Source organism: Streptomyces sp. NPDC058632 (assembly GCF_042717095.1).
Taxonomy (GTDB): domain Bacteria; phylum Actinomycetota; class Actinomycetes; order Streptomycetales; family Streptomycetaceae; genus Streptomyces.
Map to the genome: position 1 here is coordinate 1 of NZ_JBHXQZ010000050.1, position 54,936 is coordinate 54,936.

The 54,936-nt window shown below is 71.7% G+C and carries 56 protein-coding genes (1 of these 56 only partly in view); 19 read left to right on the forward strand and 37 right to left on the reverse strand.

Going from position 1 to position 54,936, the window contains the following annotated elements:
- Positions 1–98 precede the first annotated feature (98 nt).
- The gene (locus ACFWVE_RS19980) at positions 99–635 is read right to left on the reverse strand and encodes a YbjN domain-containing protein (protein ID WP_384015707.1); all 537 of its coding nucleotides are present in this window, start codon (positions 633–635) and stop codon (positions 99–101) included.
- The gene (gene mshA / locus ACFWVE_RS19985) at positions 628–1,965 is read right to left on the reverse strand and encodes a D-inositol-3-phosphate glycosyltransferase (protein ID WP_384015709.1); all 1,338 of its coding nucleotides are present in this window, start codon (positions 1,963–1,965) and stop codon (positions 628–630) included. Before mshA ends, ACFWVE_RS19980 begins: the two co-directional genes overlap by 8 nt.
- 335 nt (positions 1,966–2,300) lie before the next feature.
- Between mshA and ACFWVE_RS19990 the strand changes: the two genes are divergently transcribed.
- The 3 genes from ACFWVE_RS19990 (at position 2,301) to ACFWVE_RS20000 (ending at position 6,261) form a co-directional block, all read left to right on the forward strand.
- Positions 2,301–3,092, forward strand: a complete 792-nt coding sequence (locus ACFWVE_RS19990) for a class I SAM-dependent methyltransferase (protein WP_384015812.1) — start codon at positions 2,301–2,303, stop codon at positions 3,090–3,092.
- A 198-nt stretch (positions 3,093–3,290) separates the two neighbouring features.
- Positions 3,291–4,487 carry an NlpC/P60 family protein gene (locus tag ACFWVE_RS19995; RefSeq protein WP_384015711.1) on the forward strand — a complete coding sequence of 399 codons (1,197 nt, stop codon included), beginning with the start codon at positions 3,291–3,293 and terminating at the stop codon, positions 4,485–4,487.
- Positions 4,488–4,815: 328 nt separating this feature from the next.
- The gene (locus ACFWVE_RS20000) at positions 4,816–6,261 is read left to right on the forward strand and encodes a PP2C family protein-serine/threonine phosphatase (protein ID WP_384015713.1); all 1,446 of its coding nucleotides are present in this window, start codon (positions 4,816–4,818) and stop codon (positions 6,259–6,261) included.
- A 52-nt stretch (positions 6,262–6,313) separates the two neighbouring features.
- Here the strand turns inward: ACFWVE_RS20000 and ACFWVE_RS20005 are convergent, their stop codons facing one another.
- The 4 genes from ACFWVE_RS20005 to rox form a co-directional block, all read right to left on the reverse strand.
- A complete protein-coding gene (locus ACFWVE_RS20005) occupies positions 6,314–6,646 on the reverse strand; it encodes a DUF2516 family protein (RefSeq protein ID WP_176726109.1) in 333 nt (110 codons plus the stop codon).
- Positions 6,647–6,816: 170 nt separating this feature from the next.
- A complete protein-coding gene (locus ACFWVE_RS20010) occupies positions 6,817–7,401 on the reverse strand; it encodes a hypothetical protein (RefSeq protein WP_384015715.1) in 585 nt (194 codons plus the stop codon).
- A gap of 76 nt (positions 7,402–7,477) precedes the next feature.
- Positions 7,478–8,116, reverse strand: a complete 639-nt coding sequence (locus ACFWVE_RS20015) for a helix-turn-helix domain-containing protein (RefSeq protein ID WP_384015717.1) — start codon at positions 8,114–8,116, stop codon at positions 7,478–7,480.
- A 78-nt stretch (positions 8,117–8,194) separates the two neighbouring features.
- Complete coding sequence (rox, locus tag ACFWVE_RS20020) at positions 8,195–9,685, reverse strand: rifampin monooxygenase (RefSeq protein ID WP_384015719.1); 1,491 nt, start codon at positions 9,683–9,685, stop codon at positions 8,195–8,197.
- A 346-nt stretch (positions 9,686–10,031) separates the two neighbouring features.
- On the opposite strand from rox, the gene ACFWVE_RS20025 reads away from it, so the two are divergent.
- Positions 10,032–10,328: a hypothetical protein gene (locus tag ACFWVE_RS20025; protein WP_384015721.1), complete on the forward strand. Its 297-nt coding sequence runs from the start codon at positions 10,032–10,034 to the stop codon at positions 10,326–10,328.
- Between the two features lie 244 nt (positions 10,329–10,572).
- Here ACFWVE_RS20025 and ACFWVE_RS20030 read toward each other — a convergent pair whose 3' ends face one another.
- The 4 genes from ACFWVE_RS20030 to ACFWVE_RS20045 form a co-directional block, all read right to left on the reverse strand.
- A complete protein-coding gene (locus ACFWVE_RS20030; protein WP_384015723.1) occupies positions 10,573–11,409 on the reverse strand; it encodes a carbohydrate ABC transporter permease in 837 nt (278 codons plus the stop codon).
- The gene (locus tag ACFWVE_RS20035) at positions 11,406–12,470 is read right to left on the reverse strand and encodes a carbohydrate ABC transporter permease (RefSeq protein ID WP_384015725.1); all 1,065 of its coding nucleotides are present in this window, start codon (positions 12,468–12,470) and stop codon (positions 11,406–11,408) included. The genes ACFWVE_RS20030 and ACFWVE_RS20035 overlap by 4 nt, the downstream gene beginning before the upstream one ends.
- Positions 12,471–12,475: 5 nt before the next feature.
- Positions 12,476–13,768 (reverse strand): ABC transporter substrate-binding protein, encoded by a 1,293-nt coding sequence (locus tag ACFWVE_RS20040; RefSeq protein ID WP_384015727.1) that lies wholly within the window; start codon positions 13,766–13,768, stop codon positions 12,476–12,478.
- A 78-nt stretch (positions 13,769–13,846) separates the two neighbouring features.
- Complete coding sequence (locus tag ACFWVE_RS20045) at positions 13,847–15,094, reverse strand: aminotransferase class V-fold PLP-dependent enzyme (RefSeq protein WP_384015729.1); 1,248 nt, start codon at positions 15,092–15,094, stop codon at positions 13,847–13,849.
- A 284-nt stretch (positions 15,095–15,378) separates the two neighbouring features.
- Between ACFWVE_RS20045 and ACFWVE_RS20050 the strand changes: the two genes are divergently transcribed.
- A complete protein-coding gene (locus ACFWVE_RS20050) occupies positions 15,379–16,116 on the forward strand; it encodes a FadR/GntR family transcriptional regulator (RefSeq protein ID WP_384015731.1) in 738 nt (245 codons plus the stop codon).
- Between the two features lie 976 nt (positions 16,117–17,092).
- Here ACFWVE_RS20050 and ACFWVE_RS20055 read toward each other — a convergent pair.
- Positions 17,093–19,192: a phosphotransferase family protein gene (locus tag ACFWVE_RS20055; RefSeq protein ID WP_384015733.1), complete on the reverse strand. Its 2,100-nt coding sequence runs from the start codon at positions 19,190–19,192 to the stop codon at positions 17,093–17,095.
- 638 nt (positions 19,193–19,830) lie between these two features.
- Here ACFWVE_RS20055 and ACFWVE_RS20060 point away from each other — a divergent pair.
- A complete protein-coding gene (locus ACFWVE_RS20060) occupies positions 19,831–19,959 on the forward strand; it encodes a hypothetical protein (protein WP_384015735.1) in 129 nt (42 codons plus the stop codon).
- On the opposite strand, the gene ACFWVE_RS20065 is transcribed toward ACFWVE_RS20060, so the two are convergent.
- Both ACFWVE_RS20065 and ACFWVE_RS20070 read right to left on the reverse strand, forming a co-directional pair.
- Positions 19,950–20,792: an HAD family hydrolase gene (locus tag ACFWVE_RS20065; RefSeq protein WP_384015736.1), complete on the reverse strand. Its 843-nt coding sequence runs from the start codon at positions 20,790–20,792 to the stop codon at positions 19,950–19,952. The two genes, ACFWVE_RS20060 and ACFWVE_RS20065, sit on opposite strands and share 10 nt — an antisense overlap.
- A complete protein-coding gene (locus tag ACFWVE_RS20070; RefSeq protein ID WP_384015738.1) occupies positions 20,741–21,622 on the reverse strand; it encodes a GntR family transcriptional regulator in 882 nt (293 codons plus the stop codon). Before ACFWVE_RS20070 ends, ACFWVE_RS20065 begins: the two co-directional genes overlap by 52 nt.
- Before the next feature lie 163 nt (positions 21,623–21,785).
- Between ACFWVE_RS20070 and ACFWVE_RS20075 the strand changes: the two genes are divergently transcribed.
- On the forward strand, positions 21,786–21,974 hold the full coding sequence (locus ACFWVE_RS20075; RefSeq protein WP_384015740.1) for a hypothetical protein: 189 nt from the start codon (positions 21,786–21,788) through the stop codon (positions 21,972–21,974).
- A 44-nt stretch (positions 21,975–22,018) separates the two neighbouring features.
- Here the strand turns inward: ACFWVE_RS20075 and ACFWVE_RS20080 are convergent, their stop codons facing one another.
- From ACFWVE_RS20080 to ACFWVE_RS20090, 3 genes are all read right to left on the reverse strand, one after another.
- Positions 22,019–22,933: a FadR/GntR family transcriptional regulator gene (locus ACFWVE_RS20080; protein WP_384015742.1), complete on the reverse strand. Its 915-nt coding sequence runs from the start codon at positions 22,931–22,933 to the stop codon at positions 22,019–22,021.
- Between the two features lie 366 nt (positions 22,934–23,299).
- A complete protein-coding gene (locus ACFWVE_RS20085) occupies positions 23,300–24,574 on the reverse strand; it encodes a GNAT family N-acetyltransferase (RefSeq protein WP_384015744.1) in 1,275 nt (424 codons plus the stop codon).
- A 104-nt stretch (positions 24,575–24,678) separates the two neighbouring features.
- Positions 24,679–25,317 (reverse strand): aerial mycelium formation protein, encoded by a 639-nt coding sequence (locus ACFWVE_RS20090; RefSeq protein WP_384015746.1) that lies wholly within the window; start codon positions 25,315–25,317, stop codon positions 24,679–24,681.
- 177 nt (positions 25,318–25,494) lie between these two features.
- On the opposite strand from ACFWVE_RS20090, the gene dtd reads away from it, so the two are divergent.
- Positions 25,495–25,920, forward strand: a complete 426-nt coding sequence (gene dtd / locus ACFWVE_RS20095) for a D-aminoacyl-tRNA deacylase (RefSeq protein ID WP_384015748.1) — start codon at positions 25,495–25,497, stop codon at positions 25,918–25,920.
- A gap of 35 nt (positions 25,921–25,955) precedes the next feature.
- Here the strand turns inward: dtd and ACFWVE_RS20100 are convergent, their stop codons facing one another.
- The 6 genes from ACFWVE_RS20100 to ACFWVE_RS20125 form a co-directional block, all read right to left on the reverse strand.
- Positions 25,956–26,921 carry a YgfZ/GcvT domain-containing protein gene (locus ACFWVE_RS20100; RefSeq protein WP_384015750.1) on the reverse strand — a complete coding sequence of 322 codons (966 nt, stop codon included), beginning with the start codon at positions 26,919–26,921 and terminating at the stop codon, positions 25,956–25,958.
- A gap of 9 nt (positions 26,922–26,930) precedes the next feature.
- Entirely contained in the window at positions 26,931–27,368 is a 438-nt protein-coding gene (locus ACFWVE_RS20105) for a Fur family transcriptional regulator (RefSeq protein ID WP_384015752.1), read from the reverse strand.
- A 52-nt stretch (positions 27,369–27,420) separates the two neighbouring features.
- On the reverse strand, positions 27,421–27,996 hold the full coding sequence (locus ACFWVE_RS20110; RefSeq protein ID WP_384015753.1) for an FABP family protein: 576 nt from the start codon (positions 27,994–27,996) through the stop codon (positions 27,421–27,423).
- Positions 27,997–28,272: 276 nt separating this feature from the next.
- Positions 28,273–29,199 (reverse strand): hypothetical protein, encoded by a 927-nt coding sequence (locus ACFWVE_RS20115; RefSeq protein ID WP_384015755.1) that lies wholly within the window; start codon positions 29,197–29,199, stop codon positions 28,273–28,275.
- A complete protein-coding gene (locus tag ACFWVE_RS20120) occupies positions 29,196–30,068 on the reverse strand; it encodes a hypothetical protein (protein ID WP_384015757.1) in 873 nt (290 codons plus the stop codon). The genes ACFWVE_RS20115 and ACFWVE_RS20120 overlap by 4 nt, the downstream gene beginning before the upstream one ends.
- On the reverse strand, positions 30,065–30,793 hold the full coding sequence (locus tag ACFWVE_RS20125; RefSeq protein ID WP_384015759.1) for a hypothetical protein: 729 nt from the start codon (positions 30,791–30,793) through the stop codon (positions 30,065–30,067). The genes ACFWVE_RS20120 and ACFWVE_RS20125 overlap by 4 nt, the downstream gene beginning before the upstream one ends.
- A gap of 225 nt (positions 30,794–31,018) precedes the next feature.
- On the opposite strand from ACFWVE_RS20125, the gene ACFWVE_RS20130 reads away from it, so the two are divergent.
- Positions 31,019–31,381 carry a DsrE family protein gene (locus ACFWVE_RS20130; RefSeq protein ID WP_384015761.1) on the forward strand — a complete coding sequence of 121 codons (363 nt, stop codon included), beginning with the start codon at positions 31,019–31,021 and terminating at the stop codon, positions 31,379–31,381.
- On the opposite strand, the gene ACFWVE_RS20135 is transcribed toward ACFWVE_RS20130, so the two are convergent.
- The 9 genes from ACFWVE_RS20135 to ACFWVE_RS20175 all read right to left on the reverse strand — a co-directional run bounded on the left by ACFWVE_RS20135 (position 31,375) and on the right by ACFWVE_RS20175 (position 37,241).
- The gene (locus tag ACFWVE_RS20135) at positions 31,375–31,761 is read right to left on the reverse strand and encodes a VOC family protein (RefSeq protein WP_384015763.1); all 387 of its coding nucleotides are present in this window, start codon (positions 31,759–31,761) and stop codon (positions 31,375–31,377) included. The genes ACFWVE_RS20130 and ACFWVE_RS20135 overlap by 7 nt on opposite strands.
- 10 nt (positions 31,762–31,771) lie before the next feature.
- Positions 31,772–32,032, reverse strand: coding sequence for a DUF3099 domain-containing protein (locus tag ACFWVE_RS20140; protein ID WP_042174835.1), 261 nt, complete (start codon positions 32,030–32,032; stop codon positions 31,772–31,774).
- 109 nt (positions 32,033–32,141) lie between these two features.
- A complete protein-coding gene (locus tag ACFWVE_RS20145) occupies positions 32,142–32,429 on the reverse strand; it encodes a DUF1416 domain-containing protein (RefSeq protein ID WP_042174833.1) in 288 nt (95 codons plus the stop codon).
- A 55-nt stretch (positions 32,430–32,484) separates the two neighbouring features.
- Positions 32,485–33,330 carry a sulfurtransferase gene (locus tag ACFWVE_RS20150; protein ID WP_384015766.1) on the reverse strand — a complete coding sequence of 282 codons (846 nt, stop codon included), beginning with the start codon at positions 33,328–33,330 and terminating at the stop codon, positions 32,485–32,487.
- Positions 33,331–33,459: 129 nt separating this feature from the next.
- Complete coding sequence (locus tag ACFWVE_RS20155; RefSeq protein ID WP_350849312.1) at positions 33,460–33,567, reverse strand: Ms5788A family Cys-rich leader peptide; 108 nt, start codon at positions 33,565–33,567, stop codon at positions 33,460–33,462.
- Positions 33,568–33,788: 221 nt separating this feature from the next.
- Positions 33,789–34,529 carry a DUF2993 domain-containing protein gene (locus tag ACFWVE_RS20160; protein ID WP_384015768.1) on the reverse strand — a complete coding sequence of 247 codons (741 nt, stop codon included), beginning with the start codon at positions 34,527–34,529 and terminating at the stop codon, positions 33,789–33,791.
- Between the two features lie 162 nt (positions 34,530–34,691).
- Positions 34,692–36,008, reverse strand: a complete 1,317-nt coding sequence (locus tag ACFWVE_RS20165) for a hypothetical protein (RefSeq protein ID WP_384015770.1) — start codon at positions 36,006–36,008, stop codon at positions 34,692–34,694.
- A 3-nt stretch (positions 36,009–36,011) separates the two neighbouring features.
- Positions 36,012–36,266 (reverse strand): MoaD/ThiS family protein, encoded by a 255-nt coding sequence (locus ACFWVE_RS20170; protein ID WP_384015772.1) that lies wholly within the window; start codon positions 36,264–36,266, stop codon positions 36,012–36,014.
- 39 nt (positions 36,267–36,305) lie between these two features.
- Entirely contained in the window at positions 36,306–37,241 is a 936-nt protein-coding gene (locus ACFWVE_RS20175) for an alpha/beta hydrolase (protein ID WP_384015774.1), read from the reverse strand.
- 286 nt (positions 37,242–37,527) lie between these two features.
- On the opposite strand from ACFWVE_RS20175, the gene ACFWVE_RS20180 reads away from it, so the two are divergent.
- The 9 genes from ACFWVE_RS20180 to ACFWVE_RS20220 all read left to right on the forward strand — a co-directional run bounded on the left by ACFWVE_RS20180 (position 37,528) and on the right by ACFWVE_RS20220 (position 47,307).
- Positions 37,528–38,328, forward strand: a complete 801-nt coding sequence (locus ACFWVE_RS20180) for a winged-helix domain-containing protein (protein ID WP_384015776.1) — start codon at positions 37,528–37,530, stop codon at positions 38,326–38,328.
- Positions 38,329–38,435: 107 nt separating this feature from the next.
- A complete protein-coding gene (locus ACFWVE_RS20185; protein WP_384015778.1) occupies positions 38,436–39,458 on the forward strand; it encodes a LacI family DNA-binding transcriptional regulator in 1,023 nt (340 codons plus the stop codon).
- A gap of 151 nt (positions 39,459–39,609) precedes the next feature.
- Positions 39,610–40,731, forward strand: coding sequence for a trypsin-like peptidase domain-containing protein (locus ACFWVE_RS20190; RefSeq protein WP_384015780.1), 1,122 nt, complete (start codon positions 39,610–39,612; stop codon positions 40,729–40,731).
- Positions 40,732–40,891: 160 nt separating this feature from the next.
- Positions 40,892–41,626, forward strand: coding sequence for a response regulator transcription factor (locus ACFWVE_RS20195; RefSeq protein ID WP_384015782.1), 735 nt, complete (start codon positions 40,892–40,894; stop codon positions 41,624–41,626).
- Positions 41,623–43,083, forward strand: coding sequence for a sensor histidine kinase (locus ACFWVE_RS20200; protein WP_384015784.1), 1,461 nt, complete (start codon positions 41,623–41,625; stop codon positions 43,081–43,083). Before ACFWVE_RS20195 ends, ACFWVE_RS20200 begins: the two co-directional genes overlap by 4 nt.
- An 81-nt stretch (positions 43,084–43,164) precedes the next feature.
- Positions 43,165–45,249 carry a pectinesterase family protein gene (locus ACFWVE_RS20205; protein ID WP_384015786.1) on the forward strand — a complete coding sequence of 695 codons (2,085 nt, stop codon included), beginning with the start codon at positions 43,165–43,167 and terminating at the stop codon, positions 45,247–45,249.
- Between the two features lie 334 nt (positions 45,250–45,583).
- Positions 45,584–46,471: a GNAT family N-acetyltransferase gene (locus tag ACFWVE_RS20210; RefSeq protein ID WP_384015788.1), complete on the forward strand. Its 888-nt coding sequence runs from the start codon at positions 45,584–45,586 to the stop codon at positions 46,469–46,471.
- A 273-nt stretch (positions 46,472–46,744) separates the two neighbouring features.
- Positions 46,745–47,071 carry a hypothetical protein gene (locus ACFWVE_RS20215; RefSeq protein ID WP_384015790.1) on the forward strand — a complete coding sequence of 109 codons (327 nt, stop codon included), beginning with the start codon at positions 46,745–46,747 and terminating at the stop codon, positions 47,069–47,071.
- Positions 47,068–47,307, forward strand: coding sequence for a hypothetical protein (locus ACFWVE_RS20220; RefSeq protein ID WP_384015792.1), 240 nt, complete (start codon positions 47,068–47,070; stop codon positions 47,305–47,307). The genes ACFWVE_RS20215 and ACFWVE_RS20220 overlap by 4 nt, the downstream gene beginning before the upstream one ends.
- 122 nt (positions 47,308–47,429) lie before the next feature.
- On the opposite strand, the gene ACFWVE_RS20225 is transcribed toward ACFWVE_RS20220, so the two are convergent.
- The gene (locus ACFWVE_RS20225; protein WP_384015794.1) at positions 47,430–49,283 is read right to left on the reverse strand and encodes a bifunctional metallophosphatase/5'-nucleotidase; all 1,854 of its coding nucleotides are present in this window, start codon (positions 49,281–49,283) and stop codon (positions 47,430–47,432) included.
- Positions 49,284–49,564: 281 nt separating this feature from the next.
- Here ACFWVE_RS20225 and mshD point away from each other — a divergent pair, with 281 nt between their 5' ends.
- Positions 49,565–50,515 carry a mycothiol synthase gene (mshD, locus tag ACFWVE_RS20230; RefSeq protein WP_384015796.1) on the forward strand — a complete coding sequence of 317 codons (951 nt, stop codon included), beginning with the start codon at positions 49,565–49,567 and terminating at the stop codon, positions 50,513–50,515.
- 54 nt (positions 50,516–50,569) lie between these two features.
- Here mshD and ACFWVE_RS20235 read toward each other — a convergent pair whose 3' ends face one another.
- From ACFWVE_RS20235 to ACFWVE_RS20255, 5 genes are all read right to left on the reverse strand, one after another.
- Positions 50,570–51,241 (reverse strand): ABC transporter, encoded by a 672-nt coding sequence (locus ACFWVE_RS20235; protein ID WP_384015798.1) that lies wholly within the window; start codon positions 51,239–51,241, stop codon positions 50,570–50,572.
- Positions 51,238–52,812 (reverse strand): ABC transporter permease, encoded by a 1,575-nt coding sequence (locus ACFWVE_RS20240; protein ID WP_384015800.1) that lies wholly within the window; start codon positions 52,810–52,812, stop codon positions 51,238–51,240. The genes ACFWVE_RS20235 and ACFWVE_RS20240 overlap by 4 nt, the downstream gene beginning before the upstream one ends.
- Positions 52,809–53,687: an ABC transporter ATP-binding protein gene (locus ACFWVE_RS20245; protein ID WP_384015802.1), complete on the reverse strand. Its 879-nt coding sequence runs from the start codon at positions 53,685–53,687 to the stop codon at positions 52,809–52,811. The genes ACFWVE_RS20240 and ACFWVE_RS20245 overlap by 4 nt, the downstream gene beginning before the upstream one ends.
- A 142-nt stretch (positions 53,688–53,829) precedes the next feature.
- Complete coding sequence (locus ACFWVE_RS20250; protein WP_384015804.1) at positions 53,830–54,783, reverse strand: zf-HC2 domain-containing protein; 954 nt, start codon at positions 54,781–54,783, stop codon at positions 53,830–53,832.
- Positions 54,780–54,936, reverse strand: the 3' portion of a protein-coding gene (locus tag ACFWVE_RS20255) for an RNA polymerase sigma factor (protein WP_384015806.1). 413 nt of this gene lie beyond the right edge of the window; 157 of the gene's 570 nt are visible here — the last part of the coding sequence; its start codon lies beyond the right edge, outside the window — the gene reads right to left on this strand; the stop codon is at positions 54,780–54,782. Before ACFWVE_RS20255 ends, ACFWVE_RS20250 begins: the two co-directional genes overlap by 4 nt.

Consider the following 54,936-nt stretch of genomic DNA (forward strand, 5'->3'; position numbering starts at 1 on the left):
TCGGCGCCCTCCTCCGCCCTGCGGCCGAACGCACCGGACCCCACTCGCCCCGGCCGGACGGACACCGCCGACCGCCTCCGACCCGATCCGCCGGAGCCCTAGGCGTCCGAGGGGCGCTCGATCAGCCGGGCGAACGCGTCGAGGTTCCGGGTCGACTCGCCGCGCGACACCCGCCAGGCGTGCTCCTTGCGGATCGCAGTGGCGAACCCGAGCTCCAGGAGGGTGTTGAAGCTGCCGTCGGCCGCCTCCAGGACCTGGCCCAGCAGCCGGTCGACCTCGTCGGGGGTGACGGCGGCCAGCGGGAAGCGGCCGGTGACGTAGATGTCGCCGAGCGGATCCACGGCGTAACTCACGCCGTACAGCTTGAGGTTGCGCTCGAGGAGCCAGCGGTGGACGCCGGCCTCGTTCTCGTCGGGGTGACGGACCACGAAGGCGTTGAGGGAGAGCGAGTGGCGGCCGACGATGAGGGAGACCGTCGTGGAGAGCTTGCGGGTGCCGGGGAGCTTCACGACGTACGTGCCGGACGCGGGGCTCTCCCACTCGAGTTCGGCGTCCTTCAGCACCCCCTCGACGACCTGCGCCGCCCGCTGCTGCGCTTCCGCCGCTGCTACCGCTGCCACCGCCCTGTCAGCCATGGTGGGAGCGTACGTCACGGCGGTGCGCGTGCGTCGCGGCCGTGTAGACGTCGGCCGTGGCGGCGGCCGACCTGTCCCAGCCGAAGGACAGGGCGTGCCGGGCGGCGGCCTCGCCCATCCGGTCGGCGAGGTGGGGCTGGTCGGCGAATTCGAGCAGCACGCGCGCGTAGGCGTCGGGATCGTGTCCCTGGACGAGGAAGCCGGTGTGTCCGTCCCGTACCGCCACCGGCAGTCCGCCGACCGAGGCCGCGAGCACCGGGGTGCCGGCCGCCTGCGCCTCTATGGCGACCAGGCCGAAGGACTCGCTGTAGGACGGCATGACGAGGACGGACGCGGCCCGGAACCAGTCGGCGAGCTGCTCCTGCCCGACCGGCGGACAGAACCGTACGACGTCGGCGATGCCCAGGCGGGCGGCGAGTTTCTGCAGCCCTTCGGGCTTGGCGAGGCCGCTGCCACTGGGGCCGCCGACGACGGGGACGCAGATCCTCGAGCGCAGCCCGGGACGCTCACCGAGCAGAACGGCCACCGCGCGGAGCAGCACGTCCGGAGCCTTGAGGGGCTGGATGCGGCCCGCGAAGAGCGGGATCAGGGCGTCCTGGGGCAGGCCGAGGCGGGCGCGGGCCGCGGCCCTTCCGTCGGCGGGACGGAAGCGGGAGAGGTTGACGCCGGGGTGGACGACGGCGACCTTGTCCCGCCCGGCCGCGTAGTGCCGGACGAGTTCGTCCGCCTCCTCGGCGGTGTTGGCGATCAGCCGGTCCGCGGCGGCGACGATCTGGGTCTCGCCGATGACGCGGGCGGCCGGTTCGGGGGTGTCGCCGGTGGCGAGGTTGGCGTTCTTGACCTTGGCCATGGTGTGCATGGCGTGCACCAGGGGAACGCCCCAGCGCTGGGCGGCGAGCCAGCCGACGTGGCCGGAGAGCCAGTAGTGGGAGTGGACCAGGTCGTAGTGGCCGGGACGGTGACCGGCCCATGCCTGCATCACTCCGTGGGTGAAGGCGCACAGCTGGGCCGGCAGCTCCTCCTTGGCGAGGCCCTCGTAGGGGCCGGCGTCGACGTGCCGGACGAGGACACCGGGCGCCAGGTCGACGGTGGGCGGGAGGGCGGCGGCGGTCGCGCGCGTGAAGATCTCGACCTCGATGTTGATCGCGGCGAGGCGCTGGGCGAGCTCCACGATGTAGACGTTCATGCCGCCGGCGTCGCCGGTGCCCGGCTGGTGGAGCGGGGAGGTGTGCACGGAGAGCATCGCCACACGGCGGGGCCTGCGGTGCAGTCGCAGCCGCGGGGGTGTGGCGGGGGAACGTCGCCCGAGCCTGGCGATGTACTGGCTCACGTGCCGGTCCTCCTCGCTGCGGGCATGGCGTGCGGGGGCATGCGGAGCCCTCCAGCCCTCCAACACCGGAAGGGGCGGTCCCATTTCCGGACGCCCTCCCCGGATCGGGTCTTTGCCGAATCATTACCGTATATCGCTCAACCGTTCGAGCGCGGGGCGCGTTACGGGAAGGGGGTCCCGCATCGGTGCGGACGGCGGCTCCGCCGGTGCCGAACGGGGCTCCTTCGGTACTGGTTCGGGCCCGTTCCGGGTACCTGCCTACCCTCGTAGGCATGACCGCCCGCGCCGCCCCCCTCCCCCACTCCCGACTCCGCTCGAGCGGGGGGACCCCCATCGTGGGCGCGGTGACCCGTGGAACGACCAACCCGAACCGCCTGCGCCGCATGGACCGCTGGATCGCGGCCACGCACGGCGCCGAACTGCGCCGCGCCGGGACCCCCGTCGCCGTCGACCTCGGCTACGGCGCCGCCCCCTGGACAGCGGTCGAGCTGCTGCACCGCCTCCGCACCGTGGCCCCCCGCGCGCACGTGGTGGGCATCGAGATCGAACCGGCCCGGGTCGCGGCGGCCCGCCCCTACGAGCGGGAAGGGCTGTCCTTCGGGCACGGCGGCTTCGAGATCCCGCTCCCCGGCCGGCCGACGCTGGTCCGCGCGGCGAACGTCCTGCGCCAGTACGACGAGGCCGAGGTCGCCGCCGTCTGGCAGCGGCTGTGCGCGCGGCTCGCACCGGCCGCCCCGGAACGGGGCTCGGGCGGTGGGCTGCTGGTCGAGGGGACCTGCGACGAGATCGGGCGGCGGCACGTATGGGTCGCCCTCGGCCCCGAGGGGCCGCGCACGGTCACGTTCGCGACCCGCCTCGGCTCCCTGGAGCGCCCCTCCGACCTGGCGGAACGCCTGCCGAAGGCGCTCATCCACCGCAATGTCCCCGGCGAGCCGGTACACGCCTTCCTGCGTGACTTCGACCGCGCCTGGGCGGCGGCGGCACCCTACGCCTCGTACGGCGCCCGCCAGCGCTGGATCCGTACGGTGCGGGATCTCGCGGCCGACTGGCCGGTGACGGACGGCCCTGCGCGGTGGCGGCAGGGCGAAGTCACGGTGCGGTGGGAGGCCTTGGCACCGCGGCGGTGAGACAGCACCCCGATGCCTCCTGCGCCCGGACCGGCGCCGGGAACGGTTTCCGTGAGCCGTTCGTCACACCGGCGGGGCGATCGTCATGACGAGGGGAGGGGGAAGGGAAGTGCCACCTCTGGTCACTTCACAGGCCGGCATGGCAACATCCCCCAGGCGACAGGATGTTACTGACGGTTAATCAGGTTGGGGGCGGTCGTGAAGGCGGGCAGGCGCACTCTGACGGCGACGGCGGTGACCGTGGTCTGCGCGATCACCGTACTGGCGGCACCGGGCACGGCGTTCGCGGCCCCCGCTCCCCCGCCGTCCCCCGGCCCGGGCACGAGCGCCGGAGCGAACCCGGGCGCCGATCCGGGCGCGGCCCCCGGGGCGGCCCCCTCCAAGGATCTCGAAGCCGTACGCAAGAAGCTCGACAAGCTCTACCGCGCGGCGGCCGTCGCCACCGAGGAGTACAACGCCGCCGAGGAGAAGGCGAAGCAGCAGTCCGCCGAGATCGTCGAGCTGGCCGAGAAGATCGTCAAGGGCCGGGAGAAGCTGGACGACCTGAAGGCCCGCGCGGGCGCGTCGGCCGCTTCCCAGTACCGCGGCGGCGGGCTCCCGCCCGAGGCCCATCTGATGCTGAGCGACACCCCGCAGGACTTCCTCGTCGGCGCGGGCCGGATACGTCAGGGCCAGCACGCGACCAAGGGCCTGCTCGGTGAGATGAGGCGTACGCAGGAGGACCTGGAGCAGTACGCGCAGGACGCCGAGGCCCAGTGGCGGAAGCTGGAGACGGGCCGCAAGGCGAAGGCCACGGCGCGGAAGAAGATCGAGAAGCGGATCGCGGCGGCCGAGAAGGTCGAGTCCGAGCTGGAGCAGGAGGAGAAGGAGCGCCTGGCCGAACTGGAACGGCAGGCCGCCCGGAAGGCCCAGGCCGCCTGGCTGAAGTCCGGCGCCCTCGACGGTGCCGCGGCCGAGGCCACCGGGCAGGGCGAGAAGGCCGTCGCGTACGCCACCGCGCAGATCGGCAAGCCGTACGTGTGGGGTGCCGAGGGCCCGACGGCGTACGACTGCTCGGGGCTGACCTCACAGGCGTGGACATCCGCCGGGCAGGGCATTCCGCGCACCTCGCAGGAGCAGTGGCGGCAGCTGCCGCGCGTGGCCGTCGAGGACATGCGGCCGGGCGACCTCATCATCTACTGGGACGACGCCAGCCATGTCGGCATGTACATCGGCGACGGCTCCATGGTGCACGCCCCGCGCCCGGGACGGACGGTGACGACCGCCGGCGCCGGTTCGATGCCGATCCTCGGGGTGGTACGCCCGGGCGGGACCGGCAGCGGGAGCGGAAACGCGAACTCGGCATCACTCACGGACGAGGACGCGATGGCGGGCACGGGCACGGGCACGGACTGAGTGACACGGGGCCCGACCGCCCAACACCCCCGTGGCCTGCGCCCTGTGACCCAATCCACGCGACGGGCACCGCCGAACCCCCGTGGACGTGACGTTCGTCATTCGGGCTGCATCCGCGAGCCCGTCCAAATGCCGCCCATAACGCGGCATATGACACCGGCGGCCGGCCGAACGACGTGCGCCACGCCATTCCGCTGCGGCGCCGGCACCCGCTATCGTCCCCGCTGGAAAGGGGCACCCCTGCTCGCGGACAGTTCGTGAGCACGGGGAACGGGCCGAGATCCCGCCCCCCACCACGCCCTCGGGGGGAGGGAAGGAACCAGGAACCATGCCCGTACCCATACCGCGGCAGAGAACGCTCCCGGCCGCGGAAAGCGGTCAGGCGCACGCCGCATCCATGGACAGCGGTCCCACCGACGGCGCCCCGGAGGCCGGGACCACGGCCCCGCGCACCGCCGAACGCACCGCGAACAGCGCCACCGTCCGCACCGACACCGAGAACCACACGGAGAAGGCCAGGACCAGGATCACGCCGGACAGCGCCGAGGCCACCTCGGCCGCCCCCGCCAACCTCACCCTGCTGCTGATCGAGGACGACCCGGCAGGCTCGCCGATCGTGCCCGCCCTGCTCGACCGGAGCGGCAGGCCGATCCGCGTCCGCACCGCCCGCAACCTCACCGAGGCCGAGCGGCTGCTGACCGACGACGTCCACTGCATCCTGCTGGACCTCGCCCTGCCCGCACCCGGCGGCCGGGAGGCGAACGGTGGTGCCGGCGACGACGAGCTCGCCGTGCTCAAGCACGTGCTGGAGCTCGCGCCCCGGCACGCCGTTCTCGCGCTGACCGCGTCCGGTGACGCCGAGCGGGGTGCCGAGGCGGTACGCGTGGGCGCCCAGGACTACCTCTTCCGCGACGAGCTGGACAGCCGGCTGCTGAGCAGGGCGATCCGGTACGCGGTGGAGCGGAAGCGCTCCGACTCGGCCGAGCGCCGGCTCGCCGAGGGCAGGCTGCACGCCCGGGAGAACCGCCGGCTGGAACGCGGGCTGCTGCCGACGCCGCTCCTGGCCGGCTCCCCGCTCCACTTCGCCGCCCGCTACCGTCCGGGCCGCTCACGCGCCCTGCTCGGCGGCGACTTCTACGACGTCGTCCGCACCCCGGACGGCACCGTGCACGCCATGATCGGCGACGTCTGCGGCCACGGCCCGGACGAGGCGGCCCTCGGCGTGGAGCTGCGGATCGCCTGGCGCGCGCTGACGCTCGCGGGCCTGTGCGGGGACGAGCTGCTGGGCACGCTGCAGCAGGTTCTGGAACACGAGCGCGCGGACGACGAGATCTTCGCGACCCTCTGTGCGGTGGACATCTCCCCCGACGGCCGGGAGGCGGGCCTGTGGCTGGCCGGCCATCCGTCACCGCTGCTCGACCGCCCGGGACACCCCGCGCGACTGCTGCCGTACGACGACAACGGCCCCGCGCTCGGACTGCTGCCCGGCGCCCACTGGCCGCGTACGCCGGTGGAACTGGGCGTCGAGTGGAGCCTGATGCTCTACACCGACGGCCTCATCGAGGGCCGCGTCGGCGACACCGGGGAACGGCTCGGCCAGGACGGCATGGTCGACATGGTCCGCCGCCGGCTCACCGACGGCCTGCGCGGCGAGGACCTGCTCCAGGCGGCGGTCGACGAGGCCCGCGACCTCAACGGCGGCGAGCTGACCGACGACGTGGCCGTACTCCTCCTGGACCGGGTGCCCCAGCCGCAGCCCCAGCCGCAGCCGTAACCGCAGCTGAAGCCACTGCTCCCGCCCGCGTCCGTCCTACCGTCCTACCGTCCTACCGTCCGCCGTTGTACGGACCGTACGGGCCGTCGCTGCTGGATCCCTTGCGGCTGCGCCCGCCGCCGGAGAGGCCGCGCAGGGCGGGACGGACGTCGACCATGTAGACGATGGTCGCGATCAGCCCGATGATCGGCAGGAACGACAGGATGTTGAAGATCAGGTTCACCACGAAGGCGAGCCCGAGGATGATCAGCCAGAACGGCTTGGTCTTCTTGTCCGCCGCGCGATAGGCGTCCTCACGGCGCGTGGCCGCGTCGATCAACGCGAAACCGCTGAAAACGATCAGGGCCACGCTCAGCAGCCACATGAACCCAGCGAAGCCCTGCATCAGCACAACGTCCACCACCCGATTCGGCTCGTCCTTACGCGGTCACCGTACCCACAACCGCCGACCGGCTATCCGTAGAACGGGCCGGACACCGCAAGAGTGCCCGGCCCGTTCAGGTTCACCCACGGCTCACCGCTGCGGCTCCCTCACCGCTGCGGCTCCGCTCGCGCCTACTCGGCGGGCGGCGTCGTCTTCTTGACCGTGGCCTTGCGCACCGGGGCCTTCTTGGCGGCGGGCTTCCCGCCCTTGGCGTCCTTGTCGTCCGTGACCTCGACGGCCTCGAGCTTCGGCTTGGGCTCGGTCTTCGGCTCGACGGCGACGGCGATGTCCTCGATGCCCTCGGCGGCCTCGCCGCGCCAGGTCCGCACGGTCTGCTCGCCGTGCTCGGCGACCTTCTCGTAGGTCTCCCGGGCCTTGACGGCGTACTCGGCGGCGACGCCGACGCTACGCAGGGCGAGGTCCTGAGCACTCTCGCCGAACTTCTTCAGGTCGGTGTCGAGCGAGCCGAAGAACTCGCCGACCTTGGCCTGGACGGTCTCCTGCGTCTCCTTGACCCTGACGGTCGCCCTCTCCTGGACGGCCTTCGGGTCGGTCTGGCGCACGGCCTCGATGCGCGAAGGAGCCTCGGCGCGGATCTGCTCGACCAGTCCCGGCACCTTCTTGGCCTGCTGCAGAGCGAGGTCGGCGGTGCCGGCGGCGAAGTAGAGGGGGGTCGGGTGGCTGAAGGTCTTGCGCAGGTCGTCGGTGATGGCCATGGTGGGGGTCCTCCCGGATTCGTTTTCGGCTGAGGGTCTGTGTGATCCGCGGCGGCGGCCGGTGCCCTGGTCCGGCTCAGCCGGCCGTCTGCTGCGGATCGGTGTCACTGCCGCCGGCCTTACGGGGGCGGCGCTCGGCGGACGTACCGCCCTTGCGGGTGGAGGGAGCCCGGCGCCTGGCGGACGCGCCGCCACCGCCCTGACGCCCTCGCCGTATCCCGGCACCACCCGCGGAACCGCCCGACCCTTCCGAACCGTGCGAAGCCTCCGCGACTCCCCGGCCCTCCGGAACATCCAGGTCCTCGGCTCCCCGAGCAGTACCGGCACCACCGGCGCTCCCCGTCGTCTCACCGTCCTCCGGACCTGCAAACCCGTTCTCCTTGCGGAAGGACTCGTAGATCTGGAGCAGCACCTGCTTCTGACGCTCGGTCAGGGCGAGGTCGGCGAGGATGACGGCCCGTGTCTCCACGTCGTCACGGTCCCGCTCGGCGTCGAGGATGCCGGCGCGCACGTACAGCGTCTCGGCGGAGATCCGCAGCGCCTTGGCGACCTGCTGCAGCACCTCCGCGCTCGGCTTGCGCAGCCCGCGTTCGATCTGGCTCAGATAGGGATTGGACACCCCGGCGGCATCGGCGAGCTGCCGCAGCGACAACTGCGCGTTGCGCCGCTGCTCCCGCAGATAGTCACCGAGATTGCCGACGTTGAGTGATGCCATGCCCCCACCCTGCCCCACTCCGCTAACTATTGCAAGCATCCGCTTGCAATAGTGCGCCACACCCTCCGCAGCCCGGCGTCAGCCGTCCGCCCGGGCCGCGGCGGCGCCGAACCACCGGGGCAGATGGCCCCGCAGGTCCTCCTGGTCGTCACCGACCCACGCCACGTGTCCGTCCGGCCGCAGCAGGACCGCGGGTACGTCGGCCAGTTCCTCGCTGACGTCGACGACGTGGTCGACCCGGTCCGCCCAGCCCTCCACCGAGAGCAGGCCGCCGGTCTGGTCGAGCAGCAGTCCGCGGCCGCCGTGCATCAGCCCGTACAGGCGTCCTCGCTTCAGCCCCACGTCCCGCAGCCGCCGGCCGAGCAGGTCGTGCCCCTCGCCGATGTCGTAGCGGACCCCGATCGCGGTGATCTTCTCGATGAGGTACCGGTTCACGTTCTCGAAGTCCATCAGGTCCGACAGCAGCCTGCGCACCGACCGGGGGCCCGGCTCGGGGGACAGCAGGAGCATCTGCGCGCGGGTGTTGTCCAGCACGTCGGCGGCCACCGGGCGCCGCTCGGCCTCGTAACTGTCCAGCAGCCCTTCCGGCGCCCGGCCGCCCACCTCGGCGGCGAGTTTCCAGCCGAGGTTGAAGGCGTCCTGGATGCCGAGGTTGAGGCCCTGTCCGCCGGTCGGCGGGTGGATGTGCGCCGCGTCACCGGCCAGCAGCACCCGGCCCTTCCGGTAGCGCTCGGCGAGGCGGGTGGCGTCGCCGAAGCGGGAGATCCGGCGTGGCGAGTGCACGCCGAGGTCGGTGCCGGCGTACGCCCGCAGCTGCTGCTTGAGCTCGTCGAGGGTGGGCGGGACCGTACGGTCCTCGGCCACGCCCTCGGCGGGCACGATGACGCGGTACACCCCGTCCCCCTGCGGGATGGCACCGAACCGGAACTGGGTCCTGCGGACCTCGGCCACCACGGCGGCCAGCGTCTCCGGCGCCACGTCCAGCTCCACCTCGCCCAGCAGCGTCTCGACCCTGCTCGGCTCGCCGGGGAAGCCGACGCCGAGCAGCTTGCGCACGGCGCTGCGGCCGCCGTCGCAGCCGACGAGATAGCGCGAGCGCAGCCGTGTGCCTCCCCCTCCCCCGGCGGTCACGCCCTCCTTGCCGGGGGTGCCCCCACCGGCCAGCTCGACACTCACCCCGTCCTCGTCCTGGCTCAGCCCGACCAGTTCGCAGCCGCGCCGGATCTCGGCACCGAGCCCGACGGCGTGTTCGGTCAGCAGGCGCTCGGTGACCGGCTGCGGAATGCCGAGGACGTACGCGTGCGCGGTGTCCAGCCGGTCGGGCCACCCCTTGTCGATGGCGGCGAAGAAACCGCCGACCGCGTACTTCCTGCCCTCCGCGAGGAAGAGCTCCAGCAGACCGCGCTGGTCCATCACCTCGACACTGCGCGCGTGCAGCCCGAGCGCACGGGCGTACGCGGTCGGCTCGGCCTCCTTCTCCAGCACGACCACCCGCGCACCCCGCAGCCGCAGCTCGGCGGCCAGCATCAGCCCGGTCGGCCCGCCGCCGGCCACGATCACGTCAATCATGAAAACCCCCACCCCCGGATGAACGATGAGGCCCATAACCGCACAACGGCACACGCATCACGCGAATCGCCGATTCGCGCAGGTTCCGGCCCAGGCCGACGATTCTGCGCCACGACCCGGGCCTTGCCGCAAGCCCCCCGCTGCGCTATACGTTGAGAGAGGCAGGGAGCGGACACTCTCCTTGCCTTTTGTCGTCCCGCCCCTCGGGCCGGACGCTGCGACCCCCCGTACAGCCGCTCCAGGTCCACGAGCAGGACCTCGTCCCGCGCTGCGGCCCCGCGTGGTTCCGGGGAGAGGCCGGCGCCGCTGCAGCAGGCGGGGGTGGCGTGGCCGGTGTCCACGCCCCGTGCGGCGAGCAGGTGGAGGATGCGGCGGAGGCATCGAAGTCGGCGGCGCCCTCGGGTACGTCGCCGTCGACGAACTCCCTCCGGTACGCGGGGGTTCCGCCGACGGTGGCACGGACGAGAACCGCCGGCCGGGGATCCTCGACGCCCCGGAACTCGGCCGCTTCCCGGTGGCCCAGCGGGTGGACGGTCGGGTCGAGGCCGGCACGGCCGTACAGGGGGGCCCTCCGGAGAGCGGTCCGCCCATGAACGACATGGCGCTGCCGCGGAGCAGGATGCGCGGGTGCCGGGTCGGATGACGGCCGGACCGCACGCCGATCGCCGCCTGCAGCTGCGACGGCAGGGCGGGAGCGTTTCGCACCAGGTACGGGAACTCGTCGATCACCACCGGCACCGGCCGTTCGGCCGCCAGGCCGAAGAGCAGTTCCAGTGCCTCGTCCCAGGTGGCGGGCCGAGGAGGAAGGGCGGCGCCGGTGTGGCGGGCGACCGCCCCACCCGGCAGGCGCTCCGTGGCCGCGCCCTCCCGTCGTCCGGCCCGGCCGCTCAGCCCTTGACCGCGCCCGAGGTGAGGCCCTGGACGATGTGGCGGCTGGCGAAGGCGAAGAGGATCATGGTGGGGAGGATGGTGAGGACGGCCGCCGCGGACATCGAGCCCCAGTCGATGTTGAAGCTGGAGATGAAGCCGTTGAGCGCCGTCGGGACCGTCTTGTTGGCGTCGCTGTTCATCAGCGTCACCGAAAGGAACAGCTCGTTCCAGCAGTTGACGAAGTTGAAGATGAACGCGGCCACGATCCCGGGGCGCATCACCGGCAGCAGGACCCTGACCAGCGCCCCGAACCGCGACAGGCCGTCGATCATCGCGGCCTCCTCCAGCGCGTCCGGGATGTTCTCGAAGAACCCGCGGAGCATCACCGTGGAGAACGGCACGCACACCGCGATGTAGACGAGGACGAGCCCGAAGCGGTTGTCGACCAGCCGCAGATCGGTCATGAGCAGGTAGAGCGGGCCCAGCGCGATGAAGGACGGGATCATCTGGGTGACCAGGGCCGCCATCAGCAGCGCCGACCTGCTGCGGAACTCGAAGCGCGCCAGGACGTACGCCGACAGCGTCGAGATCGCCGTGGCCACCACCCCCGCGACGGTCGCGACGACGAGGCTGTTGACGAGGTACGTCCCGAAGTCGGCCTTGCCGAACAGCCCCTGGTAGTTCTCCAGCGAGAACTGCTCGGGCCAGTAGGCGATCGGGAAGGAGAAGATCGTGCCGGGGTCCTTGAGGGACGTGACGGCGATCCAGTAGAGCGGGAAGAGGGAGAAGACCAGCCACAGTCCCAGAAAGGTGAACTTGGTGGCCCGGCCGGCCGTGGTTTCCTTGCCGATCACGCCTTCACCCCTCGCTTTCCGAAGCCGCGGCCACCGCGACCGCCGCCCCTGGCGCCCCGCCTGCCGTTCGCGGGCTGCTTCTCCCGCGTGGCGAGCAGGAAGAACACCGCGAAGACCAGGAGTACGGCGACCACCAGGAGGCCGACCGCGGACGCCTTGCCGTAGTCGCCCTGCTGGGTGATCTTGATCATCCAGGTGGTCACGATGTGCGTCTCGTTGTTCGGCCCGCCACCGGTCATGCCGAAGATCAGGTCGGGGAAGTTGAAGATCCAGATGACCCGCAGCAGCACGGTGAGCGCCAGCGTCGTGCGGATGTACGGAATGGTGATCTGGAAGAGTGTGCGCGCCTTGCCGGCGCCGTCCAGGGCCGCCGCCTCGTACAGCTCGTCGGGGATCGACTGCAGCGCGGCCAGGATCATGATCGCGAAGAAGGTCACCCCGTACCAGATGTTGGCGATCAGTACGGCGGTCATCGCGGTCTGCGGATCGGCCAGCCAGGCGATCGGCTCGTCGATCAGTCCGGCCTTCTGCAGCAGGTCGTTGACGACGCCGAACTCGCTGTTGAACATCCAGCGGAACAGGATGCCGATGAGGAACCCGGAGATGGCCCAGGGGAAGAAGATCAACGCCTGGTAGAGGCCGCGGAAGGGGAACCGGCGGCGCAGCCACAGCGCGATCGCGAAGCCGATCACCAGCTGCGGGACGATCGAACCGACCACCCACACCAGCGTGTTGTCCAGCACCGTGGTCCACGCGGGGTCGGCGAAGACGTCCTGGAAGTTCTTCAGGCCGACCCACGAGGTGTCGGTCAGGTCCGTCAGGTTCCAGTTCCGGAAGGCCATCTGGCTGCCCGCGACCATCGGGTAGTAGATGAAGACCGCCACGAACACGGCCGCCGGCGCCATGAACCCGGCGATGAGCAGACCGCGGCGGGTGGTGAACTCCCGCCGGCGGCGGCCGGGGCCGTGTCCCCGGCCGCCCCGCGCCTTCGCCGTGGCCTCCGTCTGCGGCGTGACCTCCGACGCGGCCTTCGAGGCGGCCGAGGAGTCGGTGCCCGGCATGTCCTCTACTTCCACTTCTCGGTCCAGTAGGCGTCCCAGCCCGCCAGCAGGTCCTTCGGTGTCAGCTTGCCGAGGATCATCTTCTGGACGTCCGTGTCGGCCTGCTGCTGCCACTCGGTCCACCAGGCGACACCGCGCGGCTGGGCGACGGCGAGGTACGTGTCCGGCTGCTCCGTCATGGTGACGTAGCTGGCCCACGGGCCGGTCCGGTAGAACTCGTCCTCGGCCGCCGACTTGAGGATCGGCACCAGGCTGTTCTTCTTGCTGAACGCCGTCGACGCCTCGCCCTCGGAGAGGAACTCGATCAGTTTCACCGCCTCGGCCTTGTGCTTGCTGCCGTCCGCGACACCCCACCCGGCGGTGGCGAGCGGCTGGACGGTCTTGCCACTGGGGCCGGCCATCAGCGGTGCGGTGCTCCACTGGTCCGGCTCGACCGACTGCGACTCCGATACGGTGGCGATCACTTCGGGGTCCTGCAGCAGGAAGGCCGTGGACCCGTTGGAGAAGCCCTCGACCATCTCCGGATAGCCCCACGCCACGGACGACTTGGGCGATGCCTTCTTGAAGATCTCGAGGTACGTCTCCATCGCGTCGAGCGCCTCGGGGGCGGAGAAGATCGTGCTGCCGTCCTGCAGCTTGTAGCCGTTGGCCGGGTCGATCCGGTCGGCGACGTACGCCTCGATGGCGGCGGTGGCGTTGCTGTGCGCGTTGGCCCCGCCGCGGAAGGCGTAGCCGTACTGGCGCTTCGCCGGGTCGTGGATGGCGGAGGCCTGCTCGAGCAGTTCGTCCCAGGTGGCCGGCGGCTTGTCGAAGCCCGCCTTCTCGATCAGGTCGGTGCGGTGGAAGAGGCTCAGCCCGTAAAAGCCGTACGGGACGAAGTACGTCCTGCCCTCGGCGTCCTCGGAGGCCTGGACCGCGTTCTCCGTCAGGGCGTCCTTGCCCTTCCAGTCCGCGAGGTCCTTCTTCATGTCGTACAGCCAGCCGTTGTTGGACCAGGGGCCGACCGTGATGTCGCGGACCTCGAGGACGTCCACGCCGCTGCCGGACTGGAGCATCTGCTGGATCTTCTGGTCGGCCTGCTCGGTGGGCGGGGAGATCAGGTTGACCTCGACCTTGGGGTTCTTCTTCTCGAAGTCGGCGATCAGCTCCTTGATCAGGTCGCTGCGGGCCGGGTTGGTCAGGCTCTCCACCATGTTGAGGGTGACGGTTCCGTCCGCACCGGGGCTCATGGTGGAACAGCCGGTCAGGACCATCGCGGCGGTGGTGCCGAGTGCGAGGGCTGCCGTCCTTCTTCTCATCGTGCTGACCTCTTCCTTGACGGGACGCGGGCGGGACGGGGCGGGGCGGGGGTGGCTGGAGGCAGACGTCGAACGCCGCTAGGAAGCGCGGTGTCGCTGCTGTGCGCGGGCCGTACGGGCCCACTCGCCGAGGACCGGAACGCAGTGCTCGGCGAAGTACTCGTAGTCCTCGGCGGTGTTGTAGACGTGGGCGGAGAGCCGCAGATAGCCGACGCCGCCGAAGCTGGTGAAGGCGGCCTCCACCCCCAGCTCGCCGACCGCCCGGTCGCGCAGCGCGTCGGCCGAGACACGGCTGTCGGCCAGCCCCTCGGGCAGCCGCACCAGCCGCATCCCGGGCACGGGCATGCCGACGTCCACCGGGCCGTCGAAACCCGTCAGTTCGGCGAGCGCGGCGCCGATGGTCCGTTCGGCGTAACCGGCCAGGTCGTCCATGTACCGGCGGGCGGTGGACCAGCCCCAGGTGCTCTCGACGAGGCCGATCGCGGTGGCGGCGGCGAGATGGCCGGTGGCGTCGACCGTGCCCTGCTGGTCGAAGCGGTCGGGGTACGGATCCCCGGCACCCCAGGAGTCGATCAGCGGATACAGGTCCTCCCGTTGCGGGCCACGGGCGACCAGGGCGGCGGTGCCGCGCGGCGCGCAGGCCCACTTGTGCAGGTTGCCGACCCAGAAGTCGCAGGCCGGGCCGGCGAGCGGGTCGGCGATCAGTCCCGGCGCGTGGGCGCCGTCGACGAGCAGCGGGACACCGCGCCGCCGCGCCTCGGCACCGATCCGCTCCACCGGCATGCGGCGGGCGGTCGGTGAGGTGATCTGGTCGACGACGACGAGGTCGGTGGCGTCGCTCAGTTCGGCGGCCACGGCCTCGTACGCCTGGTCCTCGTCCGCGTCCAGCGGCACCACGGCGGTACGGACCCGGCCGCCCCAGCGGCGTGCCAGGCGCTCGGCGCCCATGGTGACGGCGCCGTAGCCGTGGTCGGTGACGAGGATCTCCCCGCCGTGACGGCGCTGAAGGTTGGCGAAGACGACGCTGGCGCCGGCGCTCGCGTTCGGCACCAGGGCGAGGTCACCGGGGTCCGCGCCGAGGAACGCGGCGAGGCCTGCCCTGGCCTCGGCGAGCCGCTGCGGCAGCGCGGGGAACCAGACCACCGGCGCGCTCTCCATCTCCTCGCGCACCCGCTGCTGGTGCTCCTGCGCCACCAGCGGGACCGCCCCGAACGAACCGTGGTTGAGGTGCCGCAGGGCCGGGTCCAGCGACCACGCGTTCAGGGCCGGCCGGCCGTCTGCCAGCAGCAGGGGTCGCGGTGCGGTGGTGACCTCGGTCTCGCTCACATGACTCCCATCCGGGTCCCGGGCGGAACCCCGGGTACAGCCCTCCCGCACAGGGGGTCATCAGACCTCCGACACGGGAAGACGCAAGACGTATGATGAATGGGGATGTTGGCATGCGATTTTCGGCCATGACAAGCCCTCTGCAGCAAGAGAAGTCAGATGACTCGCGACAGATACGTCACAGACATCTGATGACTCGCCCAGCGGTCGGCGGTCGCTACAGTGCACCGAGGATCGGGGAGGGCGCGTGCCGCGGGCCCTTCAGGGGGAGGGGAAGGAATCGGATGTCCGCAGTCGACAAGGCGTTCCACGGCCTACGGCACATGATCGCGACGGGGCGCCTGGGCGCCGGTGAGCGCATTCCCCCCGAGGCGGACCTGTGCGAGGAGCTGGGCGTCTCGCGCGGGTCGCTGCGCGAGGCCGTACGCATGCTCGCGGCGCTGGGGGTGATCGAGCCGCGGCACGGCTCCGGCACCTACGTCTCCCAGCTCAGACCGGAGGACCTGATCGGCAGCCTCTCGCTGACCCTCCAGCTGCTGCCGCTGCCCGGCCTGCTGGAGGTGTACGAGATCCGGCGGGTCCTTGAGGCCCATGTCGCCGCCAAGGCGGCCGCCCGCGCGACGCCCGGGACGCTGGCGACCCTCTTCTCGCTCATCGAGGCGATGGAGGCCACCGAGGACCCCACCGAGGCATCGGAGCTCGACCACCGTTTCCACGCCGAGATCGCGGCGGCGAGCGGCAACCCGACGCTCGCCTCGCTCCTCGCGGTCTTCCGCGCCCGTTCCCGCAAGTACCAGGTCTTCACCCTCCCGGAGGGCCCGGAGCTGCGGCGCAGGAGCGACGCGGACCACCGCGTACTGGCCACGGCGATCGCCGACCGCGACCCGGGCGCCGCCGCGGGCGCGGCCGAGGCCCACGTCGCCCAGACGGAACGGTGGCTGCGCGCCCTGATGCCGCCGGTGGAGGAGGACCCCCTCGGGGACGGCGCGGAAGCCGACGGGAAGGACGCCACCGCCGTCTGACAGCCGCCGCGCCCGGTCTGCGCGGCCGTGGAACGGCGCCACCGCGGGACCGTCGCCAGTGCCCACAGGTCGTCGAAGTGCTTGATCCAGGTGGCCACGGCGACGGGGGTTCCTTCGCGTGACCGGACGTTGAGTCCGGTCTTGTAGCCCTTGGGACCGAAGTGCTCCGGACCGGAGGATTCCAGGCGCATGCGTGCGGAGACGTCGTAGAGGCCGTGCAGTACCCGGGTCCGGTTGAAGATGCAGACCTTGTCGCGGGGGATGCCCGGGTAGTACCGGTACTCGCACCGGACGACGACCCGTCCGGCGCCGGTGAGCTGCTCCGCGATGTCCGAGAGGGTGCCGTCGTAGTCCCGGCAGCGCTGAAGCATCCGGTTGCGGAACGCGGGGTCGTCCACAGGCCGGTTGCCGGGGCCCGCCCGGGCCGGCACGGTCATCGGCTGCTCGAAGTCGGGCACCGGCATCCGCACGGAGACATGTCTCGTCGGGCCCGGGTCGTCGAGCAGATCGCGGAGGCGGTGGTAGAGCTCGGTGTACAGGGTCTCCCCCGTGTGGCCGAGGAAGCAGATCTCCACTCCGCGCGTCCGGAAGGCATCGCCGACGAAGCCTTCCGGTTCGCTGGAGCCGACCAGGGCACGCGTCGGAGGCCTCATCGACGAGGACAGTGACGTCACGGCGTCGTGGAGGACGTAGGCGACCGGACTGAGCAGGGCACCGCCGAGGAAGGCCTTGCCCTCCAGGGCGTCCCCACGGGCTGGACGAACTGTGCGGTAGCCCGGTCACGAAGACGGCCGGCAGGACGACGCGGGTCACCGCGGGCTCGGAGCGCTCCTGGAAGCGCCGCAGTCGCTGCCCCACCCCTCCCTCCGCCGCCCCGTTCACGCGCTCCGGCATGACGGACCCCCTCCGGTCACAGCGGCCGACGGGGCGTCACGTCCCGTTGGCCGCACCGGCTTTCGGAGGATTCATGGTCCACCTACACCAGGTCACGGGCAAGACGGGGATTGGCGGTGGAACGGGTCGGCAGGCCGAGCGAACCGGTGGCCACCGCCAGAGTCATCGCGTACGAGTCCACCGCCCGCTGAACGTTGGGAGCGTCCAGGCTCGCCCCGGTCACGATGCGGTCGAGGTCGACGTAGGCGGAGCGCACGATTTCCAGCAGGCGGTACACCTGCCAGTCCTTCCGCCAGTCACGGGTGTGTTCGGACGGCAGCCGGCGTTCCCAGCGGCGGAACATCCGGTCCCGGATCTCGGGGCGGGTGGGCGTCAGGTGCATATGGCGCACCAGGTCGTGGAGAGGATCACCGACCAGGGCCATCTCCCAGTCGATGATGGTCAGCGCGAAGGCGTCGTCCCTGCGCACCAGGTTCCACGGGTTGAGATCGCCGTGCAGCAGGGAGGGGCTTCGGTCGCCGACCGTGTGGCGGGACAGGATCTGGTCGAGGCGGTCGGCGTCCGGCAGTCCGAGATGCCGCGCCAGCCGTTGTGACCTCTCGGGAAGTTCGGCCACCAGCAGGACCAAGTGGTCTTTGAGCCGGCGGTAGAAACCCCTCGCACCCGCCAGCGGATCAAGTTGTCCGTAGTCCACCCGTGTCAGGGCGCGGAGCTGGTCCACGAGACCGTCCGCCTCGTGCGGCAGCAGGCCGTCGACCGGGTGGTTCGGGGGGTGGCCGATGTCGTCCGGCCCCACGTAGGTATGGATGGCGAAAGGGTCCTCCGGATAACTGACGCCCAGCGCCAGGGCCCGGGGCGCGGCCACGGGGACGAACGCCTCCTCGATGGCCCGCAGCACGGCATGCTCGCTGAGGACGCTGCGTTCCCTCCGGCACTCCTCGGGCAGCTTCCGCCGGATGACCACCGGACGGTCGAAACCCGGTACGCGCACCACCGAGTTGAGGTGCGCGGTCCCCTTGAACACCCGACTCGCCGGAGCCGCTCCCTCGAGCGCCAACGCGTCGCGCACCGCGGATTCCGGAAAGTCCACCGGCTGCTCCAGGCGCCGGTCCGGTCGCCAGGCGAAGGCTCTCGCCACCAGGCTGCGGTCGGCACCGCTCTCACCGGCGCGGGCCGCCAGCCAGCGGAACAGCGCCCGTTCGATCTCCCCCTCCCCCGGTACACTCCGGAGCCGCAGCGGCTCGGCCGCCGCCTCCAGAGCCCTGCGCACCTCCGCCGTCGCCTCGTCCAGTCTGTTCTGGGTGAACGACTCTTCGAGGGACCGCGCCGCCCTCATCACGTCGGGGTACACGGACTGGGCGCGCTCGAAGGCCAGGTAGTGGCGCAGGTCCTTGCCCAGGCCGTTGACGGCGACCGGACGGACCTCCCGCATGGCGTCCGCCCAGGCGTCCACCACTTCGGAGAACTGGTGTGCCGGATACCGCATCCGCACCAGATGGGTCGCCAGGTCGTGCAGCGGGTCGCCGTAGGTCGCCAGCTCCCAGTCGACGCAGATGGGCGGCCGGTCGCCGGCATACGAGACGATCAGGTTGTCACGGTGCAGGTCGGCGTGGAGCAGGCTGTAAGGACGCCGCGCCATGGTTGTGACCCGCTCGGCCAGTTTCGTCAGGGCATCCCCGGGAATACCCAGTGCCACGAACAGCCCACCGAACGAGGGCCAGTTGGGCTGTCGGATCTGTTGGTCCGCGAGATGTGCCAACGTGCGCAGGAAAGCCTGGCTGTCCGTGTCGTTGCGGGGCCAGGCGGGTGGCAGCGGGGGGAGCCCGCTACGGCGTACCTGGGCCATTCGGGACAGCAGCCGGGCCAGCTCCTGGACGAGCAGGGAGTCGACGCGCTTGCCGTTCCCGCAGACGCTGGAGAGCGGGACCCCTTCCGCATAGCTGTGGATCGCGAAGCCGTCTCCCCTGGCCAGAACCTCCGGCACGTACGGCAGGGTCCCCTTGACGGCGCTGAGGATCTCCTGCTCGTTCGGCCAGGTCCTGATCACCACCGGCAGCACCGCCCGGCGGCGGATCCGTACGGTCACGGGGGTGCCGGTCTCGCGGCCCAGCGGTCTCGCCATGGCCTGGGTGACCGGTACGACGTAGTTCTGGTTGTGGTGGCCGCTGATCGCCTGCCCCATCCGCTCAGCGAGGTCGACGAAGGAGCGGTACCCCGGAAAGGGCGCGGGACGTTCCCCGAGGGCGGGACGGGGAAGGGGAGGTGCGCCCACTGACCACTCCGGTAGTGCGAGGGGAGTCACGACATGGCAATCGGTGAGACATGAGGCTGGTGTCACGCACGATAAACGGCGCGCGGCAAAGGAGCGCGCCGGGCGCACCCGGTGGTTCGCCAGCGCTCTGCGTGAAGGCCGCGCGAGCTCGTTCGGGATGGGCTTGTCGGCCTCGTGGGACGAACGCCGAAGAGTGTTTGCCCAGCCGGTGCGGGCATGGTGCCGGAAGCCGGCCCGGGTCCGGCTCAGACATCGTGGAGAGCAGGTTCCACACCGAGTCGAACCACTGCCGCATGCTGTCGACGAAGACCGGTCCCGAAGACGTCGGGTCTGCGTCCTTCACGTGGTGGGTGAGGGTGGCACCGAGGCCCAGGACGTCGAGGGCCGTGATCACCTCGCCGGCCTCCAGTTCCGTCGGCCGTTCGATCACCTCGTACATCCCGTGCAGGGCTTCGACGTCGTTGAGCAGGTAGACCTTGAACGTGAGGGTCAACGGTGTGTGACGGATCCGCAGGTCGACACTCGGCGAACTGTCACTGGGACTGGCCGTGGAGACGGAACTCGGCGTGGCCGGTCTGGTTCTCCTGTTCCTCATCGGCATGTGGGCGCGGGCCCGGCGGGACGGGCTTGCCGTGGGGGCCGCCGTGTTCCTGGCCCTGCTGATGGTTCAGGCCTGAGAGACGGTACGGACCAGTGCGAGGACGGGCTGCAGGGAGGACAGGATCGCGGTGGCGCCCGCGGCCCGCAGGACCTTTTCCTTGCTCTCGTTGCGGGCGTAGCCGAGGAAGGGCACGCCGGCCGCTCCGGCGGCGTGGAAGTCGGAGGGGGTGTCGCCGATCATCAGGGCGGAGTCCGGGGCCGTGCCCATGGCGTTCAGGGCACGGTTGATGCAGTGGGGGTCCGGCTTGAGCCGGCCGAGTTGCTGGGTGCGGCCGTAGATGTGGGGCGCGAAGCAGCCGAGGAGCCCTCGGCCTGCGAGATACTCGCGGGCCACCCGGGGGGAGTTGTTCGTCGCGATGGCCGGCCGGGAGCCCACCGCGGTCCACGTGCGGATCAGCGGGTCGGCGTAGGGGGTGGGCCAGGCCGAGGAGGCGGCCAGCATTTCCTCCTGGGTGAGCCGCGCCTCCAGCTCGTCCACCAGGTCGCTGCCCGGGTGCCTGCGGTCGACGGCGCGGAGCACCACATGCGGGTCCAGGGAAGCGCGTTCGGGCTCCGTCAGCAGCCCGTGCAGGCCGCGGCCCTCCAGCCACTCGACGAGTTCCCTCGCCACCCGCTCCGCCGAGTGCCCCGCGAACAGGCGGCAGATGGGCCCGTCGAAGTCCCACAGCACGACACGGGCGCCCCTGATCAGTTCGTTCAGTTCGTTCAGTTCGTCCGGATCTTTGGGGTCCTTCTGGCCGTTCCGGTCGTTCTCGGTCTCGTATGCCACCGGTTCAGTCTGCGTCGCATCAGAAGTCACTAGGAGAGTGTCAGGTCCGTTGTGATGGTTTCCCAGAGGGCGTCGAACCACTTCTGGGACTCCTCCACGAACGCCTGGTCCCGCCGGCCTGCCTGCCTGGCGAAGGAGAAGAGCAGGGACTGGGAGCCGAGCGCGTCGTACATGTCCAGGGTCTGGGTGCCCCACTCCTCCTCGCGCCTGGCGAGCATGTAGTAACCGAGCAGTGCCTCCTGACCGTTGAGCAGGTACAGCTTCATCGGCGGGGTGAAGGGCAGGGCGCGGAACCTGACGTGGACGTCGATGCCGTGGGTGTGGCGGACGGACTGCAGGTTGTGCTGGAGCACCTGGGCCTGGGCGTTGCGCATCTGCAGCCACCGTTCGTGCACCGGGTCGCCGCCGTCGGCGTCCTCTGCGACCAGGACGGGGAAGGCCAGGTTGATGGTCCGGGACGGCAGAAGGACGCGGAACTCGATCGACTCGGGGCGGAGTCTGCCCTCGTGGATGAGCCGGACGGGTTCACCGACGGCGACCATCAGCGTTTCGGAGGTGTGGGAGACGACGTCGACACGGACGTGGGGCACGGAGAAGGCCTCGGTGAGGCGGGGGGCCAGGCCGACCATGGCCGGCTGGGGCTCGTCCGACGCCGGGGCCGGTTCGGCGATCCGGGGCGGGCTGCCCTTGCTGACGTTGCTCAGCAGGCCGTCGTCGGCGAGGACGCGCAGCGCCTGGCGGACGACGCCGCGTTCCACTCCGAACTCCTCGGCGAGCTCGGCCTGGGTGGGCAGGCGTTCGCCGGCCCTGAGTTCCCCGGCGCGGATGCGTTCGCGCAGGATGTCGGCGATCTGCTGGGGTGAGTTCCTGCTGTCGCCGTTCACTGCGACGTTCTCCTGGGTCACGACCAAACGCTACAACTTTGATCCATCTATGGGGAGTTGTTGGAGAGTTGTTTATAAGTACCCACCAAGTGGGGACAACCTAAGTAGAGTTGGTTGCCAACTTGACCAAGTTGGCGGAAGTTCCGCTTCCGTCGACAGGGAAGCACGAAGTAGCACGAAGGGGGAAATCGTGCCAGTCCTCGCTCTCATCTCCGCGGTCCTCGTCCTCACCCTCGAGCAGTACGTCGAGTGGAAGTACGGCATGGCCGGCATCATCGGCCTGCTGCTGCTCACCGTCGGCATCAAGGCCAACAGTCCGGGCGTCAGCTCCGCCGGGGCCGTCCTGCTCGCGCTGCTGGTGGCGCGGCCCGCACTCTGAGCCACCCTTGCCCGCCGAGCCCCTGCCCACGGGGCGGGGAGACGTCAGCTCGTGAGCAGCAGCTCCGAACTGATCGTCTCCCACAACGCGTTGAACCACAGCTGGGACTGCGTCACGAAGGCGCTGTCCCGCATCCCGGCGCCCTGCTCGAACGTGAACAGCGCGGAGCGGGTGCCCTGCGCGTCGTACGTCTGAACGTTCTCCTGGTCGATCCGCGCCTCGCTGCGGGACAGCGTGTAGTAGGCGAACAGCGCCTCCACGCCATTGAGCAGGTACAACTTCACCGGCGGGGTGAAGGGGAGCGCCCGGAAGGAGACCCGCACGTCGATGCCGTGGGTGGCGCGCAGGGCGAGCAGACTGTGCCGGAGCACCTGCCCCTGGGCGTTGCGCATCGACAGCCACCGCTCGTGCACGGGGTCGTCGGCGCGGTCGACGCCGCGGTCCTCGACGGTCACCGGGAAGGCGAGGTCGATGTTCCTGCCGGGCAGCAGGACGCGGACATCGACCTTGGCCGGTTTCATCCGTCCGGCATGGATCTGGCGCAGCGGTTCGCCGATGGCGAGGGTGAGGGATATCGCGGTCAGGCAGACGGCGTCGATCTCGACGTGCTCCGCCTCGAAGGCGGTGGTGATACGGGGCGCGAGGGCCGCCGTGGTGGGCCGGGGCGGCGCTCCCGGGCCGGTCGGCGCACTGCCGGGGGGGCCGGCGACGGTCGCCGGGGCGCCCTTGGCGACGTTGGTGAGCAACTGCTCGGACTGCAGGATGCGCAGCGCCTGGCGTACGGCACCGCGCTCGACGCCGAACTCGTCCGCGAGCTTCGCCTGAGTGGGCATGCGCTGGCCGGGGCGCAGCTCTCCGGACCTGATCCGGGCGCGCAACTCGTCGGCCACCTCGCGATGTGTCCTCTGTGGCCGCTGTGGCCTCTTCCGTCCATTGACGGGGGCGTATTCCGGATCCACACCGAAACCCTACAACTTCTCGCCATCTTTTGGCAGTTCGGCGAAAGGTGGTTATGAGCCGCATCCAGGCGGAGATAACTCAAGAGAAGTTGGTCGCCAACTTGAGCAACATGGTCGAGCCCTCCAAGGGGTTGGCCATCACGGTGACAGTGGGGGCCGCTCCTCAAGCCGCCGACCGGGCTTCCCTTCCGGAGGGGAGCCGGGAACCCGGTCGGTCAGCACCACCACAACCACAACTGAACAGCAAGAACAGCAAGAACAGCTACGGATGACACGAAGACGGCTACGGCTACGGGTGCACCGGCACTCGCCGGACGAAGGGGAGGGAGAGGGAGCACCGCCGAGGGAACGCGGCAGCGGCAGCGCTCAGAACATGTCCGGGCACCACGGTCGCCTGGACGTACGCAGCAGGGCGTCGGCCTCACGGACGGCGCCCGCTCGTTCTTCCCGGACCCGGCCCAGCGCCGCCAGCCGCACCGCCGACTCGTCGCCCAGCCACAGCGACGCCAACTCGGCGACGTCCAGCGTCAGGTCGGCGTCATCGGTGGTCGCCGCGCAGGTCCCGGTGCCGTCCTTCGACGCCTGAAGCCGGTAGCGGCCGCCGGCCAGCCCCGCACCGTCGGCCACCTCCAGCACCAGCGACCCGGCCGCCTCGTACGTCCGGGCCTCCAGCGCCCGTACGACGTCCAGGACGCGCACCCACAGCCAGTCCGCCTGCGTCGTCACGGCGGCCGCGCGCGGGTCCGGCAGGAGGAACGGGAGCAGGTCGTCCGGGGCCCGCCAGCCGCTCCTCACCTTCACGACCCAGTCGATCGAACACAGGTAGCGCCACAGCGCCCGCTCCGCGGCCGGGCTCACCGCGAGCAGCCAGTTCACCCGCACCGTGTTCAACGGCTGCTTGGAGTCGCCCCACGTGTCGTCCGCGGCGTAGGAGACCATGCCCTCGACCTCGCCGTCCGCCGAGCGGTACACGGCGAAGAAGGGCTCGTTCCACGTCGGGGTGAAGCGCACGGCGCCGGTGGCGGTCTTCCACCACAGGCCGGTCCGACCGACCGCGCCCGGCTGGGTCCCGCGCAGCCGCTCGTGCAGCTCCGGGCCGAGCTTGCGCACGTCCTCGGCGTCCACGAGGTCGACCCGCCCGCCGTCCTCCGGGTGAGGTCGGCGCGGGTCGAGGCCGGTGCGCGGGACGTCGACGGTCCACTCGGTGGCCCAGGTGGCGGGGCCGAAGCCGTAGCGGCCGTAGATCGGGTACTCGGCGGAGATGAGGGTCGCGACGACGTCCCCGCGTTCCTTCGCGGCGGCGAGGTCCTGCGCCATCATGCGGGTGAGCAGACCGCGCCGGCGGTGCGTGGGCGTCACGCTGACGTTCGTGATCGCGTCGGCGGGCACGGCGGCCCCGCCGACCGCGGTGAGCTCCTGCGCGAACGAACGGAACGTCGCGACGCAGCGGCCGCCGTCGAAGGCCCCCAGCAACCGGCCCGGCGTGAAATGAAAGCGGCGCCGCGTGTCGAGGTTCTCCCCGGAAGAGGTGGGCTCCCGCAGGAAACCGGTGTTCAGGGCCCGGTTCCAGTCGGCGAACTCGGTCTCCGTGATCGGGCGTACGTCGATGTCGGTGCGGGGCGTTCCGGCGCTGGAGGTCATGCCCTCACGGTAGGTCGGCCCCGGAGAGGGTGTCGCGCGCTTTTCCGACCGTCCACGGCCCCTGCCACCGGACTCGGGCCACCTGCCCGGCACCCCGCCCCGCCTCACACCAGCAGGTCGTCGACCTGGGCCTCCCCCTCGCGGTACCGGCGCGCGATCTCCGCGCCGCAGTCGTCGGCGGCGCGCTGCAGGCGCTGCCGGCTCCGGGACACCTGCTGCTCGCAGCGCACCAGCCGCCCCATCGCGACGGTCAGCTCCCCGTCCGTACGCGCGCCCAGGTCCGAGAGCTCGACCTCGGCGAGCATCTCCGCCGCCAGCCGCCGGTACCGCTCGCTCTGCGGCGTCCCCAGGGTCACATGGCGGGCGGACGAACGCCGGCGGGCCGGGGTGTCCCGCAGGATCTCCGCGAGCCGCTCCACCACGGACGTCTCCGCCGGTGCGGCGACCGAGGCCGCGGCCGCCGGTGTGCGCCGGGCCAGTTCCGCCCGCAGGATGTCGATCCGCCCCTGGAGCAGCCGCCGCACATAGCTGAGGTCGGCCTCGTCGCGCTGGGCGTCGCGGCGCAGGGTGCGCAGGTCGGGCAGACTGCGGACGGCCAGGGCGGGCTCGGGATCCGGGTGCTCCCCGGGCAGCGCCGGGCTGTCGGTGCGCTGTGCGGGCGGGCGGTGGAACTCGCGTTCCCCGACCCCCGCCCGGGCCGACGGGACGGGCCCGGACTGCTGCCCGGTTCCTGGTGTGCTCATGTGCCTCGACCGTCCCCTCGACCGGTGTGTGCCAGCATCGTGCCACCTCTGGCGGCCGCTGTGTGACCGAGTGCCCACGATCCGCCCCAGATGGGGGCCAAGGAGTAAAAATAGCCCGCCCGGGGCCCCGCGCGGACCACCCTCCGTCATCTGTTCGCCCACCGGCATGATGGACGTATGCGTGCAGTGGTGCAGAGGGTGGACGGCGCGAGCGTCGTCGTGGACGGCGAGACGGTGGGGGCGATCGAGGGCGAAGGGCTGTGCGTCCTGGTCGGCGTCACCCACGAGGACACCGAGGAGAAGGCGGCGCAGCTCGCCCGCAAGCTCTGGTCGGTGCGGATGCTCCAGGACGAGAAGTCGTGCAGCGACCTCGACGCCCCGCTCCTGGTGATCAGCCAGTTCACCCTTTACGGCGACGCCCGCAAGGGGCGCCGCCCCACCTGGAACGCCGCCGCTCCCGGAAACGTCGCCGAACCGCTGGTGGACGAGGTGGTCGCCCAGCTGCGTTCGCTGGGCGCGACGGTGGCGACGGGCCGCTTCGGTGCGCGGATGCGGGTGTCGCTGACCAACGACGGCCCGTTCACCGTCCTCCTCGAGATCTGACCCGCACCCGACGTGGATCGGGCACCTGGCGTGGGTCAGGGCTCGACCACGGTCTCCTGGGCCGCCGCCGTGTCCCCGGCCATCAGGTGGGCGTCGACCGGAACGTTCCGCTTGACCAGCGCGAGGGCGACCGGGCCCAGCTCGTGGTGGCGTACGGACGTGGTGACGAAGCCGATCCGGCGGCCGTCCGGGCCGTCGTCGGCCAGGCGGAGGTCCGTGCCGGCCGGCGGCAGGTGGACCTCGCTGCCGTCCAGGTGCAGGAAGACCATCCTGCGCGGCGGCTTCCCCAGGTTCTGGACCCGGGCGACCGTCTCCTGGCCCCGGTAGCAGCCCTTCTGCAGATGCACCGCGTCGCCGATCCAGCCCAGCTCGTGCGGGATGGTGCGATGGTCGGTCTCGAAGCCGAGCCGGGGGCGGTGCTGCTCGACCCGCAGCGCCTCGTGGGCGAGGATGCCGGCGGGCGGCCCGGCCATTTGGGCGTACGACTCCAGGTCGGCGCGGGGCAGGAACAGGTCACGGCCGTACGGCGTCTCGCGTACGGCGACGCCCTCGGGCACCTCCGCGATGGAACCGGCGGGCAGGTGGACCACCGCGAAGTCGGCGGTGCGGTCGGCGACCTCGACCCGGTAGAAGAACTTCATCGACTCCAGGTAGGCGATCAGTGCCTCCCGGGTGCCGGGTTCGACGTGGGCCCAGACCGTCTCGCCGTCGTCGACGAGGTAGAGCGCGTGCTCGATGTGGCCGTTCGCGGAGAGGATCAGCGCCTCGGTGGCCCGGTGCGGCGGGAGGTCGCTGACGTGCTGGGTGAGCAGCAGATGCAGCCAGCTCAGCCGTTCCGGCCCGGAGACGGTGACGACCCCGCGGTGGGACAGGTCGACGAAGCCGGTGCCTTCGGCGAGGGCACGCTGCTCGCGGAACAGGTCGCCGTAGTGGGCGGCGACGCCTTCGTCCACGCCCTCGGCGGGGACGGCGCCGGGCAGGGACAGCAGAGGGCTCTTCATACCCCTAGCCTACGACTCGGTAGTTGAACCCTTCAGGGAACAGTCCTTGCAGCGGCCGAAGAGCGCGAAGTGCTTCATGTCGGTGTCGAAACCGAAGGTGTCGCGCAGCTTCGCCGTGAAGTCGGCGGCCACCTCCACGTCCGCCTCGATGACCTCGGTGCAGTCCCGGCAGACGAGGTGGAGGTGGTGGTGCCGGTCGGCGAGGTGGTAGGTCGGGGCGCCGTGCCCGAGGTGGGCGTGGCTGACCAGACCCAGCTCCTCCAGGAGCTCCAGGGTGCGGTAGACGGTCGAGATGTTGACCCCCGACGCCGTTCTCCGCACTTCCACGAGAATGTCGTCGGGGGTCGCGTGCTCCAGCGTGTCGACGGCTTCGAGCACGAGTTGGCGCTGCGGCGTCAGCCGGTAGCCGCGCTGCCTGAGATCGCTCTTCCAGTCGGTGCTCACCACACCACGAGTCTAGGACCTGAATCCCGGAATCCGGGTTCCGGAGCCTGGAGGCTCATTTGAAGAAGGCGATCCCGTCGTCCGGCATGTCGTCGGGCAGGGCCTTGGCCCAGCGCTCGACGTCCTCGGGGGTGACGACCTTCTTCAGCTGCGCCGACATGTAGGGGCGCAGCTCGACCTCGGGGGTCTGCTTCTCGCCGACCCACATCAGGTCGCCCTTGACGTAGCCGTACAGCCGCTTGCCGCCGCTGTAGGGCCGGGAGGCGGCGGTGCGCGCCACGGCGTCCGTCACCAGGTCGATCTGCGGCTTCTGGTGGGCCAGCTCGCCGTACCAGATCTCGATGACGCCGTCGTCGCGGGTCATCGTGACCTCGACCTTGCGGTGGGCGTCGATCCGCCAGAAGCCGTGCTCGGACTCGAGCGGCCGGGCCTTGCCGCCCTCCTCGTCGAGCACCCAGGTGCGGGAGCTGTACTCCAGGAAGTCCCGGCCGTCATGGGTGAAGGAGACCTCCTGCCCGAAGTTGCACTTCTCGGCGCCGGGGAAGTCGTGCACGCCTGCGCCCGCCCAGTCGCCGAGGAGAAAGGCGAGCGGTACGAGGTCCTTGTGGAGGTCGGACGGGATCTCGATCATCAGTGACAGTTCCTGGAGTGGGCGGTCAGCGCTGGCCCTGGTACAGCTTCTTCACGGCGAGCCCGGTGAAGGCGAGAACGCCGACGGCGACCAGGACCAGCAGGGCTTCGTAGAAGAGAACCACGGGATGCTCCTTGAGCGGGGTGCGGTGCATGACGTGTGCACAGGGCGGACCCCAGCTTACGCGGCCGGGCCCCGGCCCCGTCGTGCACCCACCCGGCGGCGGGGGCGGCGAGGGGACCGGCGGCCGGGCGCACGGGCCGGGCGGGCCGGAACTCAGCCCAGCAGCCGGCCCTGCAGGACGACCGTCTGGTGGAACGGGACGGCCTCGGCCCCGCCCTTGCGGGACTGGACGACCAGCGCGAGCGTGTCACCGGCCATGAGGTAGGCCTGACGGACCTGCTCGTCGCCGTACGCCCCGGTCTCGGCGTACACGGCCCGGCGGACGTCGTCACCCAGGGCCTCGGCCGGGAACCCGTCGTCGAACTCGCTCGTCTCGGCGCCCCGCAGCCGGTACTCGGGGCTGGAGATCGGGACGAAACCGTCCCCGACCAGCGCGTCCACGACCGCCCCGGTGTTGAACCGCAGCAGATAGATCCGCGTGCGGGTGCCGTCCGGCATGGTCCAGCCACGGGCGGCGATGTGCCTCACCGTGTGCGCGTCCAGTCTGTCCCGGAACTCCTCCCGTTCCTCCTTCTCCGCGTACTCCTTCAGGAAGACGTCCGTGCTCAGCCAGCCGTCCTCGCCGCGCAGCGCCGGGTCCTGCTTCGCCCCCGCGGGCGCGGGGAGGAGCAGGGAGCGGAGGTCGGCGTGATGCGCCCTGGCCCTGTTCGACTCCGCGAACGGCCCGGGGCTGCCGGAGGGCAGCGGGGGCCTGGTGAGCGTGGGGTAGTCCCAGCGCCCGTCCGACGCGGTGGCCAGTCCCGGTACGTCGGTCCGCTCCATCCGCGTGATGCCGTACGCGGTGGACGCCCCGGCCACGGCGAACACGGCGACGACAGCCGTCCACCGCAGCACGGCCCGCAGGACACGGCGGTCCTTGGGGGCGGAGGGCGGGGTCGTGCCGGTTCCGGTTCCGGTTCCGATGGTCGGCGGGAGAGCCGGGAGAGGAGGAAGGGGTACGGGGGCGGCGGCCTGTGGGCCGGCCGCCCGGTCCGGCAGCAGGTCCTGGCCCGGTGTCCGGTCCGTCGTCCGGTCGCTCATACCGCTGCCCCCGGCTCCGCGATCCGGTCGAGTTGTGCGCGCAGCAGCATGGCCGCCTCCTTGGTCTCGAGCGGCGCTCCACCGTCTGCTTTCGCGGTGACCAGGACGTCGCCCACGTAGGCGGTGCAGTACATGGATTCCAGCTTTGCCTCGTCGTCCTTCGGCGGCAGGAAACACTGGGCGTTCTCGTGGCCCTCGATCTTCGGTCCCTTGCGCAGGATGTCCAGGGCCTCGACGATCGAGGTCTGCGCGCGGGCGATGTCCCGGACGGCCGACCGGTCCGCCAGCTGCACGAGCTCGATGCTCACCGTGAGGCTGTCGTCCGGCGAGGCCCAGCTGGAGTCCTCGGCCTTCTGGAAGCTGCGCATCGCCAGGCCCTTGGTGTTCTGGCGGTCGATCTCCTTCTCCAGGTCCCGGCGGGCGGAACTCGGCAGGCTGTTCAGCCGCTCCTTGCGCAGGGCGGCCGCCCGCTCGCCGTCGAGCGCGATGTCCTCGCCGAATTCCCCCTGGTCCGGGCCACGGTCCCAGTCGTCGGTCCCGTACGGCACGAGCATGCCGGCGAGACCCGGGGCGGGGGCCTTCCTCTCGGTGCCGGCCCTCTCGGCCTTCTCCTCGGCCCACGCGGGGGCACCGGGGTCACGGTCGGCGTCGCGGACCGTGACAACCGTGTAGCCGGTGCCGCCGAGCACGGCTGCGGCCAGCAGCACGGCCCCCGCGACAGCGGCGATACGGCCCCGGCGCACGGCCTTGTCCGCCGTCTCCTCCGGCTTCGTCTGCGCCTCCGGCTCCGGCTCCGGCTCCGGCTGTGACTCCGGCTCCGGCTCCGGCTGTGACTTCGGCTCCGGGAGTTCGGGCAGGTTCTCGCTCACAGCCGCTCCATCTGCCGTTCGGCCAGGTCCAGAATCGTCGCCTCGGGAATCCGCTCGGCGCCCGTGACCCACACCTCCATGGAGATGTCACCGCGCCAGCCGTGTGCCTGGGCCGTGTACACCGGCAGGTAGCCGGGCTCCTCGTCGACCTCTGCGTGGACGAACGCCGTGCCCGTGGTGGTGCCGGGCACTTCCCGTTCGTCGCCACCGTCGATGCGGGCCCAGCGCTGGTTGTTGGCGGCATGGCCCTCGGCCACCGCCTCCCCTTCCTGCCTGAACTGGATCAGCCGGATCTCCACGTGGGTGTCGTCCTGCTGCCAGGAGATCGTGGCCGCCCGGCGGAACCCGTCGAGGATGAAGTTGTGCAACGCTTCGTCCGGCTCGTCGAAGTAGCCCGCGTAGTCGGCGAGGTTCATCCAGCCGTCGTCGGACAGCAGGTCCTCCTCCCGTGCCCCGCGCGGCTTCTTCAGCAGCAGCTTGCGCAGGTCTCCGTCGGTCTTCAGCCGCCGGTCCCGGGCGGCCGGCAGCGGGGCGGGGCCCTTGCCCTTCGCCTGCTCGATCACGGGCTGGGAGAGCGGCGGCAGCGCGGTGGGCTCGCGGTCGGCCTGGACGAGATAGCCGGTGCAGGTGCCGGCGACGAGGCCCAGGACGGCGGCCGTCGCGATCATCAGCGTCGTACGTCCACGGCGGCGCGGTCGGTGGCGGTCGGCGGCCGGATCGGACACGGCCCCCACCTCACCCACCTCAGCCACCTCACCTACCTCAGCCGGTTCCCCGGGCTCAACCGGCGCAACCGGCTCAACTGCCCCAGCAGTCACAGCGGTTCCTGATCTTTCGGGATCTTCCATGACGTCCCCCCTCAGAACGTGAAGCGCGTGTTCCGTATCGCGCGCCACAGGAGACTCGCCGGTCACACAGGCAGTTGTAAGGGAGTTGATTACGATTCGGGCATGGCGAAGAAGCTCGTGATCAAGGTGACCGCGGGGGCCGATGCTCCCGAGCGCTGCTCGCAGGCGTTCACGGTGGCGGCGGTGGCGGTGGCCAGCGGGGTGGACGTCTCGCTGTGGCTCACCGGTGAGTCGGCGTGGTTCGCGCTGCCGGGCAGGGCCGCGGAGTTCGAGCTGCCGCACGCGGCGCCGCTGCCCGACCTGCTGGACTCGATCGTCGCGGGGGGCCGTCTCACCCTGTGCACCCAGTGCGCGGCGCGCCGGGACATCACGGAGAAGGACGTCATCGCGGGCGTGCGCATCGCGGGCGCCCAGGTGTTCGTCCAGGAGGCACTGGCGGACGACACGCAGGCGCTCGTCTACTGACCGGCCCGCGTCCACAGGCAGAGGGGGTGTCCCGAGGGGTCGAGCAGGACGCGTACGTCGTCCCGGGGCTGCCGCTCGGCGAGCCGGGCGCCCTCGGCCACGGCCCGCGCGGTCCGTGCCGTCAGGTCGTCGACCTCGATGTCGAGCTGCGGCGTCATCTGCCGGTCGCCCGGGTTCCCGGTCGGCCGGACGGGCGGCACGTACGCGGGTTCCGTCCCGAAGGCCGGTGCCGTCCCCTCCGTGCCGGGCGGCGGGCCGATGGGGGCCCGGTGCGGTTCCTCGGCGCGCACCTCGTAGCCCAGCAGCCGCAGGGAGAAGCCGGCGAGTTCGTGGGCGTCGTGCGCGTCGAGCACGACGGTGGACAGCTTCGTCGGGGCCATGACCGCTGTGCTAGCGCGGTCGTTTCTTCCCGTCCAGCTCGTCCCACCACGCGTCGGACTCGGGGTCGCCCGAGGGGTCGTCCCACCAGCGGTCCTCGGGGCCGCGCCGGTTGGCGACCACGGCGGCGAAGGGCGGGATGACCATGGCCACCACGCACATGCCCACGGCCACCGGCACCGACCAGAGCCGCACGACACCGCAGGCCAGGAGGAACAGCGCGATGCACGTGCCCATCATGACGAAGTAGACATGCCGCCTGCGCGCGTACATGCCTCCAGCGTAGAACCGGACCCGCGGGCGTGCAGGTACGCAGGCGTGCCGAAGGGCCGCATCCCCGGTGTCGGTGCCCGACCCCGGAACGCGGCCCTTCGACGAGCCCTCACACCGCGATGGCGACCTCGGCCAGCCCGCCCTGCTGGGCGACGACCGTGCGGTCCGCGGTACCGCCGGGCACCAGGGCACGGACGGTCCAGGTGCCCTCCGCCGCGTAGAAGCGGAACTGCCCGGTGGCGGAGGTCGGGACCTCCGCGGTGAACTCGCCGGTCGAGTCCAGCAGACGGACGTAGCCCGTCACCGGCTCGCCGTCACGGGTCACGTGACCCTGGATGGTGGTCTCGCCGGGCTTGATCGTCGAGGCGTCCGGGCCACCGGCCTTCGCACCGCACATGGCGTACTCCTGAACTGGTCTAGTGGTCTGGTCGGGGTCGTGGTCCGGGCGAGGCCTACTTGCCGGAGCCGAGCTCGATCGGCACGCCGACGAGGGAGCCGTACTCGGTCCAGGAGCCGTCGTAGTTCTTGACGTTCTCCACGCCCAGCAGCTCGTGCAGCACGAACCAGGTCAGCGCGGAGCGCTCACCGATGCGGCACAGGGCGATGGTGTCCTTGGAGAGGTCGACCTGCTCGTCCTCGTAGAGGGCCTTGAGCTCCTCGTCGGACTTGAAGGTGCCGTCGTCGTTGGCGTTCTTCGACCACGGGATGTTGCGGGAGCTCGGCACGTGGCCGGGGCGCTGCGACTGCTCCTGCGGCAGGTGGGCGGGCGCGAGCAGCTTGCCGCTGAACTCGTCGGGCGAGCGCACGTCGACGATGTTCTGCGCGCCGATGGCGGCGACGACGTCGTCACGGTAGGCGCGGATGGACTGGTCCTGGGGCTTGGCCTTGTAGTCCGTCTTCGCGCGCTCGGGGACCTCGTCGCCGGGGACCAGCTCGCGGGCGTCCAGCTCCCACTTCTTGCGGCCGCCGTCGAGGAGCCTGACGTTCTCGTGACCGTACAGCTTGAAGTACCAGTACGCGTACGAGGCGAACCAGTTGTTGTTGCCGCCGTAGAGGACCACCGTGTGGTCGTTGGAGATGCCCTTCTCCGACAGGAGCTTCTCGAAGCCCGCCTGGTCGACGAAGTCACGGCGGACCGGGTCCTGGAGGTCCTTGGTCCAGTCGATCCGGATGGCGTTCTTGATGTGGTTCTTCTCGTACGCGGTGGTGTCCTCGTCCACCTCGACGATGGCGATCGTCGGGTCGTCCAGGTGCTCCTGGACCCAGTCTGCGTCGACCAGTACGTCGTTACGGCTCATGCTCTGTCTCCTCCGGGGCAGTTACGGCAGGGCGTGCGAGTGCGAGGGTGCGCGGCCACTCCGACGGGAACGGGCGCACGGATGCCCCTCGGCGGGGCGAGGCGGTGATGCGGACGGCGGGGCGTCCGCTCAGAAAGGCCGACAGAGCATGGCGGCGACGCGGCAGAGGTCCACTGCCCGCCGCTTCGTGAGATCCGCTTGTCCCCGCGCTCGGAGGACGCTCGTCTGACACTGCATACCGTCGATCGTAAGGAGGGCAGGGCGGGCATGTCACCGCCGTGTCGCATGCTGAGACAAGATTATCCGCGATATGGGATCACGGAGGCGTCGAGTCCGCTCCCGCCCACCCCGGACTCGACCGCGCCCACCGTCGCGGCTGCTCTACGGACTTCCCCGTCTCACCTGTCGGACATCCCAGGTCCACCGGGCCCTTCGGACCCACCGGCCCGACCGCCTGCCTACCCGGCGAGCCGGACGTCGGAACCCTGCACGATGATGTCGACGCCGGACTTCCCCGTCTCGACCTTGTCGAGCTTGATCCCGCCGGGCAGGCCGTCGATCTTCTGCTCGAAGTCGGTGATCTCCCGCACCCGCGCCTCGGCCATCTCGACGCCGCCGAACGACGGCAGCGTGTCCGCCTGGACCCGCACGGTGTCGCCGTCCACGACCGTCACGGAACTGAGGACGGTGATCGGTTCGGGCAGCTTGGTGCCGAGCACGGTGGCCTCCACCGCGACCCTGACCTTCCCGTTGCCGCCGTCGGAGAGGCCGACGACGGCGGCGGTGACGCCGGGGCCCACGTCCGTGGACTCGGACTTGGCGGTCTTGAGCAGCTCGTCGTAGGTCACGCTCGCGGTGCCGGTCGCGTCGGCGGCGGTGGCGGAGCCGAAGTCGCCGGAGAACTCGACGCCCTTCATGTCGGCGTACAGCTCGTCGATCCGGATGCTCTGCCGGCCGTCGCCGGTGCCGGCCTCGTACTCCTCGATCCCGATCTGCACCTCGTCGAGGGAACCGCCGGCGATCTGGGTGAGGAAGGGGAAACCGTTGATGGACACGTCGGGGGTGGTGCTGAGGTTCTCGGACGACTTGAGCCGGTCGGCCACCTCGCCCTCCGCGAAGTTGACCGCGAGGCGGTCCACGATCACGAAGATGCCGCCCAGGACCACGACGATGATCAGCAGTATTCGCAGTGCGCGCATGCGGTTGATTCCCCACCTAGGGTGCGTTTCGACGGCAGTCCCCCGACAACCGGACCGACGACCGGGCAGTCGTCCTGCGCGAGACTAACCCTCCCGGCCGGGAGAACCCCGGGATTGTCGATCACCTGTGACAGGCGCCCGCCACAGGTACCGCTCGGAACGTCAGCCGGCCACGCGGCCCAGTGCGTACACCGCCGGTGCCGCCGCGGCCAGGGGCAGGGCCACTCCGGCCGTGAAGTGTACGAACCGGGACGGGTAGTCGTAGCTCGCGGCGCGGTGGCCGATCAGGGCGCAGACAGCCGCGCCCGCGCCGATCAGCGCGCCCGGGGCACCGGACCCCGTCATCCCGCCGGCCAGCGCACCCGCACCGGCCGCCACGAGCAGCGCCGCCACCACGGACACCGGCGTCGGCAGGGGCAGCGCCCGCGCCACGACCGCCGCCGCCACAGCGATCCCGCCGACGATCACCGCGTCGGCGTCGGCCGCCAGGTGACCGCTCGCCGTGATCGCCAGCGCGGCCGCGACGACCGTCGCCGTCAGGCCGTACATCCGCTCGTCGGGATCGGCGTGCGACCGGAGCTGGAGCACCAGCGACAGCAGCACCCACACGCCGAGCGTGCCGAGAACGGCCGTCGGCGACCGGTCGGACGCGAGCAGCGCCACGTCCGCGACCAGCGCACCGAGGAAGCCCAGCGCGATGCCCTGGCGCGCGGGCCACATGCCGTTCAGCCGGAACCAGCCGGCCGCGGTGAGTCCTTGGAGGGCCACCAGCGGTACGAGCAGGGCGTACGTGCCCAGCGCCGCCCCGCCGGCGAGCAGCAGCCCCAGCAGCGCGGTGAGCGCCGCCGGCTGAATGCCGGGCTCGATGATCGGCGAACGCCCCTCCGCACGGGCGCGCTGCGCGTCCGTGACCCGGGTGTTCCCGGCGAGAGTGACGGGCCCGTACCCGGAACCGCCCGGGGCGTCGGGAGCGGGAGCAGGGGCGGGAGCGGCGGGGGCCGAGGGTGCGGCAGGCGGGACGGAGGCGTCGAGCGGCGCCCCGTAGGCGGAGGCCACCCCGTACCCCGCGTACACCGCGGGCCCGCTCAGCGCGCCGCCCTCACCCCGACCCGCGTACCCGGCATGCCCCGGAGGGGTCTGCGGGGCACGCGGGGCGGCGGAGGACTGCGGAGCCTGTCCGGTCTGCGGGGGCAGGTACGACGTCTCCTCCGCGGCCGTCGGCGGGACCGGCGGCTGCATCCGCGTCTCCCACGTCTGCCCCTGCCACTGCTGCGTGTACTGCTGGGCGGCGTGCGGATCGTCGTACGCCTGCTGCCCACCGGGCCACGCCTGCGCCTGCGTCCGCCCCTGCACCTGCTCTTCAGGCCGCTGGTGCCGGGGCAGGCCGTAGGGGTCGTAGGGGTCGTGGCCCTCGGGGCCGTCGTGACCCTCGCGGCGCCCGTCGTATCCGTCGTAGCCCTGATACGGCTGGTTGGTCATCGCTCACCCTCCTGCGAACGGCGGGAGCACCTCGACCGTGCCGCCGTCGGCCAGCCGTACCGTCTCATGTTCGCGGGTGCCCACGGGATCACTGTCGACGAGGAACGAGCATCGCCGCAGGACACGTGTGAGTTCGCCGGGGTGTCGCTCACGCGCCGCGGTGAGCGCGTCGGCGAGCGTGACCGCCTCGTACGACTCCTCGGCCACCCCGGCCGCGGCCTTGGCGGCGGCCCAGTACCGCACCGTGACCTTTGCCATCAACAGGTTCCTCATCGTTTGACAGTGAACACGGTCAGGCTAGCCCGCCCGGGTCACCGCCCAGTCACCTATCCGGTGCAGCAGCCCGTCGGGGGCCGCGTTCTCCGCGTGGCCCATGCCCGGCTCCACCCACAGCTCCCCGTGCTCGCCGGCCGCGGCCGCCAGCATGCGCGGGTGGTCGAGCGGGAAATAGCCGTCGCGGTCGCCGTGCACGACCAGCAGCGGCGTCGGCGCGATCCTCGGCACCGCCTCGACCGGGGACAGCGGTACGGGGTCCCAGTCCCGGTGATGGATCCGGGTCCGCAGCCCATAGCGCCCCACGAGCCGGCCCGAGGGCCGGGTCACCAGCCAGTGCAGCCGCCGCATCGGAGCCGTCCCGCGGTAGAACCACCGGGCCGGACCACTCACCGACACCACGGCATCCGGGCCGCCGGCACCGGCGGAGGACCCTCGGCCCCCCGCCCTCTCCCTCTCCCTCTCCCCGCCCAGCTCCCCGACCAGCGCCGCGTGCCGCAGCACCACCGAGCCGCCCATCGAGAACCCGACCGTCACCACTCGGGCGTGCCCCAGCTCCCGGGCCCACGACACCGCCGCCGCCAGGTCCAGCACCTCACGGTCCCCGACCGTGGACCGCCCGCCCGAGGCGCCGTGCCCGCGGAAGGAGAAGGTGACGACGGCCCCGTGCCGTGCGAACACGCGCGCAACCCGCCGTACATGCGGCCGGTCCACGTCCCCCGTGAACCCGTGCGCGATCACGAACACGAGGTCACGGGAGGGTGGCCGTGAGTCGTCCTTCCCGATCACCCTTTCGGGCGCCGCCGCGTTGTATACGGAATCGATCCGCACGCCGTCCGCCGTGTGCAAGAACGTCCGAAAGGACGTACCCCCACCTGTGACTTCGCGCGTCACACCACGTGTCTCGACATGCGGCCCCTCGAGGGAACGCGCCACATGACCTGCCGAACCGGTGCTCATATCGGCTATTCTCCTGGGAAGAGGACTCGGGCAGCGAAGCCCCCGGGTCCTTTTGTGCTTTCGGAAGCGTTGTATACGACGCGGGAAACCGCCGGTGTACGGGCCGTCGAAACGCACGAAGCAGTGCCGTAAACGTCCTCGCAGGGACCGAGGAGGAACCAGACGTTATGGGCGAGCGAACCGTGCACGTACGAATGACGACCCGGTCGTGGGCAGCACCACGGCCCGAGCACCGAGGCCAGGACCGTGTCCTCGACGGACTCGACGGATACGAAGGAGGGGTGCGATGAGTTCACTGCTCCTGCTGACCAACGCCCTCCAGCCGTCGGCGGAGGTGCTCCCCGCCCTCGGCCTGCTGCTCCACAACGTGCGCGTGGCCCCCGCCGAGGGCCCCGCCCTGGTCGACACCCCCGGCGCCGACGTCATCCTCGTCGACGGCCGGCGCGACCTCCCGCAGGTCCGCAACCTGTGCCAGCTGCTGCGCTCCACCGGCCCCGGCTGCCCCCTCGTCCTCGTGGTGACCGAGGGCGGCCTCGCCGCCGTCACCGCGGACTGGGGCATCGACGACGTCCTCCTCGACACCGCCGGACCGGCGGAGGTGGAGGCCCGGCTGCGGCTCGCCATGGGCCGGCAGCAGATCGTCAGCGACGACTCCCCCATGGAGATCCGCAACGGCGACCTGTCCGTCGACGAGGCGACCTACAGCGCCAAGCTCAAGGGCCGCATCCTCGATCTCACGTTCAAGGAGTTCGAGCTCCTGAAGTACCTCGCCCAGCACCCCGGCCGGGTCTTCACCCGCGCCCAGCTGCTGCAGGAGGTCTGGGGCTACGACTACTTCGGCGGCACCCGGACGGTCGACGTCCACGTACGGCGGCTGCGCGCCAAGCTCGGCCCCGAGCACGAGTCGCTGATCGGCACCGTGCGGAACGTGGGTTATCGATTCGTTACGCCGGAGAAGGCCGAGCGGGCCACCGAGGAGCCGAAGGCCAGGACCGACCGGCAGCAGACCGGGTCCGACCACCCAAAGACGGCGGATGCGGACGAGACGGCCGCCCTGGACGCCACCGAGGCCCCGACCCAGGCGTGAACGGCACCCGCACGAGCGCCGCGCCCGCACACGCGAGCCGTTTCCGTGCTGTTCACAAGGTCGTTCACGCTCTGCCCCGACCGGTTATATCCGCGTAGACTCCGCGCGTGGCCAAGGTGACTAGGGATGACGTGGCTCGGCTGGCGGGTACCTCCACCGCCGTCGTCAGCTATGTCATCAACAACGGACCGAGGCCGGTCGCCCCGGCCACGCGCGAACGCGTACTCGCCGCGATCAAGGAACTGGGGTACCGCCCGGACCGGGTCGCCCAGGCGATGGCCTCGCGGCGTACGGATCTCATAGGCCTGATCGTGCCGGACGCCCGCCAGCCCTTCTTCGGGGAGATGGCGCACGCGGTCGAACAGGCGGCGTCCGAGCGCGGAAAAATGGTGCTCGTCGGGAACTCCGACTACATCGGCGAGCGCGAGGTCCACTACCTGCGGGCGTTCCTCGGCATGCGCGTCTCCGGGCTGATCCTGGTCAGCCACGCGCTGAACGACCTGGCCGCCGCGGAGATAGACGCCTGGGACGCCCGGGTCGTCCTGCTGCACGAGCGCCCCGAGGCCATCGACGACGTCGCCGTCGTCACCGACGACCTCGGCGGCGCCCAGCTCGCCGTCCGCCACCTGCTGGAACACGGCAACGCGTACGTGGCCTGTGTCGGCGGCACCGCCGAGACCCCCTCCGTCGGCGACCCGGTCTCCGACCACGTCGAGGGCTGGCGGCGGGCCATGGAGGACGCCGGCGTCCCGACCGAGGGCCGCCTCTTCGAGGCCCCGTACAACCGCTACGACGCCTATCGCGTCGGGCTCGACATCCTCTCCGGGCCCGACCGCCCGCCCGCGGTCTTCTGCTCCACCGACGACCAGGCGGTCGGCGTGCTGCGCGCGGCCCGCGAACTGCGCATCGACGTGCCCGGCGAGCTGGCGGTCGTCGGGTTCGACGACATCAAGGAGGCGGGGCTCACCGACCCGCCGATGACGACGGTCGCCTCCGACCGCTCGGCGATGGCGCGCGCGGCGGTCGACCTCGTCCTCGACGACGGGCTGCGGGTGGCCGGCTCGCAGCGTGAACGGCTGAAGGTCTTCCCGTCCGAACTGGTGATCCGCCGCTCCTGCGGCTGCGGGTGACGCCGGACTCCGTACCGCGTGGTCCGTACTGCGTGGTCCGTGGTCCGTGGAGGGGCGGCCTCGCCGCCTTTATATCGGGCATACGAGGTTCTGTCGGGCTTCTCAGCGGGCACTCAGGGTGCTCTCATCGTCGGGCGCCAGGCTCGTTGACATGACCGAGAGCCTTCGCCGCAGCAGCGACTACGAGAGCCCCCAGGCAGGCGGCCAGGAGCCCTGTTCCTCCCCCGTGAACCCGGAGTGGCCGGCCCCGCCGGCGTACGCACCGGACCGGCAGTCGACCCCGGCGGACCCGACCGGCCACGGGAGTCCCGCGTCCGCGACGGACCCGGTGACCGCGACGGACCCCGGGGGTTCGGTCCACGCGGCCGAGCCGGCCGCTCCCAGGCCCCGCCGGAAGCGGAACCGGGGCCCGGTCGCGCTGCTCGCCGCCGTGGCGATCGTCGCGGCGGCCGTGGGCGGCGGCACCGCCTACGGCATCCAGGAGCTGGCCGGCGGCGGCACCGTCGCGTCCGCCGGTTCGACCAGCACCAGCGTGGTGCCGGCCGGCCAGAAGGGCACGGTGTCCGGCGTCGCCGAGGCGGTCAGCCCGAGCATCGTCGAGATCAACGCCCAGTCCAACGCGGGGTCGTCCACCGGATCCGGCGTGATCATCACGGACGACGGCGAGATCATCACCAACAACCACGTCGTCAGCGGTGCCTCCTCGGTCGAGGTGCGGACCAGCGACGGCAAGACGTACACCGCGGACGTCGTCGGCACGGAGAGCTCGAAGGACCTGGCGCTGATCAAGCTGCGGGACGCCTCGGGCCTGACGACGGCCACCCTCGGCGACTCCGACAAGGTGCGGGTGGGCGACGAGGTCGTGGCGATCGGCTCCCCCGAGGGCCTGACCGGCACCGTCACCAGCGGCATCGTCTCGGCGCTCGACCGCGACGTGACCGTCTCCACGGACGAGAGCCAGGGGCAGCAACAGCAGCAGGGACAGCCCGGCGGCTGGCCGTTCGAGTTCGGCGGCCAGGAGTTCAACGGCGACACCGGCGGGTCCACGACGACGTACAAGGCGATCCAGACCGACGCCTCCCTGAACCCCGGGAACTCCGGCGGCGCGCTGATCGACATGAACGGCAACATCATCGGCATCAACTCCGCGATGTACTCGTCGAGCGGCAGCGACTCCTCGGCCGACGCCGGAAGCGTGGGCCTGGGCTTCGCCATCCCGGTCAACACGGTCAAGGCGGACCTGGCGGACCTGCGGTCCGGCGCCACGAACTGACGCGGACGCCGCCGTACCGTACGCGGCCGATCCCCGGGGGGCCGCGCCTCTCCGCGCCCCGGGCAGTCGTGCGAGCCTGGGATCCTGAGAGCCCGGGCCCTCCCCGGCCGCGCTCCCCTCCCAGTCCAGCAAACCGGCAGACCAGAGGAATCCCGACCCCATGAGCCCCGCAGAAGGCGACCGTGACCCCCAGCGCATCCTGATCGTCGACGACGAGCCGGCGGTGCGCGAAGCGCTCCAGCGCAGCCTCGCCTTCGAGGGGTACGGGACCGAGGTCGCCGTCGACGGCGCGGACGCCCTGGAGAAGGCGGCGGCGTACCGGCCCGACCTGGTCGTCCTCGACATCCAGATGCCCCGGATGGACGGCCTGACCGCCGCCCGCCGCATCCGCGCCACCGGCGACACCACGCCCATCCTGATGCTGACCGCCCGGGACACGGTCGGCGACCGGGTGACGGGGCTGGACGCCGGGGCGGACGACTACCTGGTCAAGCCGTTCGAGCTGGACGAGCTGTTCGCCCGGATCCGCGCGCTGCTGCGCCGCAGCTCGTACGCGGCCGCCGTGGCCGGTGCCGACGAGGAGAACGACGTCCTCACCTTCGCCGACCTGCGCATGGACCTGTCGACCCGCGAGGTGACGCGGGGTACGCGGCAGGTGGAGCTGACCCGTACGGAGTTCACGCTGCTGGAGATGTTCATGGCGCACCCGCGCCAGGTGCTCACGCGGGAGCAGATCCTGAAGGCGGTCTGGGGCTTCGACTTCGAGCCGTCGTCGAACTCCCTCGACGTCTACGTCATGTACCTGCGCCGCAAGACCGAGGCGGGCGGCGAGCCGCGTCTGGTGCACACGGTGAGGGGTGTCGGCTACGCCCTGCGGCAGGGCGGCGCGGAGTGAACGGGCCGGCCCGCAGGTTCCGTTCGCTCCCGATCCGGGCGCGGCTGTCGCTGCTGGTGGCGGCGGCGGTGGCGTTCGCGGTGGCGGCGGTGTCGGTGACGTGCTGGTTCATCGTGCAGGGGAAGCTGTACGCGGAGCTCGACGACGACCTGCAGGCGTCGGTCGTCGCGCTGGACGAGAACCAGCTGGACAGAATCGTCGACACCTGTGGCCGGACGCCATCGCGGACGGACGCCATCGGCCCGCAGAGCGGGAGTTACGGCCAGTTGGTGAGCACGGACGGCACCGTGTGTCTGCTGCCTTTCGCCTCGGCCGCGGTCGAGGTCACCGGCGGCGACAAGGACGTGGCGAAGAACCCGGACCCCGACTCCGCGCGGTTCCGCAACGGCGTCGACAGCGACGGCGACCAGGTACGCGTGCTGACCACCGCGGTCACCGTCAAGACACCCCTGGGCCGGGGCGTGGCCAATGACTACGCCTATGTCGCCGCCGTTCCTCTCGACAGCACCCGGTCGACGCTCAACGACCTCGCGCTGATCCTGCTCCTCGTCTCCGGCGTGGGCGTCCTGGGCGCGGCCGCCGCCGGTCTCGCGGTCGCCCGTGCCGGGCTGCGCCCCGTGGACGAACTCACCGAGGCCGTGGAGGAGGTGGCCCGCACCGAGGACCTGGGCATCCGCATCCCCGTGGCGGACGACGCCGAGGACGAGGTCGCCCGCCTCTCCCGCTCCTTCAACTCCATGACGTCCGCCCTCGCCAGCTCCCGCGACCTGCAACAGCAGCTCATCGCGGACGCCGGCCACGAGCTGCGCACCCCGCTCACCTCCCTGCGCACCAACATCGAACTCCTCACCCGCAGCGAGGAGACGGGCCGCCCGCTGCCCGCCGGGGACCGCAAGGCGCTGCTCGCCTCGGTCACAGCGCAGATGACCGAACTGGCCGCGCTCATCGGCGACCTGCAGGAACTGTCCCGCCCGGACACCGGGCAGCACGAGGGGCGTGCGCAGATCGTCGCCTGGCAGGACGTCGTGGAGTCGGCGCTGCGCCGCGCCCGGCTGCGCGGCCCGGAGCTGACCGTCACGGCGGACGTCCGGCCGTGGTACGTCCGCGCGGAGCCCTCCGCTCTGGAGCGGGCCGTGGTCAACATCCTCGACAACGCGGTGAAGTTCAGCCCTCGGGGCGGCACGGTCGAGGTCCGCCTCGCCGACGGCGTCCTCACCGTCCGCGACCACGGGCCGGGCATCCCCACCGACGAACTCCCCCACGTCTTCGACCGCTTCTGGCGCTCCCAGACCGCCCGCGCGCTCCCCGGTTCGGGCCTCGGCCTGTCCATAGTGGCCCGCACGGTCCAGCAGGCGGGCGGCGAGGTCTCCCTGTCCCGCGCCGAGGACGGTGCCGGAGGCACGACGGCCACGATCCGCCTCCCGGGGGCCCCGACCCCGCCGCCCGAGGTTCCGTAACCGGCGGGAGGGGGCGGCAACTTTCCGGTGCCCGGCGGCGACCGACCGGCGACTCATCCCCCACACGGAACGGATCGCCGTATGAGCGAGCACCCCCGCAGGGTCCGGCCCCGCCGCGCCGGAAGGCTCTTCTCGATCGCACTCCCGCTGGCCCTGACCACCGCCGCCGCCACCCTGGCCCACGGAGCCGTCCCGGGCACGGCCGCCCCGGCCGCCCCCGCTCCCGTGGCTCCCGTCGCCGCTGCCGCCGCTGCCCCCGCCTGGGCCACCGCCACCGCCGACGGCTTCGCCTCCGTCAACGCGCTGGGCCAGGACGGCACGTACGGCGGCCGGGACGGTGCGGTCGTCACCGTCCGCACCCAGGCCGAGCTGGAGCGGTACGCGACCGCGGCCGAACCGTACGTGATCGTCGTGGCCGGGACGATCACGACGAACCCGGTGGGCAAGGAGATCAAGGTCGCCTCCGACAAGACGATCGTGGGCTCGGGAACGTCCGGGCACATCGTCGGCGGCGGCTTCTTCCTCGGCCAGGGCGTGCACAACGTGATCATCCGCAACCTGACGATCCGGGACGCCTACCAGGGCGTCTGGAACGACAAGGACCACGACTTCGACGCCGTGCAGATGGACGGCGCGCACCACGTCTGGATCGACCACAACGACCTGCGGAACATGGCGGACGGCCTGATCGACGTGCGCAAGGACAGCACGTACGTGACGGTCTCCTGGAACGAGATGAGCCACAACAACAAGGCGTTCGGCATCGGCTGGACCGAGAACGTGCTGACGGACATCACGATCCACCACAACTGGATCCGTGAGACGGAGCAGCGCAACCCGTCCACGGACAACTGCGCGCACGCGCACCTCTACAACAACTTCCTGGAGGACGTCCCCGGTACGGACATCACCTCCTCCTACGGCAACTACTCGCGCGGCGGCACCCGCATGGTGCTGGAGAACAGCTACTTCCAGGGCTTCAGGAACCCGGTCGTCAAGGACGCGACGGCGACCGTGGTGCAGCGCGGAAACATCTTCTCGGGGACGTCGGGCCGCAACGAGAGCGGGGGCACGGCCTTCGACCCGAGGACGTACTACGCGTACACCCCGGACGCGGCGGCGGACGTCCCTTCCCTCCTCAAGTCGGGTACGGGCCCCCGAGGTTCCATCGGCACGACGGCCACCGCGGGAACCGTCCGGGCCGCCGCGACGACCCTCACGGTCGCCAAGGACGGCACCGGCCAGTACCCGACGGTCCAGGCCGCGGTGGACGCCGTCCCCGCGAACAACCCGTCCCGCGTGCTGATTTCCGTCAAGCCGGGCACGTACCGGGAGGTGGTCAAGGTCCCGTCGAACAAGCCCCACGTCACGGTGCGGGGCACCGGCGGCAGCCGCAAGGACACGGTGATCGTCTTCAACAACGCGGCGGGCACGCCGAAGCCGGACGGTTCGGGGACCTACGGCACCTCGGGCAGCGCGACGTTCACCGTGCAGGCCGACGACTTCCAGGCCCGCAACCTGACGATCGCCAACGACTTCGACGAACGGGCCAACCAGTCCCTCGCCGGCCACCAGGCCGTGGCCCTGCGCACCGCCGCCGACAAGGTCCTCCTGGACGGCGTCATCGTCGAGGGCGACCAGGACACCCTGCTGCTCGACACGGCCGCCAAGGACCGGCCGGGCCGGGTCAAGGTCACCGACTCCTACGTCGTCGGCAACGTCGACTTCATCTTCGGCCGGGCGACGGCGCTGATCGACCGTTCCGTCATCACGCTGAAGAAGCGGTGGGACGGCAGTTCCTCCGGCTACGTCACCGCTCCGAGCACGGCCGCCGGCCGCAACGGCTTCCTGATCGCCAACTCCACGATCGGCGGCGACGTCTCGGACCGCACCTTCCACCTGGGCCGCCCCTGGCACGCGGGCGGCGACGCCTCCCTCGACCCGCAGACCACGGTCCGCGGCACCTACCTCGGCGCCGCGGTCCGCACCGCGCCCTGGACCGACATGAGCGGCTTCTCCTGGAAGGACGACCGCTTCGCCGAGTACAGGAACACGGGGCCCGGCGCGGGGGCCGCCTCCACCGACCGCCCCCACCTGACCGACGCCCAGGCGACGGCCCAGGCCGTCAACACCTGGCTGGGCGACTGGACTCCTACGGCGTCCTGACCCCTGCCCCCGCCCCGCACACCCCCAACCACCCGGTCCCGGCCCTCAGCCAGGATGTGAGGGCCGGGCTGCCTGCGGCTTGCGAGGACCGGGCCGCCGGGGCGACCGGCCACCCCGTCCGAAGACGATCCGGGGCGGCCCCGTGACCGCTTACGAGTGATGGCTGATCGCCGTACGCCGTGCACCCCCGCGCCACGCCGCCAACGTCTTCCTCATCTACGTGGACCGGGGCCCGGGTCACGCGGACGGTCCCGAGGGCGCTCCGGGCCGATCGGCGTCCTCGACCGGCTCGACGCCTTCTTCCTGACGGCCGCGCCATCCGGGATCATGAAGTATGCGCCCGGACGACTGGCACCTCACCGAAGACGTCGAGGACTTCCTCGCCCGAGCCGGAGACTTCCTGCGCTCTCGGCCCGCCCTCCACAACACGCCGCTGACGGACATCGGGAAACTGCGTGCCCGCGGGGCGGACGCACACGGTGCCGAAGCCGCCGTCTTCGGCCGACTGGAGTCAGGAGGTGAGGTCCGCGCCGTCTTCTACCGCACTCCGCGCGGCCGTCTGGGCCTCACACCCCTCTCTGCCGAGCAGGCCGGCCGCCTCGCCGCTCATCTGGCCGAGCTCGGCCACTCCCCCTCCGACGTCATCGCAGACCACGACACCGCCACCGCTTTCGCCGAGGCATGGCAGCAGCACGCGGGCGCAGCGCCGGAACCCTTCTGGCGGACTCATCTTTACCGTCTCGGCACGCTCACCCCACCGCAGCCGCGCCCGGAAGGCCAGGGGCGCATCGCGGGCGGGAAGGACCATGAGCACGTCGTGCGCTGGTGCCGCGAGTTCTGCGTCGACGTCGGGGAGCAGCCTTCCATCGACCTGATCGACTCCGGCTCCTGGGCCGACTCGCGCTTCGGCGACAGACACTTCACGTTCTGGGAGAACCCGGACGGCACTCCCGTCTCCATGGCGGCCACGACCTCGATGGTCGGCGGCATGATCCGGGTGGACCCCGTCTACACCCCGGCCCACCTCCGGGGCCGCGGCTACGCGGGCGCCGTGACGGTCGAGGCGAGCCGTGCCGCGCTGGCCGCGGGCGCGACGGACGTCGTCCTGTTCACGAACCCGGCCAACCCCACCAGCAACGCCCTCTACCAGCGGATCGGATACGTCCACGTCGCCGACTTCGCCGGGTACAGGTTCTCCTACGACGCACCGGAAGCCGGTTGAGGACACGACGGGAACCGGAGCCGGTGTCGTGCTGAAGAGGGTGAACAGTTGGCGTGCGGATGCCAGTCAAGCGCTCATGCGAGCAGCGTCTGGACGGTAATGGCCGACATGCCCACGCCTACCCACTCCTGCTCCCCCGCCCCGCTCCTCCGCCATGGACGAGGCCCACGACGCCGCCCCCGGCACCAGCACCCGGCCGCCCGGCGCCCCTCGCGTTCTACCGTGGACCTCCGGCGCACAGGTCACACCCCGGCCGGAGAGAAGGAGCCGACCATGGCCCACGAGGTGGATCCGAACTCCTGCGAGAAGACACCCGAGGCGATCCGGGCCGCCCTGCAACGGCGCCGGGACTGGCTGCAGGCCTTCGAGCAGGAGTGGCTGAGCGCTGCCGCCGACTTCGACCGGCCGGCCCTCGACGCCGCCATCGACAGGTGGTTCCCGTTCGCCTGTGCCTGCGCCACACCCGGGTACCTCGACGACGTCGAGCACACCGCCAAACGCATGGCGGAGGAGGACACCGAGGGCCTCGTGTTCCGCGACGCGGACGGTCACGCCTACGACGCGGACGGCCGGTCCGTCGATGCGGGAGAGCTCCGGTGAGCGCCTACGCCGTCCGGTACGTGGACCGCGCGGCACAGCGGAAGGCCGCCTTACCGGCCTCCCGGCGGACGTCGCTCGAGAACCTCGAGAAGCTGCTCGCTCTCAACCCGTTCGGACCGCCGGCGGTCAGCAATCGGGACAACAGCTGGTCCGCGGGCTTCCAGGACGGCTTCGTCACCTACGTCGTGTCCAACCGCCACGTCGTCGTCAACGTCATCGACCTGGTCGCCGTCTGACCGCTCGGACAGGGCGTGGACAGGGAGAAGGGGCCCGGCGTCGGCAGGCCTTGCACGGCTGCCGGAGGCGCCGGGCCCCTCCTCGGAAAACGTCCGTCGACTACTGGACGATCACTGGACGATCACTGGACGATCGTGATGCGGTCCGCCGCCGGCGGTGCGATCGGGTTCGTCGCCGAGGAGTTGGCCGTCAGGTACTGCTCCAGGGCCGTCAGGTCGTCCTCGCCCACCAGGTCGCCCGTGCCCTCGCCGAGGGTGGTGAAGCCGTCGCCGCCGCCCGCGAGGAAGCTGTTCGCGGCCACGCGGTAGGTGGCGGCCTCGTCGATCGGCTCGCCGTTCAGCCTGATGGAGTCCGTCACCACCCGGTCCGCGCCGGACTTGGTCAGGTCCAGGGTGTAGGTCAGGCCGGCGGAGATCTGGAGGATCTTCACCGACGCCGCGTTCGCGCCGCTCACCTGCTCCTTGAGGACCTGGACCAGCTGCGCGCCGGTGAAGTCCTGGAGGTTGACCGTGTTGGCGAAGGGCTGGACGGTGAAGCCCTCGGCGTAGGTGACCACGCCGTCGCCCTCGGCGGCGCTCGCCGCGTGGGTGAGGGACGCGCGGATGCCGCCCGGGTTCATCAGGGCCAGGTCGGTCTCCGGGTCCAGCGTCCTGGCGTACGCCAGCTGGGCGTCGGCGATCAGGTCGCCGAGCGGGGACTCGGTGCCGTCCCTGACGATGTCACCGGAGATGTGGCCGATCGCGCGGTTGCCGATGGGGGCGGCGAGGGTGTTCCACTTGTCGATCAGCCGGGTCATGTCCGGCGCCTTCGGAACGTCCCGCGTCACCACGTGGTTCGCCGACTTCACGGCCGTACGGGCGATGTCACCCGTGCGGCGGTCGTACGTCAGCGTGGTGTCCGTGTAGAGGCGGCCGAAGGACGCGGCCGAGGTGACCATGCGGGGCTTGCCCGCCGGGTCCGGGACCGTGCAGACGTACGCCGCGTGGGTGTGGCCGGTGACCAGCGCGTCCACCTGGGGCGACACGTTCTCGGCGATGTCCGCGATCGGGCCGGAGATGCCGTCGCCCGCGCCCGGGGAGTCGCAGTCGTAGTTGTACGCGGACGAGGCCGGGAAGCCGCCCTCGTGGACCAGGGCAACGATCGACTTCACGCCCTGGCGCTGGAGCTCCTTGGCGTACTTGTCGATGGTGTCGACCTCGTCCTTGAAGGACAGGCCCTTGACGCCCTCGGCCGACACGATGTCCGGGGTGCCCTCCAGCGTCACGCCGATGAAGCCGACCTTGACGCCGTTCTGCTTCCACACCCAGTACGGCTTGAGGACGGGCCTGCCCGTCCTCTCGTCCAGGACGTTGGCCGCCAGGTAGGGGAAGTCGGCACCCTTGAACTTCTTGTCCGTGAAGCAGCCGTCGGTGGGGTGGCAGCCGCCGTTCTGCAGCCGGGCCAGTTCCTGGGCGCCCTCGTCGAACTCGTGGTTGCCGACGGACGTGACGTCGAGGTCGAGCTTGTTCAGCGCCTCGATGGTGGGTTCGTCGTGGAACAGGCCCGAAATCAGCGGGGACGCGCCGACCATGTCGCCGCCGGCCGCGGTGACGGAGTACCGGTTGCCCTCGCGGGCCTCGCGCAGGTGCGTGGCGAGGTACTCGACACCGCCCGCGTCGATGGTCTCCGTCGTGCCGTCCTCGTGGAGATGCGTGACCCGGCCCGAAGAGCCCGCCGGGGGTTCGAGGTTGCCGTGCAGGTCGTTGAAGGACAGCAGCTGCACGTCCTGGTAGCGGCCCTTGTCGTTCTTGTGGCCCTTGTGATGGCCGGGCGACATGCCGTCCTTGCCCCCGCCGGCACTCGCCGCACCGGCGGGCAGGGCGGCCGCGGTCAGCGCGCCCACCGTGAGCACACCCGCCGCGGTCGCGAGAAGACGGTTCGTACGGCGTCTGCGGCGCCGGGCCGACGAGGCCGAGGATGCGGGTGTGGCTGGCATGTGCCCCCCAGTGGGTGTGCGTGAGCGTTCGCGGGTGTGCGTGTACGTGGTTCGGGATGCGTCCGGGGTGGTCGGGGCCGGTCTGCGTGAATCCGGGCGGGACCCTCGCGAGGCGCGCCGACCGCCCCGCAGCCTAAAGTCAACGCGCGTAGCGCGACAGGGGTCTCGCGGTTACATCCTGGTTATGTTTCGCCCCGTCACCGGTTGCCGGGCCCGACCGGCTGTCGCGGCGTTCTCCGTGTCCCGTCCGTTTTCGGCGGGCTCGGCTTACCCTCGTACGCATGACCAGCGACAACATCGCACGCTCCGGCCGCACCCGCTCGCTTCGGACGTACTCCGTGCTCTCCCCGGAGCAGGTCGAGGCGGTCCTCGCCCTGCTGGACGAGGCCGCCGGGACCGACGGACAGCAGGCGGTGTCCGAGCAGGGGCGGTTGCAGTTGCGCGGCGGGGAGCGGGCGGGTGTCTCGCATCTGCTGCTCTCCCTCACGGGCGAAGGCGACGGGGCCGGCGACGGTGAACTCGTCGGCTACGCCCAACTGGAGGACACCGATCCGGTCGAGCCCCCGGCCGCCGAACTCGTCGTGCACCCGTCGCTCCGGGGGCAGGGACACGGGCGGACGCTCGGGTCCGCGCTGCTCGCCGCCTCCGGCAAGCGGCTGCGCGTCTGGGCGCACGGCGGCCACTCCGCCGCCCGGCACCTCGCCCAGGTCCTCGGACTCACCCTGTTCCGCGAACTGCGTCAGATGCGGCGGCCGTTGGCCGACCTGAACCTGCCCGACCCGGTGCTCCCCGAGGGCGTGACCGTGCGCACCTTCGTCCCCGGTCAGGACGACGCCGCGTGGCTCGCGCTGAACGCCGCCGCGTTCGCCCACCACCCCGAACAGGGCTCCCTCACCCAGCGCGACCTCGACGACCGCAAGGCCGAGCCGTGGTTCGACCCCGAGGGCTTCTTCCTCGCCGAGCGGGACGGCCGCCTCGTCGGCTTCCACTGGACCAAGGCGCACCGGGCGGAGGGCCTCGGCGAGGTGTACGTCCTCGGGGTGAGCCCGCAGGCCCAGGGCGGCGGGCTCGGCACGTCCCTCACGACGATCGGGCTGCGGCACCTCGCGGAGCTGGGGCTGCCCACCGCGATGCTGTACGTCGACGCCGACAACAAGGCGGCGGTGGCCGTCTACGAGCGGCTGGGCTTCCTCACCCACGAGACGGACCTCATGTACCGCGCCGAGACCTGAGGGCCGGGGGCCGGTAAGAGCGGTGAGGGCCTTGAGGGGCCGGAGGCCCGCGGCTCAGGACCTCAGCGACCGCAGGGCCGCTCGCCCCCGCCCTCTCCGTACCGGTTCCGCCCCGCACACCGCCCACACCGCCAGGGCCGCGCACAGCAGCACCGTCCAGCGGTCGTGGGCGGCCGCCCACCTCTCGTCGTCCGGTGCCACGAACAGCGCCCAGCGTTCCGGCCACAGCAGGGACGCCGGCACCGCCGAAGCGGACAAGGCACCCGCGACGGCCTGCCCCGGCCGCGTGCTGTCCGACCGGCGGACGGCGAACGCCGCTCCCGCCAGGGCGAGGGCGAGGGTCGCCGCCGCTTCGAGGGTGACGCCGGCGACCGGGGGACGTATGCCCGCCGGGACCAGCAGCAGCGCGGCCGTCCACCACGAGGCCGCGACCGGGACGACGAGGGCGAGCCGCAGGGTGTGCCTCACGGCACGCCGGGCCGGTACGGCGGCGGTGGTGTGCCGGGCCGGGTCGTCCAGCAGGAAGGCCGCGCCGAGCGCGAAGGCGAGGGCGGACACCCGCAGCATGTTCAGCGCCAGCCGATCGGTCGCGTCCTCCCCCACCAGCCGGGGCGCGGTGGCGAACAGCAGCCCGAGTCCGCCCGCCGCTCCGAGCGCCCGCCACGGCACCGTCCGCGCGACCGGCCGCACCAGCGCGCGCCACAGGCCCGGGCTGCCTTTGCTCACTCCAGGCACTCGTCCGCCTCCTCCGGCGCGTCCAGACCCAGCAGTTCGGCGGTGCGGTCCGTCGTCACCTCCGGGGACGTCAGCCCGGCCCAGTTCGCCCGGACCTTCGCGCCGGCCTCCTCCCGCGGCAGGTCCAGCAGTTCGCGGACGAGTTCGGTGTGCGCGGCGGTCATGTACAGCGGCTCCGTCTCCGAGACGACGACCGCCGAACCGGACGTACTGTCGTCGAGGCGGATGCCGCTCAGGTCGGACAGCGGGTCGGGCCGGCCGGCCAGCGCCAGCCACATCACGGTGACGAGCCGGCCGTCACACATCGCGCCCACCCTCGCCTCCCTGCCGGTGACCAGCACACCGGCCACGGCGACGGCGAACTCCGGGACGCGGTTGCCGCCCCACCTCGTACCGACGCTCACCTCGTCCGGGCCGGCCAGCGGGGTCATCGCCGCGTCGCCGCTCAGTCCGTAGCGCGCCTCGACCCGCTGCCGTACGACGAGCGACCGGTCCCGCACGGCGTCACCCGCGAGGGAGCGCACCCGGTCCACGACCTCGGCCCAGTCACCGGTGCGCGGGGTCCACTCCGGGAAGGCGCAGTACGACGTGCCGTCCCGTTCGACGCACTTCTGCAGCTCCTGCGGGACGGTCGAGTACCGCGTACGGGCCTTCTCCGTCTGTGCCGACACCCCTCCCGTCTGCATCACCGCACCCAGCAGCGTCAGCGCCACCGCACCGGCGAGTCCGGCGTGAACACTCCGGTTGCCGAGGAACCGGCCTCGCACGCCCCGTCCGCCGGCGGGCCCGAAGCCCTCACCGGAGACCAGCACCGCCACCAGCGCCGCGCTCAGCGCGAGCCCGGCGAGGTAGAGGGCGTGCCAGGCGGCCGGGCGGCCGAGCAGCTCGGACGGCAGGCTCCTGGAACCGTACTCGCCGACCACCGGCATCAGCCACCGGGTCGCGTCGCCCTCCCGCGGCGCCGTGCTGAACATGGCGAGGAAGACCAGGACGACGAGCAGCAGCGGCGCCGCGAAGGCGGAGGCGAACAGCCGGGCGAGCAGCACCCCGAACGCCCCGAGCAGCAGCACGGACAGCGGCCCGACGAGCAGTTCGCCCGGCGAACCGTTGCCGATCGCCCCGGGCTTGAGCGCCTCCCATCCGAACTGCCCGCCCACGCACACCGCGACGAGCAGCACCGCCGGCAGAAGGGACAGCAGGTGTGCGACGGTACGGCGCCACGGCGGCAGCACCAGCACGGCGAAGTGCCGCTCGGTGTCGTACCGCCGCGAACGCAGCACGGCCTGGTTGGCACAGAGCAGCACCGCGAGTCCCACGAGCAGGGGCGCGGTCTGGGTGGCGCGGTCGGCGTCCTGGAGGGCGGGGAAGCCCTCGAAGGAGGTGCGGGTCCGCCACACCGTCCAGCCGGTGTACACGGCGAAGGCGACGAGCACCGGCAGCCGGGTCAGCAGTCCGCGCGCCTCGAAGCGGGCCAGGGCGAACACGGCCGCCCAGGACGTGCCCGGACCGTCCGGCGCGGTCGCCGCGGGCGGGGTCACGGCCGCGGTGGTCGTCGTGGTCATGCCGCCGCCTCCGCACCGGTGCCACCGACGCCACCGACGCCGTCGAGGGTGAGCAGGTAGCCGTCCTCCAGGGTGGGTTCGAGGAGATCGACGCCGTCGGGCGGATCGCCCACGTTGCGGAAGGTGCCCAGGCCGGTGCGCCACCCCGCCCGCGCGCCGGGGGCGCGTTCGGCGCTGCTCCACACCCGTCCGTCGGCCCGTGCGGTCAGTTCGGCGGGGGTGCCGTCGAAGCGGACGCCGCCGGCGGCCAGGACCACCACCCGGTTGCAGAGCATCGCCACGTCCTCGGTCTGGTGGGTGGACAGGAGAACGGTCCGCCCCTCACCGGCCCGCGCGATCGACTCGCGGAACCGCATGCGCTGTTCGGGGTCCAGTCCGACGGTCGGCTCGTCGAGGACGAGGAAGGCGGGGTCGCCCACCAGGGCCGCGGCGAGGGCGGTCCGCTGGCGCATCCCGCCGGACAGCTTCCGCAGCCGCTTGCCGCGCACGTCGGTGAGCCCGACCTCGTCCAGGAGGCGCCGCACCTCGCGGTGCCGGGCGGTGCGGTCGGTCAGCTCCTTGAGGATCGCCACGTAGTCGACGAACTCGAAGGCGGTGAAGTCGGGATGGAAACCGGGTGCCTGCGGCAGATAGCCGAGGCGGCGCCGGACCTCCTGACGGCCGCGCGAGGTGCCGGGGTCGTGGCCGAGCACCGTGAACGCGCCCCGGTCGGCCGGTACGGCGGTGGCGAGCACCCTCAACAGGGTGGTCTTGCCCGCACCGTTGGGCCCGAGCAGCCCGGTGACACCGGTGGACAGCCGCAGCGACACGCCGTCGAGGGCCCGGGTGCCGCCGAAGCGGAGACTCAGCCCGGAGGCGGAGACGGTCGGGATCATGCAGAACTCCCGTACAGGTCGTGGAGGAAGTGGAAGAAGTGGAGAAGGAGAGGAAACGGACAGGACGAGACGTCACAGACGGCGAAGGCGAACGGAGAACGACGAACGGCGAACGGCGAACGGCGAACGGCGAAGGCGGCCTTCAGGCCGTGCCGGCGCCGCCCGTGCCACCCGCCCGGCTGAGGTCGAAACGGTCGCGGAACAGGAAGAGCAGCCCGGCGGCGAGGACGGCGACCAGCGCCGACACCCCCTGCCCGGCCGCGGTGAACGGGGCGAGCGGGTCGGTCACGGCCCCCCGGCCCGCCCGCGCGACGAGCAGCAGCGCGACCCAGCCGCCGCCGACGAGGGACGGTGCCAGCACCGGCCCCAGGCGGGCCGTCAGCGCGAGGCCGGTCGCGGTGAGCGCGAGGGCGGGCAGCAGCCACGCCAGCGCGGCCGCGCCGTACCCGGGCAGGGCGAGCGTCGCCAGGCCGTTGAGACCGAGCACGGCGCCGAGCACCGCCACCGTGCGGATCATCAGCAGCCGGAACCCGTGGGTCGGGGAGACCACCGCCATCTCGTACGTCGGGTCCAGCACGGGCCCGTACGACAGCGCGACCCCGACGAGCGGCAGCAGCGGGGCGAGGGCGAGGAAGAGGGTGGGCGAACCGGCGACCACGCCGGAATGCCCCGCGGCCACGGTCAGCAGCAGCACGGCGACGACCGCGCCCAGCCAGGACCGGCGCAGTACCGGCGTGGCCGCGAGGAGGCGCACGGTGTGGTCGGCGATGCCGAGGCGCAGCAGCAGGGACTCCAGGAACCCCGGCCGGGGCGCGTCCAGCTCGGCGTCGAGCCGTTCCCAGCCCGCGTCGAGCACGACGGGGTCCCCGGCCCCGACGAGGACGCCCCGGCAGTGCGCGCAGGTGGTGAGGTGGGTGTCGGCGGACCACAGCATGGGCGCCGCCAGCTCACCGCGCGCGTACGCCCGCAGATCCTCCGCCGGCACATGCCACCGCGGGCCGCCCCCGGCCGCGCCACCATGCGCCCCTTCCGCCGCGCCAGCGGCGGCGCCGCCCGCCACTCCTGCGGCCACGCCGTCCGTCGAGTCGTCCGTCATGCCAGTGCCTCCCGCAGTTGCTTGCGGGCCCGCATCGCCCGCGTCTTGACCGTCCCCGCCGGTATGCCGAGCAGTACGGCCGCCTCGCGGGTGGTCAGCCCGTCGACGACGGTGGCCTGGAGCACCGCGCGCAGCTCCGGCGACAGCCGGACC

What these genes read in the sequence shown, in the direction of transcription:
- ACFWVE_RS19980 (WP_384015707.1), bottom strand. Translation starts at nt 635, where the DNA reads ATGGCTGACAGGGCGGTGGCAGCGGTAGCAGCGGCGGAAGCGCAGCAG.
- ACFWVE_RS20000 (WP_384015713.1), top strand. Translation starts at nt 4,816, where the DNA reads ATGCCCGTACCCATACCGCGGCAGAGAACGCTCCCGGCCGCGGAAAGC.
- ACFWVE_RS20005 (WP_176726109.1), bottom strand. Translation starts at nt 6,646, where the DNA reads ATGCAGGGCTTCGCTGGGTTCATGTGGCTGCTGAGCGTGGCCCTGATC.
- ACFWVE_RS20010 (WP_384015715.1), bottom strand. Translation starts at nt 7,401, where the DNA reads ATGGCCATCACCGACGACCTGCGCAAGACCTTCAGCCACCCGACCCCC.
- ACFWVE_RS20015 (WP_384015717.1), bottom strand. Translation starts at nt 8,116, where the DNA reads ATGGCATCACTCAACGTCGGCAATCTCGGTGACTATCTGCGGGAGCAG.
- rox (WP_384015719.1), bottom strand. Translation starts at nt 9,685, where the DNA reads ATGATTGACGTGATCGTGGCCGGCGGCGGGCCGACCGGGCTGATGCTG.
- ACFWVE_RS20035 (WP_384015725.1), bottom strand. Translation starts at nt 12,470, where the DNA reads ATGCCGGGCACCGACTCCTCGGCCGCCTCGAAGGCCGCGTCGGAGGTC.
- ACFWVE_RS20040 (WP_384015727.1), bottom strand. Translation starts at nt 13,768, where the DNA reads ATGAGAAGAAGGACGGCAGCCCTCGCACTCGGCACCACCGCCGCGATG.
- ACFWVE_RS20050 (WP_384015731.1), top strand. Translation starts at nt 15,379, where the DNA reads ATGTCCGCAGTCGACAAGGCGTTCCACGGCCTACGGCACATGATCGCG.
- ACFWVE_RS20055 (WP_384015733.1), bottom strand. Translation starts at nt 19,192, where the DNA reads ATGGGGCAGGCGATCAGCGGCCACCACAACCAGAACTACGTCGTACCG.
- ACFWVE_RS20085 (WP_384015744.1), bottom strand. Translation starts at nt 24,574, where the DNA reads ATGACCTCCAGCGCCGGAACGCCCCGCACCGACATCGACGTACGCCCG.
- ACFWVE_RS20090 (WP_384015746.1), bottom strand. Translation starts at nt 25,317, where the DNA reads ATGAGCACACCAGGAACCGGGCAGCAGTCCGGGCCCGTCCCGTCGGCC.
- dtd (WP_384015748.1), top strand. Translation starts at nt 25,495, where the DNA reads ATGCGTGCAGTGGTGCAGAGGGTGGACGGCGCGAGCGTCGTCGTGGAC.
- ACFWVE_RS20100 (WP_384015750.1), bottom strand. Translation starts at nt 26,921, where the DNA reads ATGAAGAGCCCTCTGCTGTCCCTGCCCGGCGCCGTCCCCGCCGAGGGC.
- ACFWVE_RS20110 (WP_384015753.1), bottom strand. Translation starts at nt 27,996, where the DNA reads ATGATCGAGATCCCGTCCGACCTCCACAAGGACCTCGTACCGCTCGCC.
- ACFWVE_RS20115 (WP_384015755.1), bottom strand. Translation starts at nt 29,199, where the DNA reads ATGAGCGACCGGACGACGGACCGGACACCGGGCCAGGACCTGCTGCCG.
- ACFWVE_RS20130 (WP_384015761.1), top strand. Translation starts at nt 31,019, where the DNA reads ATGGCGAAGAAGCTCGTGATCAAGGTGACCGCGGGGGCCGATGCTCCC.
- ACFWVE_RS20135 (WP_384015763.1), bottom strand. Translation starts at nt 31,761, where the DNA reads ATGGCCCCGACGAAGCTGTCCACCGTCGTGCTCGACGCGCACGACGCC.
- ACFWVE_RS20140 (WP_042174835.1), bottom strand. Translation starts at nt 32,032, where the DNA reads ATGTACGCGCGCAGGCGGCATGTCTACTTCGTCATGATGGGCACGTGC.
- ACFWVE_RS20145 (WP_042174833.1), bottom strand. Translation starts at nt 32,429, where the DNA reads ATGTGCGGTGCGAAGGCCGGTGGCCCGGACGCCTCGACGATCAAGCCC.
- ACFWVE_RS20150 (WP_384015766.1), bottom strand. Translation starts at nt 33,330, where the DNA reads ATGAGCCGTAACGACGTACTGGTCGACGCAGACTGGGTCCAGGAGCAC.
- ACFWVE_RS20155 (WP_350849312.1), bottom strand. Translation starts at nt 33,567, where the DNA reads ATGCAGTGTCAGACGAGCGTCCTCCGAGCGCGGGGACAAGCGGATCTC.
- ACFWVE_RS20160 (WP_384015768.1), bottom strand. Translation starts at nt 34,529, where the DNA reads ATGCGCGCACTGCGAATACTGCTGATCATCGTCGTGGTCCTGGGCGGC.
- ACFWVE_RS20165 (WP_384015770.1), bottom strand. Translation starts at nt 36,008, where the DNA reads ATGACCAACCAGCCGTATCAGGGCTACGACGGATACGACGGGCGCCGC.
- ACFWVE_RS20170 (WP_384015772.1), bottom strand. Translation starts at nt 36,266, where the DNA reads ATGGCAAAGGTCACGGTGCGGTACTGGGCCGCCGCCAAGGCCGCGGCC.
- ACFWVE_RS20175 (WP_384015774.1), bottom strand. Translation starts at nt 37,241, where the DNA reads ATGAGCACCGGTTCGGCAGGTCATGTGGCGCGTTCCCTCGAGGGGCCG.
- ACFWVE_RS20180 (WP_384015776.1), top strand. Translation starts at nt 37,528, where the DNA reads ATGAGTTCACTGCTCCTGCTGACCAACGCCCTCCAGCCGTCGGCGGAG.
- ACFWVE_RS20190 (WP_384015780.1), top strand. Translation starts at nt 39,610, where the DNA reads ATGACCGAGAGCCTTCGCCGCAGCAGCGACTACGAGAGCCCCCAGGCA.
- ACFWVE_RS20195 (WP_384015782.1), top strand. Translation starts at nt 40,892, where the DNA reads ATGAGCCCCGCAGAAGGCGACCGTGACCCCCAGCGCATCCTGATCGTC.
- ACFWVE_RS20205 (WP_384015786.1), top strand. Translation starts at nt 43,165, where the DNA reads ATGAGCGAGCACCCCCGCAGGGTCCGGCCCCGCCGCGCCGGAAGGCTC.
- ACFWVE_RS20210 (WP_384015788.1), top strand. Translation starts at nt 45,584, where the DNA reads ATGCGCCCGGACGACTGGCACCTCACCGAAGACGTCGAGGACTTCCTC.
- ACFWVE_RS20215 (WP_384015790.1), top strand. Translation starts at nt 46,745, where the DNA reads ATGGCCCACGAGGTGGATCCGAACTCCTGCGAGAAGACACCCGAGGCG.
- ACFWVE_RS20225 (WP_384015794.1), bottom strand. Translation starts at nt 49,283, where the DNA reads ATGCCAGCCACACCCGCATCCTCGGCCTCGTCGGCCCGGCGCCGCAGA.
- mshD (WP_384015796.1), top strand. Translation starts at nt 49,565, where the DNA reads ATGACCAGCGACAACATCGCACGCTCCGGCCGCACCCGCTCGCTTCGG.
- ACFWVE_RS20240 (WP_384015800.1), bottom strand. Translation starts at nt 52,812, where the DNA reads ATGACCACGACGACCACCGCGGCCGTGACCCCGCCCGCGGCGACCGCG.
- ACFWVE_RS20245 (WP_384015802.1), bottom strand. Translation starts at nt 53,687, where the DNA reads ATGATCCCGACCGTCTCCGCCTCCGGGCTGAGTCTCCGCTTCGGCGGC.
- ACFWVE_RS20250 (WP_384015804.1), bottom strand. Translation starts at nt 54,783, where the DNA reads ATGACGGACGACTCGACGGACGGCGTGGCCGCAGGAGTGGCGGGCGGC.